Annotated in this window: 50 protein-coding genes and 1 pseudogene (1 of these 51 cut by a window edge); 32 read left to right on the forward strand and 19 right to left on the reverse strand. The window is 68.7% G+C overall.

Annotated features, from left to right (window positions below; genetic code table 11):
* Nucleotides 1-77: 77 nt before the first annotated feature.
* Both LOZ83_RS28035 and LOZ83_RS28040 read right to left on the reverse strand, forming a co-directional pair.
* Nucleotides 78-893, reverse strand: a complete 816-nt coding sequence (locus tag LOZ83_RS28035; RefSeq protein WP_236794697.1) for a mycofactocin-coupled SDR family oxidoreductase — start codon at nt 891-893, stop codon at nt 78-80.
* A gap of 11 nt (nt 894-904) precedes the next feature.
* A complete protein-coding gene (locus LOZ83_RS28040) occupies nt 905-2,110 on the reverse strand; it encodes a cytochrome P450 (protein ID WP_236794698.1) in 1,206 nt (401 codons plus the stop codon).
* 226 nt (nt 2,111-2,336) lie between these two features.
* Here LOZ83_RS28040 and LOZ83_RS28045 point away from each other — a divergent pair, with 226 nt between their 5' ends.
* Nucleotides 2,337-3,128: an SDR family NAD(P)-dependent oxidoreductase gene (locus LOZ83_RS28045; RefSeq protein ID WP_236794699.1), complete on the forward strand. Its 792-nt coding sequence runs from the start codon at nt 2,337-2,339 to the stop codon at nt 3,126-3,128.
* Nucleotides 3,129-3,204: 76 nt separating this feature from the next.
* A complete protein-coding gene (locus LOZ83_RS28050; protein ID WP_236794700.1) occupies nt 3,205-4,113 on the forward strand; it encodes an SDR family NAD(P)-dependent oxidoreductase in 909 nt (302 codons plus the stop codon).
* Between the two features lie 241 nt (nt 4,114-4,354).
* Here the strand turns inward: LOZ83_RS28050 and LOZ83_RS28055 are convergent, their stop codons facing one another.
* On the reverse strand, nt 4,355-5,173 hold the full coding sequence (locus LOZ83_RS28055; RefSeq protein ID WP_236794701.1) for an SDR family NAD(P)-dependent oxidoreductase: 819 nt from the start codon (nt 5,171-5,173) through the stop codon (nt 4,355-4,357).
* 1 nt (nt 5,174) lies between these two features.
* Complete coding sequence (locus tag LOZ83_RS28060) at nt 5,175-6,302, reverse strand: LLM class flavin-dependent oxidoreductase (RefSeq protein WP_236794702.1); 1,128 nt, start codon at nt 6,300-6,302, stop codon at nt 5,175-5,177.
* 354 nt (nt 6,303-6,656) lie between these two features.
* Between LOZ83_RS28060 and LOZ83_RS28065 the strand changes: the two genes are divergently transcribed.
* Nucleotides 6,657-7,619 carry an IclR family transcriptional regulator gene (locus LOZ83_RS28065; protein ID WP_236794703.1) on the forward strand — a complete coding sequence of 321 codons (963 nt, stop codon included), beginning with the start codon at nt 6,657-6,659 and terminating at the stop codon, nt 7,617-7,619.
* Between the two features lie 8 nt (nt 7,620-7,627).
* Here LOZ83_RS28065 and LOZ83_RS28070 read toward each other — a convergent pair whose 3' ends face one another.
* The gene (locus LOZ83_RS28070; protein ID WP_236794704.1) at nt 7,628-8,554 is read right to left on the reverse strand and encodes an IclR family transcriptional regulator; all 927 of its coding nucleotides are present in this window, start codon (nt 8,552-8,554) and stop codon (nt 7,628-7,630) included.
* A 33-nt stretch (nt 8,555-8,587) separates the two neighbouring features.
* Entirely contained in the window at nt 8,588-9,610 is a 1,023-nt protein-coding gene (locus LOZ83_RS28075) for an LLM class flavin-dependent oxidoreductase (RefSeq protein ID WP_236794705.1), read from the reverse strand.
* Nucleotides 9,611-9,770: 160 nt separating this feature from the next.
* Here LOZ83_RS28075 and LOZ83_RS28080 point away from each other — a divergent pair, with 160 nt between their 5' ends.
* Entirely contained in the window at nt 9,771-10,643 is an 873-nt protein-coding gene (locus tag LOZ83_RS28080) for an alpha/beta hydrolase fold domain-containing protein (RefSeq protein ID WP_236794706.1), read from the forward strand.
* 15 nt (nt 10,644-10,658) lie between these two features.
* Here LOZ83_RS28080 and LOZ83_RS28085 read toward each other — a convergent pair whose 3' ends face one another.
* On the reverse strand, nt 10,659-11,477 hold the full coding sequence (locus tag LOZ83_RS28085; protein WP_236794707.1) for a MerR family transcriptional regulator: 819 nt from the start codon (nt 11,475-11,477) through the stop codon (nt 10,659-10,661).
* Nucleotides 11,478-11,548: 71 nt separating this feature from the next.
* On the opposite strand from LOZ83_RS28085, the gene LOZ83_RS28090 reads away from it, so the two are divergent.
* Together LOZ83_RS28090 and LOZ83_RS28095 are read left to right on the forward strand one after the other, a co-directional pair.
* Nucleotides 11,549-11,896, forward strand: a complete 348-nt coding sequence (locus LOZ83_RS28090) for a nuclear transport factor 2 family protein (protein WP_236794708.1) — start codon at nt 11,549-11,551, stop codon at nt 11,894-11,896.
* Entirely contained in the window at nt 11,893-12,750 is an 858-nt protein-coding gene (locus LOZ83_RS28095) for a TIGR03620 family F420-dependent LLM class oxidoreductase (RefSeq protein WP_374202728.1), read from the forward strand. Before LOZ83_RS28090 ends, LOZ83_RS28095 begins: the two co-directional genes overlap by 4 nt.
* Nucleotide 12,751: 1 nt before the next feature.
* On the opposite strand, the pseudogene LOZ83_RS28100 reads toward LOZ83_RS28095, so the two are convergent.
* The 6 genes and pseudogenes from LOZ83_RS28100 to LOZ83_RS28125 all read right to left on the reverse strand — a co-directional run.
* Nucleotides 12,752-13,581: pseudogene (locus LOZ83_RS28100) on the reverse strand (zinc-binding dehydrogenase); the annotation flags it as partial.
* 107 nt (nt 13,582-13,688) lie between these two features.
* Nucleotides 13,689-14,873: a thiolase family protein gene (locus tag LOZ83_RS28105; protein ID WP_236794709.1), complete on the reverse strand. Its 1,185-nt coding sequence runs from the start codon at nt 14,871-14,873 to the stop codon at nt 13,689-13,691.
* An 11-nt stretch (nt 14,874-14,884) separates the two neighbouring features.
* The gene (locus LOZ83_RS28110) at nt 14,885-16,804 is read right to left on the reverse strand and encodes an acetoacetate--CoA ligase (RefSeq protein ID WP_236794710.1); all 1,920 of its coding nucleotides are present in this window, start codon (nt 16,802-16,804) and stop codon (nt 14,885-14,887) included.
* Nucleotides 16,805-16,872: 68 nt separating this feature from the next.
* Nucleotides 16,873-18,294 carry an amidohydrolase family protein gene (locus LOZ83_RS28115; protein ID WP_236794711.1) on the reverse strand — a complete coding sequence of 474 codons (1,422 nt, stop codon included), beginning with the start codon at nt 18,292-18,294 and terminating at the stop codon, nt 16,873-16,875.
* Between the two features lie 54 nt (nt 18,295-18,348).
* Nucleotides 18,349-19,359, reverse strand: a complete 1,011-nt coding sequence (locus tag LOZ83_RS28120; RefSeq protein ID WP_236794712.1) for a cyclase family protein — start codon at nt 19,357-19,359, stop codon at nt 18,349-18,351.
* A gap of 124 nt (nt 19,360-19,483) precedes the next feature.
* A complete protein-coding gene (locus LOZ83_RS28125; protein ID WP_236794713.1) occupies nt 19,484-21,088 on the reverse strand; it encodes a cytosine permease in 1,605 nt (534 codons plus the stop codon).
* 267 nt (nt 21,089-21,355) lie between these two features.
* Between LOZ83_RS28125 and LOZ83_RS28130 the strand changes: the two genes are divergently transcribed.
* Nucleotides 21,356-23,203, forward strand: a complete 1,848-nt coding sequence (locus LOZ83_RS28130) for a helix-turn-helix domain-containing protein (RefSeq protein ID WP_236794714.1) — start codon at nt 21,356-21,358, stop codon at nt 23,201-23,203.
* Between the two features lie 429 nt (nt 23,204-23,632).
* Here the strand turns inward: LOZ83_RS28130 and LOZ83_RS28135 are convergent, their stop codons facing one another.
* Together LOZ83_RS28135 and LOZ83_RS28140 are read right to left on the reverse strand one after the other, a co-directional pair.
* Nucleotides 23,633-24,634 carry a hypothetical protein gene (locus tag LOZ83_RS28135; protein WP_236794715.1) on the reverse strand — a complete coding sequence of 334 codons (1,002 nt, stop codon included), beginning with the start codon at nt 24,632-24,634 and terminating at the stop codon, nt 23,633-23,635.
* Nucleotides 24,635-24,729: 95 nt separating this feature from the next.
* On the reverse strand, nt 24,730-25,524 hold the full coding sequence (locus tag LOZ83_RS28140; protein ID WP_236794716.1) for an NYN domain-containing protein: 795 nt from the start codon (nt 25,522-25,524) through the stop codon (nt 24,730-24,732).
* A 102-nt stretch (nt 25,525-25,626) separates the two neighbouring features.
* On the opposite strand from LOZ83_RS28140, the gene LOZ83_RS28145 reads away from it, so the two are divergent.
* Nucleotides 25,627-27,264 (forward strand): ABC-F family ATP-binding cassette domain-containing protein, encoded by a 1,638-nt coding sequence (locus LOZ83_RS28145; RefSeq protein ID WP_236794717.1) that lies wholly within the window; start codon nt 25,627-25,629, stop codon nt 27,262-27,264.
* A 3-nt stretch (nt 27,265-27,267) separates the two neighbouring features.
* Here LOZ83_RS28145 and LOZ83_RS28150 read toward each other — a convergent pair whose 3' ends face one another.
* Complete coding sequence (locus LOZ83_RS28150) at nt 27,268-28,317, reverse strand: zinc-binding dehydrogenase (RefSeq protein ID WP_236794718.1); 1,050 nt, start codon at nt 28,315-28,317, stop codon at nt 27,268-27,270.
* Between the two features lie 73 nt (nt 28,318-28,390).
* Between LOZ83_RS28150 and LOZ83_RS28155 the strand changes: the two genes are divergently transcribed.
* The 4 genes from LOZ83_RS28155 (at nt 28,391) to LOZ83_RS28170 (ending at nt 34,122) form a co-directional block, all read left to right on the forward strand.
* Complete coding sequence (locus LOZ83_RS28155) at nt 28,391-28,996, forward strand: TetR/AcrR family transcriptional regulator (protein WP_236794719.1); 606 nt, start codon at nt 28,391-28,393, stop codon at nt 28,994-28,996.
* A 287-nt stretch (nt 28,997-29,283) separates the two neighbouring features.
* Nucleotides 29,284-30,546, forward strand: a complete 1,263-nt coding sequence (locus tag LOZ83_RS28160; protein ID WP_236794720.1) for an ABC transporter substrate-binding protein — start codon at nt 29,284-29,286, stop codon at nt 30,544-30,546.
* A 52-nt stretch (nt 30,547-30,598) separates the two neighbouring features.
* On the forward strand, nt 30,599-33,385 hold the full coding sequence (locus tag LOZ83_RS28165) for a branched-chain amino acid ABC transporter permease/ATP-binding protein (protein ID WP_236794721.1): 2,787 nt from the start codon (nt 30,599-30,601) through the stop codon (nt 33,383-33,385).
* A complete protein-coding gene (locus LOZ83_RS28170; protein ID WP_236794722.1) occupies nt 33,382-34,122 on the forward strand; it encodes an ABC transporter ATP-binding protein in 741 nt (246 codons plus the stop codon). The genes LOZ83_RS28165 and LOZ83_RS28170 overlap by 4 nt, the downstream gene beginning before the upstream one ends.
* Nucleotides 34,123-34,143: 21 nt before the next feature.
* Here the strand turns inward: LOZ83_RS28170 and LOZ83_RS28175 are convergent, their stop codons facing one another.
* Nucleotides 34,144-34,887, reverse strand: coding sequence for a dienelactone hydrolase family protein (locus LOZ83_RS28175; protein WP_236794723.1), 744 nt, complete (start codon nt 34,885-34,887; stop codon nt 34,144-34,146).
* Nucleotides 34,888-35,018: 131 nt separating this feature from the next.
* Between LOZ83_RS28175 and LOZ83_RS28180 the strand changes: the two genes are divergently transcribed.
* The 6 genes from LOZ83_RS28180 (at nt 35,019) to LOZ83_RS28205 (ending at nt 40,728) form a co-directional block, all read left to right on the forward strand.
* Nucleotides 35,019-36,509, forward strand: coding sequence for an aldehyde dehydrogenase (locus LOZ83_RS28180; protein ID WP_236794724.1), 1,491 nt, complete (start codon nt 35,019-35,021; stop codon nt 36,507-36,509).
* Nucleotides 36,510-36,590: 81 nt separating this feature from the next.
* Nucleotides 36,591-37,508: an SDR family oxidoreductase gene (locus LOZ83_RS28185; RefSeq protein ID WP_236794725.1), complete on the forward strand. Its 918-nt coding sequence runs from the start codon at nt 36,591-36,593 to the stop codon at nt 37,506-37,508.
* Between the two features lie 75 nt (nt 37,509-37,583).
* Nucleotides 37,584-38,663 (forward strand): LLM class F420-dependent oxidoreductase, encoded by a 1,080-nt coding sequence (locus LOZ83_RS28190; protein WP_236794726.1) that lies wholly within the window; start codon nt 37,584-37,586, stop codon nt 38,661-38,663.
* On the forward strand, nt 38,660-39,070 hold the full coding sequence (locus LOZ83_RS28195; protein WP_236794727.1) for a MaoC family dehydratase N-terminal domain-containing protein: 411 nt from the start codon (nt 38,660-38,662) through the stop codon (nt 39,068-39,070). Before LOZ83_RS28190 ends, LOZ83_RS28195 begins: the two co-directional genes overlap by 4 nt.
* A gap of 1 nt (nt 39,071) precedes the next feature.
* The gene (locus LOZ83_RS28200) at nt 39,072-39,482 is read left to right on the forward strand and encodes a MaoC/PaaZ C-terminal domain-containing protein (RefSeq protein ID WP_236794728.1); all 411 of its coding nucleotides are present in this window, start codon (nt 39,072-39,074) and stop codon (nt 39,480-39,482) included.
* Between the two features lie 22 nt (nt 39,483-39,504).
* Nucleotides 39,505-40,728 (forward strand): LLM class flavin-dependent oxidoreductase, encoded by a 1,224-nt coding sequence (locus LOZ83_RS28205; RefSeq protein ID WP_236794729.1) that lies wholly within the window; start codon nt 39,505-39,507, stop codon nt 40,726-40,728.
* Between the two features lie 46 nt (nt 40,729-40,774).
* On the opposite strand, the gene LOZ83_RS28210 is transcribed toward LOZ83_RS28205, so the two are convergent.
* Nucleotides 40,775-43,045 (reverse strand): CoA transferase, encoded by a 2,271-nt coding sequence (locus tag LOZ83_RS28210; RefSeq protein WP_236794730.1) that lies wholly within the window; start codon nt 43,043-43,045, stop codon nt 40,775-40,777.
* A gap of 107 nt (nt 43,046-43,152) precedes the next feature.
* Between LOZ83_RS28210 and LOZ83_RS28215 the strand changes: the two genes are divergently transcribed.
* The 4 genes from LOZ83_RS28215 to LOZ83_RS28230 are packed head-to-tail and all read left to right on the forward strand — an operon-like array spanning nt 43,153 to nt 47,037.
* A complete protein-coding gene (locus LOZ83_RS28215) occupies nt 43,153-43,554 on the forward strand; it encodes a Zn-ribbon domain-containing OB-fold protein (RefSeq protein WP_236794844.1) in 402 nt (133 codons plus the stop codon).
* Nucleotides 43,551-44,708 carry a thiolase gene (locus LOZ83_RS28220; protein ID WP_236794731.1) on the forward strand — a complete coding sequence of 386 codons (1,158 nt, stop codon included), beginning with the start codon at nt 43,551-43,553 and terminating at the stop codon, nt 44,706-44,708. The genes LOZ83_RS28215 and LOZ83_RS28220 overlap by 4 nt, the downstream gene beginning before the upstream one ends.
* Before the next feature lie 12 nt (nt 44,709-44,720).
* Entirely contained in the window at nt 44,721-45,920 is a 1,200-nt protein-coding gene (locus LOZ83_RS28225; protein WP_236794732.1) for an acyl-CoA dehydrogenase family protein, read from the forward strand.
* A 4-nt stretch (nt 45,921-45,924) separates the two neighbouring features.
* Nucleotides 45,925-47,037: an acyl-CoA dehydrogenase family protein gene (locus tag LOZ83_RS28230; protein ID WP_236794733.1), complete on the forward strand. Its 1,113-nt coding sequence runs from the start codon at nt 45,925-45,927 to the stop codon at nt 47,035-47,037.
* Between the two features lie 4 nt (nt 47,038-47,041).
* Here the strand turns inward: LOZ83_RS28230 and LOZ83_RS28235 are convergent, their stop codons facing one another.
* Complete coding sequence (locus LOZ83_RS28235) at nt 47,042-47,653, reverse strand: TetR/AcrR family transcriptional regulator (protein WP_236794734.1); 612 nt, start codon at nt 47,651-47,653, stop codon at nt 47,042-47,044.
* A 113-nt stretch (nt 47,654-47,766) separates the two neighbouring features.
* Between LOZ83_RS28235 and LOZ83_RS28240 the strand changes: the two genes are divergently transcribed.
* The 10 genes from LOZ83_RS28240 to LOZ83_RS28285 form a co-directional block, all read left to right on the forward strand.
* Nucleotides 47,767-48,543, forward strand: a complete 777-nt coding sequence (locus LOZ83_RS28240) for an IclR family transcriptional regulator (RefSeq protein ID WP_236794735.1) — start codon at nt 47,767-47,769, stop codon at nt 48,541-48,543.
* A 112-nt stretch (nt 48,544-48,655) separates the two neighbouring features.
* Nucleotides 48,656-49,546 carry a VOC family protein gene (locus LOZ83_RS28245; protein WP_236794736.1) on the forward strand — a complete coding sequence of 297 codons (891 nt, stop codon included), beginning with the start codon at nt 48,656-48,658 and terminating at the stop codon, nt 49,544-49,546.
* Between the two features lie 27 nt (nt 49,547-49,573).
* Nucleotides 49,574-50,932, forward strand: a complete 1,359-nt coding sequence (locus tag LOZ83_RS28250; protein WP_236794737.1) for a Rieske 2Fe-2S domain-containing protein — start codon at nt 49,574-49,576, stop codon at nt 50,930-50,932.
* 12 nt (nt 50,933-50,944) lie between these two features.
* On the forward strand, nt 50,945-51,490 hold the full coding sequence (locus LOZ83_RS28255) for a 3-phenylpropionate/cinnamic acid dioxygenase subunit beta (RefSeq protein WP_236794738.1): 546 nt from the start codon (nt 50,945-50,947) through the stop codon (nt 51,488-51,490).
* A gap of 41 nt (nt 51,491-51,531) precedes the next feature.
* Nucleotides 51,532-51,846 (forward strand): bifunctional 3-phenylpropionate/cinnamic acid dioxygenase ferredoxin subunit, encoded by a 315-nt coding sequence (locus tag LOZ83_RS28260; RefSeq protein WP_236794739.1) that lies wholly within the window; start codon nt 51,532-51,534, stop codon nt 51,844-51,846.
* Nucleotides 51,847-51,861: 15 nt separating this feature from the next.
* The gene (locus tag LOZ83_RS28265) at nt 51,862-53,133 is read left to right on the forward strand and encodes an NAD(P)/FAD-dependent oxidoreductase (protein WP_236794740.1); all 1,272 of its coding nucleotides are present in this window, start codon (nt 51,862-51,864) and stop codon (nt 53,131-53,133) included.
* Nucleotides 53,134-53,148: 15 nt separating this feature from the next.
* Nucleotides 53,149-53,997, forward strand: coding sequence for an alpha/beta fold hydrolase (locus tag LOZ83_RS28270; protein WP_236794741.1), 849 nt, complete (start codon nt 53,149-53,151; stop codon nt 53,995-53,997).
* Complete coding sequence (gene hcaB, locus LOZ83_RS28275; RefSeq protein ID WP_236794742.1) at nt 53,997-54,800, forward strand: 3-(cis-5,6-dihydroxycyclohexa-1,3-dien-1-yl)propanoate dehydrogenase; 804 nt, start codon at nt 53,997-53,999, stop codon at nt 54,798-54,800. The genes LOZ83_RS28270 and hcaB overlap by 1 nt, the downstream gene beginning before the upstream one ends.
* Nucleotides 54,801-54,810: 10 nt before the next feature.
* Entirely contained in the window at nt 54,811-56,052 is a 1,242-nt protein-coding gene (locus LOZ83_RS28280; RefSeq protein WP_236794743.1) for an MFS transporter, read from the forward strand.
* A gap of 93 nt (nt 56,053-56,145) precedes the next feature.
* Nucleotides 56,146-57,050: the 5' portion of an MFS transporter gene (locus LOZ83_RS28285; protein ID WP_236794744.1), read on the forward strand. Its footprint extends 550 nt past the window's final position; the window shows 905 of its 1,455 coding nt (coding positions 1-905); it begins with the start codon at nt 56,146-56,148; its stop codon lies beyond the right edge, outside the window.

Consider the following 57,050-nt stretch of genomic DNA (forward strand, 5'->3'; position numbering starts at 1 on the left):
TTAGCCAGCCGCCCCGGCCAACCCGCCGGGGGCCCGCCCGCCCCCCCGCCCGGCCCCACGTCTGTTTGCCGATGGGCTCAGAAGTACTGCATTCCCGCGTCGATGCTCAGGTGCTCGGAAGTGATGAAGCGCGCGTCGTCGGAGGCGAGGAAGGCCACGGCGCCGGCGATGTCTTCGGCCTCCATGGCCCAGGCCGGCAGGAACGGGGTACCCATGTTGCCCAGCGACGGGTTGGTCTCGATGGCGCGGGCCATGGCGTTCTGCATATCGGCGGTGGCCATTCCGGTCTTCACCGTGCCCGGATGAACACTGTTGACCCGGATCCGGTGCCTGCCGAGTTCGGCGGCGAAAGCCCGGGCCAGTCCGGTGACCGCGTGCTTGCTGGCGGTATAGCCCACCGCGAACGGCTGCATCTTCTTGCCGGCATACGAACTGGTGAGAATGATCGAACCGCCGCCCGCGGTGATCAGGTGCGGTGCGCTGACCATCACGGTGTTCCAGACGCCGACGACATTGGTGTCGATCGTGGTCTGGAAGTTCTCCGGGGTCGTCTCGTCCCACGGCGCGAGAATGCAGATTCCCGCGTTCGCGACGACGATGTCGAGCCGGCCGAGCTGCCGGACGCCGTCGTCCACAATGGACCGCATCGTAGCCAGGTCACGGACGTCGCACCGTTCCGCGACGATCCGGCGGTTCTCGGCCTTCACCAGCCGGGCCGTCTCGCGCAGGTCCTCCTCGGTCGGCGACTCGTAGACAACCAGCGGCAGCGGTCCGGCCACGTCGATCGCGATGATGTCCGCACCCTCTCGCGCGAGGCGGACGGCGTGGGCCCGGCCCTGCCCGCGCGCGGCCCCGGTGATGAAGGCGACCTTGCCCTCCAGCTTGCCAGCCATGGCTTCGACTCCTAATCGTTCGCGTGGAACAGGACGGGCAGCTCGGCCGGGCCCCGCAGGATCGTCCCGGTGTCGCGGGCCACCGCCCCCGGTGCCATTCGGAGCCCCGGCAGCCCACCGAGCAGCGTGTCGAGGGCGATCTCCAGCTCGGCGTAGGCGAGGTGGAGGCCGGCGCACAGGTGCGACCCGAGGCCGAACGTCAGCGCCGCGGTGCTGAGCTTGCGGGCCGGATCGAGCTTGTCGGCATCGGGAAACGCGTTCTCGTCCCGGTTCGCCGACATGATCGAGTAGACCAGCGGGGTCGACGGCGGCAGGCTCATGCCGTGCCAGACGACCGAGCGGTCCGGCGGCGACGAGCGCGGCAGGTTGGCCACCGGGGAATCCCACCGGATCGCCTCTTTGATGATCGGCAGCCGGGTTTCCGGGTTCTCCCGGGCCAGGTCGAGGAGCGCGGGTTCGGTGAGCAGCGCGCGCAACACGTTGCCCAGCGCCAGGTAGGTGGTGTCGGCGCCGGCCGGGAACAGGTGCCGGATGAAGGCGTGCACCTCGTCGTCGTTGAACCTCTCGCCGTCGACCTCGGCGGTGACGACCACCGAGATGAGGTCGTCGCCCGGATGCGCGCGCCGCTGTTCGATCAGCGGCGTGACCATGTCCACGTAGGCATCCTTGGCGGCCATGGCTTTTTCGGGATCATGGGACCAGCGGATCAGATCCATCGCCATCGTGGCCAGCGTCGCATCCTCGCGGTCGGTCGGCAGGTCGAGCAGGCGGGAGATGATGCGCAGCGGGAACCTCTTGGTGAAGTCCGTGACCAGATCCGCGTGGCCCCTCGGGGCCATCTCGGCGACCAGCTCGCGGCCGACGCGGCGGATCAGGTCCGTATAGCGCGGCACGACGTTGCGCCGGAAGGCTTTCGTGAGGATGGCCCGCCGGACCTTGTGCTCGTCGCCGGTGAAGGTGGAGACGAACCGGCCGAGCGAATGGGCGGAGGTGGCGATGTACGACGTCGCGGCGGGGAGCGTCGACTCGTCGCGGAAACCGTCGGCGACGAACTCGTAACTGAGCAGCGCGACGGCCGGCTGCCCGAACACCCGGACCCGCCGGGCGGGCGCTTCGGCCCGCCACTCGCGGAACAGGGCGTGCAGGTCCTGCGTCTGGCCGCGGCTCTCGTCGCCGAAGTCGAAGTCGGTCTCCGGGACATCCAGGCCGAGGGTCATCATCAGGCTCCTCTTCGAAATGTCAAAACTGGAATTCGGGATATCGAAAAGTGCGGCTGAGAAATACCGGAAGGCGCGGATCGCTCACGGTACTATATTGCGCTCGCGCGCCGGGAAGTCAAGACCTGGCACGGTGCTGTCCTTTGTGGACTTTCTGCTCGCGTCGCACGGTTGAGTACCCTGTTCTCGTTGACGCCGGGACCACCGTCCTTTTACTGTTTCGATCGTGGAGCCGCTGAAGGGAAGGGTCGCAGTCGTCACCGGTGGCAGCCGGGGCGTCGGGCGCGCGGTCGCGCTGGTCCTGGGTGCGGCCGGCGCGACCGTTTACCTGACCGGCCGCAGCCGCCGTGGCGGGAGTTCGATCCTGCCCGGCACCATCGACGACACGAGGGACGAGATCGTCGCCGATGGCGGGCAGGCGATCGCGGTGGAATGCGACCATTCCTCCGACGAGTCGACCCGCGCGTTGTTCGCCCGGGTGGAGGCCGAACAGGGGCGGCTCGACCTCCTGGTCAACAGCGCCCTCGGCTCCCGGTTCGACCGGACGCCGGAGCTCTACGGCGACGGCGGGTTCTGGACCCAGCCGCTCGATGTCTGGGACGACTACCACGATGTCGGCGTCCGTTCCTACTACGTGGCGAGCGCGCTGGCGGTACCGCTGCTGCTGCGCTCGGACCGGGCCGCCATCGTCAACCTGGGGTCGGCCGCCGCGGACGGTTACATCCTGGGCACCGCCTACGGGGTGAGCAAAGCGGCCGTCAGCAGGTTGTCCGCGGACATGGCGCACGAGCTGCGCGCCCACGGCGTGGCGTCGATCGAGGTCAGACCGGGCATGCAGATCACCGAGCGCGCGATCATGCACGAGCACGATTTCGCCCCGGACTGGAAGGACCGCGCCCAGTCGCCGCGGCTGACCGGTCTGGCGGTGCGGCAGATCTACGCCGAGGAGGACCTCGGTGCCCGGTCCGGTCAGGTCATGAAGGTCGCCGAGGTGGTGCGGCGGTACGGGCTCAGCTGACGGGCCGTTCTTGCTTGTGGGATACCGAGTTGTCGATGCGGATGGCGTGGTTTCCGCGCTGCCGGAGGAGGTTGTGATGTCGGATCGCAGGGTTGCCTTTGTGACGGGGGCCAGCCGGGGGATCGGCAAGGCGATTTCGGTGGCGCTGGCGCGCGCGGGGTTCGATGTGGCCATCACGGCGCGCACCGTGGAGCCGGGGGAGGAGCGGGAGCATTCGGCGTCGTTCCACTCGTCGGACACCTCCGCACTGCCGGGAAGTTTGCGGGAAACCGCGACACTGGTGGAAAAAGAGGGCCGGCAGGCGTTGCTGCTCCAGGCCGACCTGCTGGACCGGCCGTCGCTGGGGGTGGCGGCGGCGACCGTGCTGGAACGCTGGGGCCAGGTGGATGTGGTGGTGCACAACGCCCGCTACATCGGGCCGGGGCACATGGACACCCTGCTGGGGGCGCCGTTGTCGGTCATCGAGAACCACATGCAGGGCAACTTCTTCGCCCCGTTGCAGCTGAACAAGATCTTCCTGCCCCGGATGATCGAGCGCGGCCGCGGCCGGATCATCGACCTGACCAGTTCGTCGGGATTCAGCGACCCGCTGAAGCCGGCGGGCGCCGGGGGATGGGGCATCAGTTACGGGGCCACGAAAGCGGCGCTGCACCGGGTGGCCGGGATCCTGGCCGTCGAGCACGGCCCGGACGGCATCCAGGCGTTCAACGTCGATCCCGGCTACACCGCCACCGAACGCATCGCGCAGGACATGGCCCGCTTCGGGTTCGCCGCGAACGGGGAACCACCCGAGGTCGTCGGCGCCGTGGTGGCCTGGCTGGCCACCGCCCCCGAAGCCGCCGAACTCAACGGGCACACCATCTTCGCCCAGCAGTTCTGCGCCGACCACGACCTCGTCCCCGGCTACACCGGCCCCCAGCCGCGCAAACCCTCGGGGCGCCCCGACCTGTCCGGTGCGCACATCGCCCAGTTCCAGGAGAACTGACGCGGCGCCGCACCGGTGGCCCACCTGGGCCCCGGTGGACGGCGCGAACACCATTGGCCGGTTGGTCTGGCGCCTGACACGGCGCTGGATCATCCCAGCGAGTCCCTCGACGCCACGCACCGCGCAGCGTCCTGAACGACGACATGCCGCACATCGGCCAGGACGCCTGCCTCCCGGGCTGGTGCTCGGCGAGCGGAAACCGGCCGGTGTGCGGCAGGTGTCCTGATCGGACGGTCCCGGCTCAGGCCTTCCGCGCCATGGCGGCGCCACCGCCGCGGTGCGGGAAGACGGCGCGCATGCCGCCGTCGACGATGATGGTCTGGCCGGTGACGAAGCTCGCGAGGTCGGAGACCAGGAACACCAGCGGCCCCGCGATCTCGTCCGGCAGGCCGGCGCGCCCGAGCGGGACCCCGTTGGCGATCGCGTTGTCGTCGCAGGTCAGGCCCGACGCCGCCATCGCGGCGACGACCCGTGGCGTGGCGATGCTGTCCGGCGCGATGGCGTTGACCCGGATGCCGTGCGGCGCCCATTCCTGGCTCATCGTCCGCACCAGGTCCATCAAACCCGCCTTGGCCGCACCGTAGGCGGCGTGCATCGGCGCGCCGTAGACCCCGCTCACCGACGCCACCATCACCATGGCGCCCCCGGCCCCGGAATCGATCATCACCCGTGCCGCGGCGCGGCCGAGATACAGGTGATGGGTCAGGTTACGGCGCAGGTCGAGATCCCAGCTCCGCTCATCCACCGACATCAAGTCCGTCCAGGCGGCGAGACCGACAATGTTCGCGACAACGTCGAGACTGCCGAACGCCGCCACCGTCTCGGCCACCATGCGGATCGCGTCCGCCTCGACGGTGACGTCACCGGCCACCGCCGCGGCGCCGACGCCGATCGCCTCCAGTTCGGCGACGACCGCCTTGGCGCGGTCGACGTCGATGTCCGCGATGGCCACGTTCGCGCCGGCGTGCGCCAGGAGCAGCGCCGTCTCGCGGCCGATGCCGAAGCCGCCGCCGACGACGAGCGCGTTCTTCCCTTGCAGGCCAAACCCGGTCTTCGTCATGTCAGGCCGCCGTCCTGCGGAAGGCCGCGGTCCGGTGTTCCGCGGCACCGTCGATCTTCGGGATGACGTACTCGCCGACCAGCCTGATCGTGTCGAGCGAGTCCTCGTGTGTGGTGGGCGGCGACGCGTAGCAGAGCTGGTCCACCCCCGCGGACTCCCAGCGCCGGATCTGTTCCAGGGCCTCGTCCGGGTCGCCGCAGATGATCCGTCCGCTCCGGATGGACTCCTCCAGCCCGTCCGCGTCGGGGTCGGGCAGCAGCGCCGGCCACTGCGGCACGCCCGCGGGCCTCGGAAACGTGTCGTGGTAACGGAACACCAGGCTGTTGAGATACCCGAGCCCGCCGCGCAGCGCCTTGCGCCGTGCCTCGGCCGCGTCCTCGGCCACGAACATCGGGATCGTCACCAGCACGTTGTCGTTGACGAACGCGCCGACCGGCTCGGCCTGCCCGATGGCGCCCTTGTACGCGGCCAGCACGGGTTCGAGTTCGGCGATGGCGCTGACCGAGAAGCCCAGCACCCCCAATCCCTTGCGGGCCGCCATCTCGTAGCTGCTCGGGTTGCCCGCCGCGTACCACATCGGTGGGTGCGAACCGCCGTACGGTTTGGGCAGGATGTGCCGTTCGGGCAGGGACCAGTATTTGCCCCGGTACCCCGGGTAGACATCGTGGGTGAACATCTTCGCGAACTCGCCGATGACGTCCTCCCAGATCTCCTTCGTCGTCGAGGTCTCGGTGATCTCGGCGTGGTCGAGGAAGCCCAGGATCTCGTGACTGCCCGCGCCGCGGCCGGTGCCGAACTCGGCGCGGCCGCCGGAGATCTGGTCCAGGTAGGCGACGGTCTCCGCGACCTTCGCCGGATGGTTGACCTGGGGCAGCGGATTGAAGATCCCGGATCCGAGGTGGATCCGGGAGGTCCGGGCGGCGACGAAGGCCAGGAACACGTCGTTGGCGGACAGGTGCGAGTACTCCTCGAGGAAATGGTGCTCGCTCGCCCACAGATATTTCCAGCCGTAGCGGTCGGCGGTGACCGCCACTTCGATGTCCTGCTCGATCACGCGATGCTCCGCGTCCGGCACCCCACGCCAGCGGGTGGCGGGGACGTAGTTCTGCACGAAGAGTCCGAGCTCCATGTCTTCCTCACTCCGGTGGGGGGTGTCGACGGGCATGCGCACTCACCCTTTTTTCGAGATATCAAAAGAATCTGTTTTGATATATGAAAAAAGGTTGGCCGTTCATTTTCCGCACGAAGAATGAATCATGGGCCGGGACCCGGTGTCAACAGGCCCGGCCGGGGCCCGCCCGGCGGTACACCGCGCGCCGCTCGTCTGGTAGGAGGCGCGAAGAACTTTTCGGCATACCGAAATCCTTTTGAATTCTCCGAAGTCAGGAGGTTTAATGGTGGACGGATGGTGGCGAGGCTGTCACCGGTCGCAGGCGAGCGTCGCTGCGCGTACACCACCCGTCTCGGTCCGAGGGAGTACCGGATGAGTCCCGCCGCACTGGCCGCGTCGCGTGCTATCGCCGTGCTCGACTTCTTCACCGCTCATCCACGGCGGTCCTTCACGCTGTCGGAGCTGTCCGTGTCGCTCGGCATCAACCTGGCGTCGCTGTCGTCGGTGCTGCGTTCGCTCACCGACACCGGGTACCTCACCCGCCATCCGCGCCACAAGACCTACGAGCTGGGTGCGGCGCTGCTGGCCATCGGGCAGGCGGCGAACCAGCGGCACCCGTTCGTCGAGCTGGCGCGCCCGGAGATGCGGCGCCTCGCCGAGACGATCGGCACCGAATGTGTCGGCTCGGTCGTGGTCGGCGACGAGATCCTGATGCTCGCCCTCGCGGGGCGCCCGTCGGCGCGGTCGTACGCGCTCGCGCTCGGGGACCGCGTCCCGCTGGTGCCGCCGTTCGGCCAGGTGTTCCTGGCCTGGAGCAACCCGGCCGCCATCGAGTCCTGGATCACCCGGGGCCTGGGCGAGTCCGTCCGGTCGCCGGAACGTGGCCGCCTGCTCGACTCACTGCGTCACGTGCACGCGCGCGGCTACGCGGTCAACCTGGCCAGTCCCGAACTCGACAAGGTCCGCGTCATCCTCGCCGGCCTCGCCCGCCGTCCCCGCGACGGTGCGCTGCGGGCCCAGCTCGCCGTGGCCGTGCAGTCGGTGGGCGACGACTACGAGCTCGTCGACGAGAAGCCGGACCGGCGGTACCCGGTCTCGCTGATCAGCGCGCCGGTCTTCGGCGAGAACGGCGAGGTGGTCTTCGCGATCACCGCGTGCGGCTTGCCCGAGGTCAGCGGCCACGAGCTGCGGCGGATCGGTGACGAGATCGCCTCCGCCGGACGGATGGTGACCCGGCAGATCGGTGGGGTGGCCGGCGGCGCCGGGCGCCTCCCGCGCGCGGACGTCCGCCCGGCGCCCGCACCGCACGCGCGATCGGTGCGGGCCTCCGCCTGACAGCGTCCTCACGCGGTGCGGTCGTACCCGTTGCCCGACGGGACGCGCCCGCCGATGGCCCTGGTCAGCCATAGCCCGGTCTCCGCGACGCCCGCCGCGATGTGGTCGATCTCCGAGCCCGTGCACGGTTTCAGGCCGGTCAGGGTGATGGCGAAGACGACGGAGGCGTCGGGCCCGAACACCGGGGCGATGATCATCTCCGGTTCGTAGGTCGCGTCCGGGCTCTCGTCGAGCAGCTCGTAGGAGTCGTACGAAGCGGCCATCCGGGCGAGCTGCCCCCGGGCGTCGTCGCCGTAGGCGCGCTGGCCCAGGAGCGCGTGCTGGAACGCGTCGAGCCACTCGCTGCGGAGGTTGACCGCGAACCCGCGTTCCCGCACCCGCCGCAGGACTTCGTGCAGGCGCCGCTCGGTGTCGGCCGCCCCTGAGCGCGCCTCGTCCGGCTCCTCCGGCAGCACGCCGGCGAGCCACCGGCGGACGGCGTCGGGTTCGCTGTGGGCGAGCCAGATCTCCCCGAACGGCGGCACCAGCGGGATCCGGTGGCCGATCGAGACACCGCGGGTGTTCTGCGACGCCCGGCCCTCCACGACGAGGATCAGGATCTCGTCCGCGACGAGGACACTGCCCACGCAGTCGGCGTCGAAGCGCTCGGCCAGGCCCCGCAGCTCCGGCCGGGCGAGATCCACCACCGGGTGCCGGCCACTCGCGGCGCGGCCGACGGCGATGAGCGCGGGGCCGAGCTCGTAGGTCTTGTGCCGTGGGTGCCGGACCAGGTAGCCGGTGTCGGTCAGCGCCTGCAGGACCGAGGTGAGCGAGGACGGGCTGGCGCCGACCTCGACCGCCAGCTCCGACAGCGTGCACGGCCGGGTGGGATGGGTCGTGAAGTAGTCGAGGACGGCGACCGCCCGGGTCGCCGATCTCGCCGAGGGTGTCGGCACGTGCCACCTGCCAAAGGTCGGACCGGGATTGTGTCAGTAGGCGCCGATGACGTGCCTGCCGTAGAGCCGGATCATGTCGGCGAGCTCCTCGAACTCGCCGACGAACGAGTTGTCGACGCCGGTCGCGGGGATCCCGGCGCCGAAGGCGATGTGCACGTGGCCGGCCCCGGTCAGCTCCTCGAACCGGCGGATCTGCGTGATCACGTCGTCCGGCGCGCCCCACAGCAGCCGGTCCTGGGCGATCTCCGCCGCCGGGACGTCCTCGCCCTCGTCCAGCCGGCGCACGATCGCCCGCGGCTCGGCGACCTCGCTGGACTCCCGCCAATGCGCCACCAGACCGCGCACATAGCGGGGCAGCATTCCCTCCTCGACCTCACGCCGGGTCGGCTTCACCCAGCCGAACCGGCGCAGCACCCACTCGGGCTCCTTGCCGAGCTCCGCACACGCGGACCGATACGTCGGCAACAGCTCCAGCACCGAGCTCAGCGCCTGGACCGGCCCGCACAACCACGCGTCGCCCCGTCGCGCCGCTCGCCGCACCGCCACATGCCTGGCGCCCGCGACCCACAACGGCGGCGACGGGCGTTGCACCGGCCGGGGGTACACGGTCAGTTCCTCGAAATCGAAGAATTTCCCCTGATAGGCGGTATTCTCGTGCTCCCACACCAGCTTGAGGATTTCGAGCGCCTCTTCCATCAGCTCGCCGCGGCGGGCGAAATCGGCGCCGAAGACGCGGTACTCCTGCTGGTTCCAGCCGATGCCCGCGCCCAGTGTCACGCGGCCCCCGCTGAGCTGGTCGAGGGTGGCGACCTGCTCCGCGACCAGCAGCGGATGGTGGATCGGCAGGATGTGGATCCCGGTGCCGAAGCGCAACCGCTCGGTGTGCGTGATGAACCCCGCCAGCAGGGTCAGCGGATCTGCCGGATCGCCCTGCCGGAAATGGTGCTGGCCGATCGTGACCGTGTCGAACCCCGCCTCCTCGGCGAGGGCGAGGAGTTCGAGTGTCTTCCGGTACGGCGCGCGGTCGCTGAGATCACGCACCAGTGGCAAGGACATGGAAAACTTCACGAGCCGACGCAAGCACGCTTTCGGGCAAAAGGGAAGAGCATTTCGCTATTCCGAAATATGGCGCGAAAATCGGGACCGCGCTTGCGCCGGCCGGAAAGTTATCCCACTCTCGAAGGTATTGGCGTGCCATTCACATCGAGGTGATCCCATGGTTGTCGTGACGCGCGGCCCCGCGGCGGAGCGCGCACTCGCCGAGCGCCGGCTGGCGGCGGACGCGGGTGCGCGGGTGCCGCCTCCGCCCGGGGTGACGGTGTCGGACATCGTGCTCAACGGGGTGCCCGCGATCTCCGTCCGGCCCGACGACGTGGCCGGCGACCGGACGCTGCTGTGGTTCCACGGCGGGGGCTACCGGCTCGGTTCCGCCCGCGGGTTCACCGGCTGGAACTGCCGGCTGGCGGTCGCGTGTGGCTGCGAAATCGTATCGGTGGACTACCGGCTCGCGCCGGAGCGGCCGTATCCCGAGGCGCTGCTGGATGCTGTGCTGGCCTACACCGCGCTGCTCGGATCACGGAGGCTGCTGGTCGGCGGCGAGTCCGCGGGTGGCGGCCTCGCCGCGGCGCTGCTGCTGGCCGCGGCGGATCGCGGGCTGCCCAGGCCGTTGGCGGCCGTACTCTGCTCGCCGTGGCTCGACCTGCGGAACGAGTCACAGTCCTTTGTGGATAATGCGGGACGGGACGTGCTCTTCCCGCGGGAGTCGGCCGACCAGGCCGCCGCGCTATATTTGGGTGGTCACCCCGCGACCGATCCCTATGTGTCCCCGCTGCTCGGCACCTGGCCGGCGGACACGCCGCCGATCCTGGTCCAGGCCAGCCGGGACGAGAGCCTGCGCGACGACGCGGTGGCCTTCGGCGCCGCGGTTCCGACCGCGAGAATCCAGCTCTTCGACGGCGTCCCGCACGTGTGGCACCTCGGGTATCCGGACGCGCCGCGCAGTGTGGAGGCGGTGACGGAGATCGTGCGGTTTGTCGGTGAGGTCGTCCCGCCCGTCGTGGCGGCCGTGGGAGAGTCGGTGTCGGGGTGAGTGGGTCCACTGTGGTCAGTCGGCGGCGGGGGAGAGGCGGAAGACGGGCCAGCCGATCTCGGTGCGCCAGGCCGCAGGATCAGGATTGTCGCGCGGGCCGACGAGATACGTTTCGTGGACGGGGCCGTCCACGGCGAGTGCGTGCTCGACCACCCAGGCGCCGAGCCGGCCGTACGTGACGTCGATGTCGTCGTGCGGTCCGAAGTGGACGATCACGGCGAGTTCGACGGGCGCCAGCACCACCGGTCGCACCCGGCCTCGCCGCGGCGGATCGGCGACGGGCCGGTACACCAGCACCGCTCCCCGGCCGCCGGTGAACAACTCGTTGGCGTACTGCCCACCCGCCGGCCCGAGCGACGGCACACCGGCGATCGCCGCGTCGAGTTCGGCCATCGCCTCCTCGTACCAGACCAGCACGTCCCCCTGAGCGACGACACCGTCGACCGCGGCGACCGTCCGGGCGGCCACCGAGCGAAGTTCGACGGGCAGCCCACCCTCGTCGGGACGCAACAGCCGCCGCAGCGAGGTCGCGGCGGCCCGGGCCCGGTCCAGTTCCGCTTCGAGCCGCCGCAGGTGCCCGCTGATCAAACCCGCGCGCTCCTCGGCGTCCTCGGTGGCAAGGATCTTGGCCACGTCGGCGAGCGGGACGTCCAGCTCGCGCAACCGGTGGATAACCTGCGCGGTGGGGATCTGCTCGCCCGCGTAGTAGCGATAGCCACTGACGGGGTCGATCGAGGCGGGCTCCAGCAGCCCGGACTCGTGGTAACGGCGCAGGGTCCGCACGCTCAGGTGCGTCAACTGGGCGAAGTCGCCGATCGTCAATCCGCGTGACATTCCCCCACTGTGCACCCACCCGGCCCGGCGCGCTTGACCCTCTCCCCGCGGGAGGGCCCACCGTGGCGGGCATGAGTGAACCGATCGACACCCGGGCACTGCCCCCGGTGATCACCTGCTACCTGGCCGCCCACCAGGCCCGGGACCTCGACCCGGCGCTGGCCTGCTACACCGAAGATGCCGTCGCGGTCGACGAGGGCCACACCTACCGCGGCCGGCGTGAGATCCGCGACTGGCTGGCCCGCGCCGCGAGCGAGTACACCTACACCATCGAACTGGTCTCCGCCCAGCGCACCGACGACGAGCACTACGTGGCTGTGCACCACCTGGAAGGCGATTTCCCCGGCGGCGTCGCCGACCTGCGATTCCAGTTCACCCTGCGCGACGGTCACATCGCGGCACTGGTCATCGAACCGTGAGGGGACTGGGGCGGTACGGGGCCTGGCTCCATCCGCTGGACGGCGACGCGGCCCGCATCGAGTATGCGGTCGAGGCCGAGGATCTGGGCTACGGCACGGTGTGGCTCGGTTTGGGCCAGCGCGACGAGAGTGACCTGCGGCTGGCCGAGCGGGTCCTGGACGCGACGCGCCACGTCGTCGTCGGGACCGCGATCGTCAACATGTGGACCAACGACCCGGCCACCCTCGCCCGGTCGTACCGGCGGCTGGAAGCGCGCCATCCCGGTCGTTTCCTGCTCGGCGCCGGCGTCGGCCACCCGGAGTCGATCGCCGGGTACCGGTCGCCGTACCAGCGGATGGAGTCCTTTTTGGACACCCTCGACGCCGGAGGCGTGCCGGGTGACCGGCGCGTGCTGGCCGCGCTCGGGCCACGCGCGCTGCGCCTGGCCGGTGCCCGCGCCGCCGGCAGCCACCCGTACCTGACGGTGCCCGCCCACACCCGGACGGCCCGTCGCCTGCTCGGACCCGGCCCGCTGCTCGCGCCGGAGCAGACAGTCGTGGTGGACCCGGATCCGGTCGAGGCCCGGCGGCGCGGCCGCGCCTTCGTCGGTGATCCCTATCTGCGGCTGTCCAACTACGTCAACAACCTGCTGCGGCACGGCTACGACGAGACCGACATCGTGGACGGCGGCAGCGACCGGCTGATCGACACCCTGATCCCGCACGGCACGCCCGACACGGTCGCCGCCGCACTGGCCGCCCACCTCGCCGCCGGTGCCGACCACGTCGCCGTCCAGGTCCTGCCCGCCCCGGGCGAGGGACCGATGCCGGGGCTGCGGGCGCTGGCCCACCGACTTGACTCGATCGTCGTTTAGGTCATGTCGCGGTGAGGACGATTTTGCCGGTGGTCTCGCCGGCTTCCATCGCGCGGAACGCGGTTTCCGCGTCGCGCATTGGGACGTCCAGGCCGATCTGGGGCCGGATACCGCTCTGCGCGACGAAGGTCAGCAGATCGGCGAGTTCCTGCCGGGTGCCCATCGTGAGCCTTCGACCCGCAGCTGCAGGAAGAACACCCGCTGCAGGTCCGCGCCGGGGTTGGGCCCGCTGGTCGACCCGCAGACGATCACCGCGCCGCCCGGGCGCAGCGCCCGGAGCGAGTGGCCCCAGGTCGCCTCGCCGACGGACTCGAACACCGCGTCGACCCGGCTGGGCAGCTTCGCGCCGGTGGGGAACACGCGGTGAGCGCCCAGTTTCTCCGCCAGCGCCCGCTTTTCCTCGCTGCGCCCGGTGACCCACACGGTCATCCCGGCGGCCCGGCCGAGCTGGACGAGGGCGGTGGACACGCCGCCGGACGCGCCCTGCACGAGCATCGTCTGCCCGGGCCGCAGGCCGGACTTGGTGAACAGCATCCGGTACGCGGTCAGCCACGCGGTGCCCATCACCGCGCCGTGCGCGGCCGAAACCCCGTCCGGCAAAGGAACCGCGTTGCGCGCGGGCACGACGACGTAGTCGGCGAAGGTGCCCTGGTGCAACTCGGTGAGCAGGGTCCGTCGCGGGTCGAGCGTCTCGTCGCCCGTCCACGCCGGATCGGAGACGACGGGATGGACGACGACCTGAGTGCCGTCGTAGAGCGTGCCGACCCCGTCCATGCCCAGGATCATCGGGAACCGCTCGGCCTTGATCCCGACCCCGCGCAGGGTCCACAACCTGAGGCGGCCCTCGCTCCGGGATGGCCTCCTCATGAATGACCAATTCACCACGTCGGCGCTGTCCTCGCGAGGAACCACCTCAGAACCTGCGGCGGCGCGGGCTTTCAGACGCGTTCGAGCACGGTTCCGGTGGCTATGCCGCCGGCGCAGCACATGGTGAGAAAGCCGAGTTCGGCGTCGAGGTCTTCGAGTTCGTGCACCAGGGTCGTGATCAGCCGGGCGCCGGACGCGCCGAGGGGGTGGCCGAGGGCGATCGCGCCGCCGCGTGGGTTGACGCGGTCCTCGTCGGGGCGGAGTTCGGCGAGCCACGCCTTCACCACCGACGCGAAGGCCTCGTTGATCTCCACCACATCGAGGTCGCCGATCTTCAAACCGTTGCGGTCGAGAATCCGGCGTGTCAACGGAATCGGGGCCGTGAGCATCATCGACGGATCGTCACCCAGAACGAGATGATCGCGGACGCGAGCCCGTGGCGTCAGGCCCAGTTCCGCGGCCTTCCGTGCCGACATCAGCAGCACCGCGGCGGCGCCGTCGGACACCTGAGACGACGTTCCCGCGGTGAGGCGCCCGTCTTCGGCGAAGGCCGGTCGCAGCGCGGCAAGTGTCTCGGGCGTGGTCTCTCGCCGGATTCCCTGGTCGCTGCGATGGGTTCCGTCGTCTGTCGTGATTGGACAGATCTCGCGGTCGAACCGGCCGGCGTCCGTCGCCGCCGCGGCCAGCCGGTGTGAACGGACTGCCCACGCTTCGAGATCGGTGCGGGAAAGGTGCCACGCCTCGGCGATGCGCTCCGCCGAACGGCCCTGTCCCACCAGGTTCTGCGCCTTGACCAGACCGTAGTTCTCGATCATCGACGGGGTGATGGCGTCGCCGTACTCCTCCTGGATGCGGACACCGGTGGCGAACGGGACGCGTCCCATGTGCTCGACCCCGGCAGCGACGACGATGTCGCGCACCCCGGACCAGACCAGTGCCGCCGCGAGGTTCACCGCTTGTTGCGAAGCGCCGCACTGGGTGTCGACGGTGCTCGCCGGCACCTCGACCGGCAGGCCGGCGTGCAGCCAGGCGTTGCGGGCGATGTTGACACCCTGCTCGCCGATCTGCTGGACGCATCCCGTGATGACCTCGTCGACCTTGCCCGCGTCGAGCCCGGCTTTGTCGAGCACGGCCCGGTAAACCGTACCCAGCAGGTCGTGCGGGGTCAGGTCCCGGAAGATGCCTTTGACCGGATGGCCGCGCCCGATCGGGGTGCGCACGGCCTCGACGATGACTACGTCCTGGGGGTTGAGCATGCACGGTCCCTTCAGCTCTGCCGGGCGTAGGTGACGATCGCGTCGAGCGCGGCCGGGTTGGCGAGGCTGCTTCGGCTGACCACCGAGTCCGGGTCCGCGCCCTGGAGGATGCGTTTGACGGGTATTTCCAGCCGTTTGCCGGACGAGGTGCGCGGCACTTCGGGGATCTCGGCGATCTCGTCGGGCACGTGCCGCGGCGAGCAGCCGGTCCGGATCGCGGTCCGGATCCGTTGTCGCAGTGCGTCATCGAGATGATGCCCGTCGGCGAGCGCGACCAGCAGGATCAACCGGCCCGGCGCACCAGGCCGGGACAGGTCGACGGCGATCGCATCGTCCACTTCGGACATATCGAGCAGTGCCTGGTAGATCTCGGCGGTCCCCATCCGAACCCCGCCGCGATTGATCGTCGCGTCGCTGCGCCCGGTGATGACGCCGGTACCACGCGCGGTGAGCTCGAGCCAGTCGCCATGGGTCCACACGCCGGGGAATCGGCTGAAATAGGAGTCGCGCAGGCGCTGCCCGTCGTCGTCACCCCAGAAATAGACCGGCATCGACGGCATCGGTTGCCCGATCACCATTTCACCGACGGCCCCGGTCTGTGCTCGTCCATCGTCGGTATAGGACCGCAGATCGACCCCCAAAGCGGCGGGGCCCAGCTCGCCCCGGTACACCGGCACGGTCGGCGCGGCCCCGAGGAAAGGGCCGACGACATCGGTGCCGCCGCTGATCGACAGCAGCCAGGTGCGCTCGGGAAAGGTCCGGTAGACCCAGTCATAGCATTCCGCCGCCAGCGGCGACCCGGTCGAGCCGATCGCGCGGAGCGCCGTGAGATCGTACTGTTCGGGCGGCTTCACTTCGTTGCGCAGGCACGAGTCCAGGAAGGCGGCGCTGGTGCCGAGGAAGGTGGTACCGGTTCGCGCGGCCAGCCGCCACAGCTCGTCGCCGCCCGGATTGCCGTCGTACAGCACGATGGCGGCGTCGGCGAGCAGGGCGCCGACCACGATGTTCCACATCACCCAACCGGTTGTGGTGAACCAGAAGAAGCGGTCGGCCGGCCGGAGACCCAGTTGCAGGACACTGGTTTTCAGCAGTTCGAGCAGGATTCCGCCGTGGCTGTGCACGATCGACTTCGGCTGCCCCGTGGTGCCCGAGCTGTAGAGCACCCACAACGGATGATCGAAGTCCACGGGTGTCGTGCGCAGCGCGCTATCTTGCGCACCAAGGAAACCCGGCTCCCACCCGGTGCCGTCTAGGTAGCCCAGCCGGACATACTCGGCGGAAATCGCCTCGGCGATCGAGCGCCCGTCGGCCTCGCGGTCGACGTCCCGGCCCTTGTAGCGGTACCCGTCCACAGCCAGCAGAACCTTGGGCTGGATCTGCGAAAACCGCGAAACCACCGCGGGAACACCGAATTCGGGTGCGGCGGACGACCAGATCGCGCCCAGTCCCGTCGTCGCCAGGAACGCGGCGACCGTTTCCGGCGCGTTCGGCAGATAGGCCGCTACCCGGTCTCCGGGGCCGACCCCTTTCGCGACCAGCCCCGCTTGGATCCGCGCGGTCTCGCGGCGGAGATCACCCCAGGTCCAGGTGCCGTCCGGGCGCGCTTCGCTCGCGAAACACACCGCGACCTTCTCCGGATCCCGCCCCGCGAAAATGTGCTCGGTGAAGGACAACCGGCCGCCGGGCAACCACTCGGTACCCGGCATGGCACGGCGGCCGAGTACGCGTTCGGGCGGGGTCGACCAGCGCACGCCGAGGAATTCGGCCGCGGTCGCCCAGAACCGTTCAATGTCCTCAATGGACCATCGCCACAGGCTGGGGTAATGCTCGCTCTGCCCGGCGAATCGCGCGAACCGGCTGACCGCGGCGGCGCGGTACTCCTCATCGGAGGGCTGCCACAGCGGGACAGCGTCGCTGGCGTCCAATCTCATGCCTTTCTCGCGAGTTCACGGGGATGGAAAGCCGGTGGGGCCGGGCCGCGACCCCACCGGCAAGACGGTCAGGCGGTGATGTTCTCCTTGGCTTCCTTCTCGCGTTCCTCGAACTTGCTTCCGCCCACGGGCGGTGGCAGCACGGGGAATTCCTTGTGCACCTTGCGCAGCACCTCGTCGGCGGAGGCGTTGGATCGGGCGAACAGTTCCGGCAGATTGACTCCGACCAGCTTCCCGTCCTTCTTGACGTGGCGGCCGTCGATGAAGACGTCGAGGATGTCCTGCGGCGTCGACTGGAAGATCAGGTTGCCCACCGGGTTGATCGCGGGCTGGCCGGTGAAAGTGCCGGCATTGCCCACGATCACGACGTCGGCCTTCTTGCCCACGGTGAGCGAACCGGTGACGTCGCCCAGCCCGCAGGCTTCCGCGCCGTTCACGGTCACCCACCGCAGCACGTCCAGCACATTCGTCTGCAGCGATTCCGGCATCGCACCGCTGGAGTTGACCGGCTCGTTCTGCGCGTGCCGTTCCGCGGCGAGCGCCAGGCGCATCTGCGGCACCAGGGAACCCGAGTTCAGCGAGATGATGTCGCAACTCAATGTCGGCTTGATGTTGTGCCGCCGGCAGTTCTCCATCTGCGGCCAGCCCATGCCCATGTTCAGCTCGGTCTCGGCCGCGATGGACACCTTCGCGCCCGCTTCGCCCAGGTACTGCCATTCGAGATCGTCCAGCGCGACACAGTGAATGTGCACCTGGTCCGGGCCGAGCAGCCCGGCCTTGTGCAGGTCCTTGATCCCATTCGACAGTGGCGTGCCGAAGAAGCACGCGGTGTGGAAGGCAATGAGGCCGCCTGTTTCGCGTGCGGTCGCGATTTCGACTTCGGTCTGCGAAAACGGTACGAAACCGAGTTCGTTGACCGAGACCCCGAGGCGGACCCGGGACTGTCCGGAATGCTTGTCGACGAGCCGTTTGTAGTCCGACACCCGGTCGGCATGGCTCTCGAAACCCTTGACCGGCGGGGCCGAATCGAAGAAACCGTAGGCGAAAACGGCACGGATCCCGGCGTCGAGCAGTCCGTCGATCGCGCCGTCGGCGTGGCCGGGGCTGTTGTTGCAGTGCGAGAAGTCGAGCACGGTGGTGACCCCGGCGTCGATCGCTTCGAGCGCCCCGACGAGGTTTCCGATGTAGACGTCCTCGGGGGTGTAGTTCGGCGAAATGGCCATCCGCAGCGTGTTCATGTAAGCGCTGATGGACATGTCCGCGCAGAGGCCGCGCATCTGCGTCTGCCAGGTGTGGCGATGGGTGTCGACCATGCCGGGAATCACCAGGCGGTTCGCGGCGTCGACGATTTCGGCGCCCGGGGCGTCCAGGTTCGCGCCGACCGCTTCGATCGTGTCGCCGTTGATGAGGACGTCGCCGGTTTCCAGGACACCGAGATCCGGGTCCATCGTGACGACATGGCCACCTTTGATCAGTATGCGGTTGCTCATTGTTCGCTCCATCGGTTGGGACAGCGTTGTCTTTCTTGATGGCTTTTCTGACGGTTATTTGATGGCGAGGCCGCTCAGTGGTGCGCCGGACGCGCCGCTGAGCGGCAGGGGAGGTGCGACGAACTGGAATTCGTACACGCCGTCGGCGTCGCAGCTCGCCGAAAGTGCTTCCAGATCGAAGATTTCGCCCATCGCCAGTCCCATGTGGACCAGCGCCACGGTGTGCAGTGGTTGCACGTGGGCGATCTCGTTGGGGCGGACCTCTACGCCCCAGGTGTCGGTGGCAACGGCGGCGACCTCCTTTTCGTGCAGCCAGGGCGCGGTGTGCAGGGACAGGCCGGGCGCCGGGCCACCGGCGTAGTCGCCCCACCGGCCGCGGCGAGCGCCGAGGAAGCCGGTCCGGACCAGGAGCGCGTCGCCCCGCCGGATCTCCACACCCTCCGCATCGGCCACTCGCTCGAGCTCTTCGACGGTGATGGCATGCCCGGGCGCCAGGCTGTGCACGCCCGCCTGGCGCGCCACGTCCAGCAGCACCCCACGCATCACGAACCTGTCCACTCCGGCCTGGATGCCGTTGCGGGTACTGCCGGTCGCGGTGGACAGGGTGGCGGGGCGGCCGTTGTACATGTTCCCGTCGAAGAAGATGTGGGACAGCGAGTCCCATTGGGTGCCGGCCTGGGTCGGCAGGATGACCACGTCGTCGGAGAAACCGAAGCCCTTGGCCGGGCCCCACGGGGTCGGTTCCTGGGCGCCGGCGGCGTAGTCCGTGCCGGAGGCCTTCACCAGCAGTTGCGGGTTCTGCCGGAAGCCGCCGTCCTGGCAGCCGTGCTGGTCGTACGGCAGGCTCAGCGGGATGACCTCGCCCTTCTTGACGAGTGCCGCCGCCGCCCGGACCTGCTCGGGGCCGACGTAGTTCAGGGTGCCGATCTCGTCGTCCGGACCCCAGCGGCCCCAGTTGCCGCAGCGGCGGATGTAGTCGTGAAGGATTTCGCTTCCTTCGGGAACTTCATCCGCTCGGCCCTGCGTCCCGGGCAGCTGCCCGGTCCGCGTCCGCGGTGCCGTCACTCGTCGCTCCTTTGCGCCTTGGGTCATCCAGACTGATGCTCGCGGTCAGGTGCCCGCGCCGTCTATGTTTGCGCTCATCAAAACGGGGTCGATTCGTTGTGCCGCGCACAATGCGGCTCATGTTTCACTGGTGTGGCCGCATCTCCCGCCACGCCGCGGAGAGAAATGCCGGACTTGTGGCGCACGAAGCGCAGACCGGCGCGTACGAGGCGCTGGGGTCCCGGTCCATCTCGACCGCGACATAGGACTTTTCGCAGCGGTGGCAGCGCACCCGGTCGCCCCAGACGTCCGAAACCTCGTCGCGGGGGTCGTTCGGGCGCGGGCGCCGGTCCGTCGGGTTCCCGAACCGTCCGCGCAGGACGGCATAGAGCGCCACGGCGGCGACGAAGGTCAGTGGCGCGCCCCAGGTCCCGGCGAACGCCGGGGTGGCGACCAGCAGCGTGATGCCGAGCGCGCTCGCCACGATCCAGGCGGTGAGCCCGGGCACGTTCGCCGCGGGCACCCGGCCGGGCCGGAAGTCCAGTAGGCCTTCCCGCCGTGCGCGCCGGAAAGCGAGTTCGACGAGGACGATCGCCACCCACGCGACGACCACCGTCGCCTGGTAGTTCAGCGCCTTCAGCAGGAATGTGAAGATATTGGTGAGCATGAACAGGTAGCACGCGAGCCCGGCCACGCCGACCCAGAACCAGCGCGGCAGCCTGACCCCGAACACCCGGGAAAAGAAGCTCTCCAGGTTGGCGGAGGCCAGGTAGAGGTTGGCGCTGTTGATTTTCGTCTGGGTCGCGAAAATGAAGATCAGCCCGGAAATCCCCATCAGGTTGACGATTCCCACCACGAGTGACGCTTCACTGACGGTGCCCGACGAGGGCAGCGTGCTGGTGAGGAAGATGCCGACAAGGCCGTTGGCGAGAATCGCGAACGTGTAGAACACCGGGCCGAACGTGACCGCTCCGTTGAACCTGGCGTGCTCGGTCTTGCCGAGCCGGGCGAAATCCACGGTGTAGAACATGATCAGCCACACGCCCATGAAGACGCTGAACGCGAACAGCCAGCCGGGTCCTGCGATTCCGGACCCGGATGCGGCCGGAATGTGCAGCCACTTGTCCGAGTAGCCGTATTTCACGACGGACCAGATGACGGCCGCGATCACGCCGACGACGAACAGCGGCAGGAGCGCGGCATTGAGCCGGTCGAGCCAGCGGCGCACGCCGCCGATGACCAGCGGCAATGCGTACAGGATCGTGACCCCGTACCAGAGCGCGATCGAGCCGCCGAATTGTGCCTGGAAAGCGACAGAGAGCACGGAAGCCTCGAAGGTGGCGAAATAGATGGCGCCGGCCGCGAAAACCAGCGTCGCGACGGCGGCCCCGAAATAGCCGAGCAGCCCCCGGGACAGCAGCGCGACGGTCAGCCCGCTGGTGGTCGCGACACGGGTCAGGGCGTAGTTGATCACGCCGTAGACGGCGGCGGACAGCGCCATCCCGATGATGGCGTCGACGGTGCCGACCGCGAGCGCGATCGTGGCTCCGACGACGATCCAGAACATCGCCGTCAGCAGTGAGGACCACGCCATGGCCAGCCGCAGGCGGCCCAGCCGCCAGCTACGGGGCACGACGTGCAGGGAGTAGTCCTCGGTGGCGGCCTCGCGGACGACCCGCGGGTCGTCGGTGGTGGACACGTTCAGTGGGGGGAGTGGTGCCTGCGTGGGCAGGCCGGTACGGGGATTCATCGCTGGCTCATCTCCTACTGTGCTGGTCGCTACTAATCCGACGACAGTCACGGCTATCCAGCTTGCGTAGCAACGGTTACGCACCCGCTCGGGGTTCGCCTACTTTTCGTCGGATTAGTAGGGGCGACGCTGCGCTGTGGAAGCCCATTGAGAACGCAGGTTCGCTCAGGAAAAGGCCGCGGGTCTATGTTTCCGCGCACGACAGAACGTACATTTGTTGTGCGTCGCACAAGGAGGTGCGGACCGTTCGGCAGGGAGGATGGCACGGTGAGCAGATCCGCGGTCGGCAGGCCGCCGGGATCGCCCGACGAGGTGCTCTCGGTCTGGATGCGCGCGATGACCGACAGTATTCGCGCGATCAATGCCGAACAGGACCTGAGCAAGGTCCTGGCGATGATCGCGCGCCAGGCGTGCGAGCTGGTCGACCTCCAGAAATGTGCCGTGTACGTGCTCGATCCCGAACTGGGGACCTTCCGGCTCGAAGGCTCCTACGGTCTGACACCCGCCTATGTGGACTGGGCCAACGCGGAGCCGATGCGGCTCGACGAGGGCACCGCCAGTTCGGGACCGCCCACGGCCCGTGCCGCGCTGACGGGTCTGCCCGTGTTCGTGGAGGACGCGTTCGTCGAGCCCGGCCTCGACCGGTGGCACCGGAGCATGAGCGCCGAGGGATTGCGCGGCGTCGCGGCGACACCGCTGCAGACCGCGGACGGCCCCCCGATCGGCACGATCACCGGCTACACCACGGCACGCCGCCGGTTCGACATGGATTCCATCCGGCTGCTCACGCTGCTCAGTGAGCACGCGGCCGCCGCGATCGTGGCCGCGCGGCGACGCGACCGCGAGCGGGACGCGGTGACGCGTCTCTCCCGCGCCAACGACGAATTGGTCGAACACCAGCGCACGGTCTCGCGCCTGCGCGACCTGCAGCACGATCTCACCAGGCTGCTGCTGCAGGACGTCGGACTGCAGGGCATCGCCGAATTCCTGGCCCGCCAGCTCAATGCCACGATCACCATCGACACCGAGGACGGCACCGAACTGGCGACCGCCCCGGCCGGGTCCGGTTCCCGCCGCGACATCGCGGCCGTGCTCACCGACGACAGCGTCCAAACGCAGATCGCGCGGATCATCGAGTCCGGGCGAGCGGGGAACCTGGTGTGGCACGGCGCGTCGGCGATCTGCCTGGTTCCGGTGAGTACCGGCGGGCCGTCCCGGCCCCGGCTGTGGGCGGCGCGGAACTCCCCGGAACGCTTCGACGACGACGAGCGCTGGGCGATGGAGGGGTGCGCCCTGCTGATCGCGCTGGAACGCAGCCGCGTCGAACGGCGGGCCGAGGCCGAGGCCCGGCTCACCAAGGACCTGTTGTCCGACCTGCTGTCCCCGGCCGCGATGGTGCACGCGGAGTCGGTGATGGCCCGGGCGGCCGCGCTGCGCCACGCTCCGCACGAGCCGCACACGCTGGCGGTGTTCCTGGTGCCGGCCAACGGAAAACCCCCGGCGGAGCTGACCCGCGCGCTGCTCGACGTGGCCCGCGACGTGCAACCGCGGCCGGTCATCGGCTCGGTCGGGGACTACGTCGTCGCCCTGATCCCCAGCACCACGGCGAACGGTCCCGACGAGACCGCCTCGCAGTTGCTGGCCCGGATGGTCGAACGTGTCCGGGACCGCACAAACGGTTCGGCACGCTGTGTCGTCGGGGCGACGGTGCCGTCACTGACCAAAGTGGAGCGAGGCCTGACCGTCGTGCTGCGCGCCGGCTCGCTCGTCACCCCCGCCTCCCGCGAGGTGACGCGCATGGCCGATTACGGGGTCCACGGATTGCTGCTCGAATCGGGCGCGGGGGAGGCGCTCCGTGAGTTCGCCGACGCGACCCTGGCGCCGGTCGACGCGCTCGACGAACACGGTAGCGGGGAGATCCTGACGACACTGCGCACCTGGTTCGCGTCGAACATGTCCAACCGGGAGGCCGGTACCAAGCTTTTCGTGCACGCGAACACGGTCGGCTACCGCATCAAGCGCGCGGCCGGCGCGACGGGGCTCGACCTCACGAACCCGGCCGACCTGATGACCCTGCAACTGGCCCTGATGGTGCGGGGCATCAGCGGCCGCTGACTGGTTTCCGGCCGGCTCGCCTGCCGCTGAGCTCGTGATCTGCCCGACGCTGGCGGTGGCGGCGGCGACCAACAGGAAGATCACCGCGAGCAGATAGGCGCGGGTGGCGGCGTCGAGATCCTTCAAGGCGGTCGCGAATTTCGCCAAGCCCTCGAACGAGCTGCCGAGCGTGTCGAGCGCGGCCGATTGGGCGGTCAATGTCTGCGCGGCCTCGGGGGTGTTTTCGCCCTGCTTTGCTTCGGCCATGAGGTCCGCGTTCGCCTGAATCGCCTGCTGCCCGGCCTCGATGGCCTTTTTGGCCGCTTCGCGGACCGGCTTGCCGTAGTACACGTCCTGGGTCAGGCCCACGGCGATCATGATCACGGCACCCAGTACCGCCGCCATGGCAACGATCCACAGTGCGATGATCATTCGGCGTCACTCCCGCCCTCAGGGCCGCAGTTGGGCATTGAACCAGCGCAACTGGTAATCCACATCCTGGATGATTGTGCGAACCGCGTCGCCGGCCACGACGTGCGCGGTGAGGTGAGCATACGGCGGGCCCGGCGGGAACGGATCGCCGAGATAAACCGGCGCGCCGGAATCACCGTGCTGAGTTACCGGATGGTCCGTTTCGACGACATTTCCCCAGCCGCCGGCCCGGCGATTTTCCCACAGCGTTGTGAGTGCCGATCGTGGCCAGGAGAATTGGAACCCCGTCGACAATTGCACCACGATATCCACCAGCGGGGTCACGGTGGTGTAGCCGGCGACCGGAATGCCGGTGCCCTCGACATGCCGCCGGTCGAGTTCGACGAGAGCGATATCCGCGACCGCGCGCCCTGGGCCGACCTGCCGCGGGCAGATCGTGTCGGCCACGCGGCCGATGCGCTGATTCGCCACGCGGGCGATGGTCGACGGGATCGAAACACCGTGCCCGGCCGTGGTCACGCCCGGTCGGCCGTTCGCCAATGTGACCCGGCAGCCCAGGGTCGCCTTCTGGCCGGGAAGATCGACGACGGCTGAGGAATGGCAGTGCTGCGGCTCGACGGGATCTCGTCCGTAGACCCAGAAATCCGGGCGGGTAAGCCGCTCCGGCAGTCCCAGTTCGCCGATTCGCCGCAGTGCGTAAGGACTTTCGGGGAGCGGAAGACCGTATTCGGGTACTTCGAGCGACGACCGGTCGACGAAGACGGCCGGTCGCAGCGAGGCCCTGCTCTCACCAGTCGTCAGTCCGACGCCCCAGATGCCGCCGATGCCCGGCTCGTCGCGAAACGCCCAGCCGACGGGAACCTCATCAGCCCGGAAATCTCCGTCGGCGAACTCCTCGAATTCGTCCCAAGCCTGCGCCAGTTCGGCGAGCGCACGGTCGGCGGCATGGATGGCCGACACCGCCGTCCGGTCGAGCGGTTCCCGGGCCAGGCTGGCTGCCCAGAAGTCGACGAGGTCCATCGGCTACCAACTCCTACGGCCGGCGTTGTGTGTGCCTCCAAGTCGGTGCGCCGCCGGGTGTCGTTACCTGGACAAGACGGGCGGTGATGGGCAATTCACGAACCTGTCTGGGCGGCCTTCGATGTTCGGCGTCGTTTCTCGCGCACATAGATGACCTCCGGCTTGTTCTCACCGGGACTGCGGCGGTTCAGCTCGAACAGGGTGGTCGCGGTGATGAGGTCGCTGAGCTTCGCGTAGCCGTAGGTGCGTGAGTCGAAGTCCGGGCGCTGCTTGGTGACGATGCTGCCCACGGAGGCCAGCGACGCCCAGCCGTCGTCATCGGAGGCGGCTTCGACGGCATTGCGCAACAGGGCCGTCAGCGTCTTGTCCTTCTTGAGCTGGGCGGCCGGGATGGCCGCTTTCGGGGTGGGTGCCGTGTCGGCCGGCGTCACGTCGCTGTCGGCATAGGTGAGGTTCTCGATGTAGATGAACTTGTCGCAGGCCGCGACGAAAGGCTTGGGCGTCTTGCGTTCGCCGAAGCCGTAGACGGTCAGGCCCGACTCCCGCAGCCGCGCGGCCAGCCGGGTGAAGTCGGAATCGCTGGAGACGATGCAGAACCCGTCGAAGCGGTCGGAGTACAGCAGGTCCATGGCGTCGATGACCATCGCCGCGTCGGTGGCGTTCTTGCCGGTCGTGTAGGCGAACTGCTGGATGGGCTGGATCGACTGGGCGAGCAGCTGATCTTTCCAGCCCTTCAGGCTCGTGCCGGTCCAGTCGCCGTAGGCCCGTTTGACGTGCGCGGTGCCGTACTTGGCGACCTCGGCCAGCAGCGCCTCGGTCTTGCCGGGCTGCGCGTTGTCCGCGTCGATGAGCACCGCGAGCTTGGCGGCGTTCTCACTGGCCGTGACCATCTTGGTTCCCCCGTCGTCCCTGGCCGATCATGCCGGCACCACCGTAGAAGGGAGCGGACCGGCGCGGCAACGCGGTTCCCGGCTCGTCGTTAGGGTTGCCTGATGAGCGCGACTCTGACCGCGAAGGGCCTGACGGCCGGGCATGGCGACCGCACCCTCTTCTCGGGGCTCGACCTGGTGGTCGCTCCTGGCGACGTGCTGGGGGTGGTCGGCGTCAACGGCGCCGGGAAGTCCACGCTGCTGCGGATCCTCGCCGGCCTGGCCAAGCCCGAGGACGGGAAGGTCCGGCTGACCCCGCCGTCGGCGACCGTCGGGTACCTGCCGCAGGAACCGGAGCGACGGCCGGGGGAGTCCGTCCGCGCGTTCCTGGCCCGCCGCACCGGGGTGGCGGCGGCCCAGGCGGACCTCGACGCGGAGACCGAAGCGCTGGCGTCGGGCGCGGAGGGCGCTGACGATCGCTACGCCGCGGCGCTCGACCGCTGGCTTGCCCTGGGCGGCGCGGATTTCGACGACCGGGCCGGCGAGGTCACCGCCGAGCTGGGCCTGTCGGTCGACCTGGACCAGCCGATGACGGCACTGTCCGGCGGGCAGGCGGCGCGGGCGGGGCTGGCGTCGCTGTTGCTGAGCCGGTACGACGTGTTCCTGCTCGACGAGCCGACCAACGACCTCGACCTGGACGGGCTCGCGCGGCTGGAGCGGTTCGTCACCGGCCTGCGCGCGGCGACCGTGCTGATCAGCCACGACCGCGAGTTCCTCGCCCGGACCGTGGACAGCGTGCTGGAGCTCGACCTGCCACAGCGGCAGGTCCGGTTGTACGGCGGCGGATACGAGTCGTACCTGGAGGAGCGCGCGGTAGCGCGCAGGCATGCCCGTGAGGACTACGAGGAGTACGCGGCGACTCGCACGGCACTGGAAACACGGGCACGGACGCAGCGGTCCTGGATGGAGAAGGGCGTCCGGAACGCCCGGCGCAAGGCCTCCGACAACGACAAGATCAGCCGCAAGACCCGCGCCGAAGCGACCGAGAAGCAGGCCGCGAAGGCCCGCCAGACCGATCGGATGATCGAGCGCCTGGAGGTCGTGGATGAGCCGCGCAAGGAATGGGAGCTGCGGATGGAGATCGCCGCGGCGCCGCGGGCCGGCGCGGTCGTGGCCACCGCGCGGGGTGCCGTGGTGCGCCGTGGCGCGTTCACCCTCGGGCCGGTCGACCTGCAGATCGACTGGGCCGACCGGGTCGCGATCACGGGGGCGAACGGCGCCGGGAAGTCCACCCTGCTGGCGGCGCTGCTCGGCCGGGTGCCGCTGGACGCCGGGTCGGTCGCGCTGGGGCCCGGTGTGGTGATCGGCGAGGTCGACCAGGCGCGGCGGCTGTTCCTCGATGACCAGCAGCTGGCCGTGGCGTTCGCGCACGCGGTCCCGGAGCTCGCCGACGCCGACGTCCGGACGCTGCTGGCGAAGTTCGGCCTCAATGCGGCGCACGTGCTGCGCCCCGCGGCGACGCTTTCCCCAGGTGAGCGCACCCGGGCGGCGCTCGCGCTGCTCCAGGCGCGTGGGGTCAATCTGCTGGTCCTCGACGAGCCGACCAACCACCTGGACCTGCCGGCCATCGAGCAGCTCGAGTCCGCTTTGGACAGATACCCGGGAACCCTGCTGCTGGTGACCCACGACCGGCGCATGCTCGAGGCCGTGCACGTCACCCGTCGCCTGGAAGTCACCGACGGCAAGGTCACCGAGTTGTGAGCGTCAGGGGTGGAGGACGAGCTTTCCCACATGTTCCCGGCGCGCCAGTTGTTCCTGCGCCCGCGCAGCGTCTGACAAGGGGAACGTCGCCGCGATGACGGGCTGGATCTCGGCCTGACGGGCCAGGTCCACCAGCAGGCCGAAATGTGTGGGGGTGTGCATCGCGGACCCGATCACCTGCGCGTTGTGCAGGTAGAGCCGGCGGATGTCCAGGGACACGTCATACCCGCCCAGGGCACCCGCGACGACCCACCGGCCGCCTTCGCGCAACAGCGGCAGCCCGTCACTCACCAGGGCCCCGGCGACCACGTCGAGCGCGACGTCGATCCCTTCCGGGGCGGCTTTGCGGATCTGGCCGGTGAGGTCCCGGGCGCGGTCGAGGACCGCATGGGCACCGGCTTCGCGCACCGCGTCGATCTTGCGCCCGCCGCTGATGGCCAGCACTTTGGCGCCGCGGGCACGGGCGATCTGGATCAGTGCCAGGCCGACCCCGCCGGAGGCTCCCGAGACCAGCACGGTCTCGCCCTTCCGCACCCGGCCTCGCTCGATCATGCCCAGCGCCGTGCCGTAGGCGGTCGGCAGCGTCGCCAGCTGATCGTCCGTGAGCGGTGAGTCCGTCACATCGTGGATGCGTTCGACGGGGGCGGTCACGTACTCGGCGTATCCGCCGTCGCGCTCGCTGCCCATCAGGCCCACCGGATTCGCGTCCGGCCCCGCATTGTCGTAGATCGCGGGGTCGACCATGACGCGGCGGCCGATGAGGCTCTCGTCCCCGCCCGCGCCGACCGCCACCACCCGGCCGGCCACGTCGGCCCCCTGGATCCGCGGGAAGTCGATCGGACCCCGCCAGCCCGACAAGGCCGTCGGGTCGCCCGGGCGGCCGTAGGCCCCCTCGCGGGTCCACAGGTCGGTGTTGTTCAGCGCCACCGCGCTGACCCGGACCAGCGCCTCTCCGGCCCGCGGTGTGGGTACGGCCACCTCCACCAGTTCCAGTACCTCGGGACCCCCGTGCTTCGCGATCCGCACCGCGCGCATGGTCTCGGTCACGCCCATTGCCCAGCCCCACCTTAGGTATACTGATCTGTGAATATACATCACGGTACACCGATCGGTGAAGGTCGCAGCAGTGCGGGAAGCTCAACACAGGACACCGGCCGGCCGCCGGATCGTCGCGGCCGCCGAAGAACTGTTCTACAACCGCGGGATCACGGCGGTCGGCGTGGATCTGATCGCCGAGCACTCGGGTGTGACCAAGCGGACCCTGTACAACCAGTTCGGCACGAAGGATCACCTCGTCACCACCTATCTCGCGGAACGTGACGAGCGCTGGCGGTCACTCGTGCAGGCCACTGTGGACGCTTGCGCCGATCCCGCCGAAGCCGTCACGGCGCCCTTCGACGCGCTGCGGGTCTGGAGTGAGACCAACAGTCGCGGCTGCGCCTTCATCAACGCGCTGGCCGAACTCCCGGATCCCGCGCACCCCGCGCACCAGATCGCGGCGAACCAGAAGCGCTGGCTGCTGAACCTGTTCGAAGAACTCGCCACCGCCGCGCACTGCGCGAATCCCGCCGTCCTCGCCACCCAGCTGTTCGTGCTGCACGAGGGCGCTCTCGCGACACTGCCGTTCCCGTTCGGCACTCTTTCGCGCAGTTACGAGCTGGCCCGGAAGCTGGTTCAGGCCGACGTCGCGCCGTCCACATTGCGTCTTGATACCGCCCCCGAAAATCTATAGACTTGTGCCCGCTGGGTGGCGGACCATCGCCCATGTGACCCGGAGGCATTCGCGCTGAGCATCGAAGGAGACCACGCGCGCCTGCGGCCGGCAACGACCAATGTGGACGGTCCATCCCGAAGGATGCCGGCCACACGATAGCGCGCGTCGCAGTGGACAAAATCGCCTGAGACGCGTGGCAAGCCGGCTGTCGCTGCCCATTTTTACGAGGCGCAACGGAGCGTCCAAAGCGCTTCCATTTTGCCACAAAAACGTAACGCCCCAACCTTGGCTAGAAAGGTGGAATTGTGAAGCGCTCGAAAGAAATCGCCGGACTCGCGGCAGGTGTCGCCGTCGCGCTCTGTTCGGCCTGCGCCGCGAGCTCGCCCGCGCCGGATCCAGCGTCAGCAGGCACTTCGGGGACCGTCATCGGCGGTGGTCAGCAGGCCGATCCGGCGAAGTCCCCGGTTCTCGTCGGCTTCCACAATCTGGAGGGCGGGTCGATTTCGCTGCCCGATCTCCGCATCGGTTTCGAGGCCGGTATCGACTACGTGAATTCGCAGCTCGGTGGCATCAATGGCCACCCGATGAAGGGTGTCGAGTGCAAGACCGACGGCACGCCGGAATCGTCCCTGAACTGTGCGAACGAATTCGTCCAGAGCAATGTGGTGCTGTCGGTGGTGGGTATCGACTTCGGTTCTGACGCCATGTTGAGCGTCCTGAAGTCGGCGAGCGTGATCGAAACCGGCGCCACTCCGCTGACGCCGGGCATGGACCAGGCGATCGGCGACGCTTACTTCGCGGGCACGTCGACCAAGGAGGGCTATGCCGCCGATGTTGTGAACCAGCACAACCTCGGGGCGAAGTCGCTCGCCGTCGTGATGGTCGACAATGCGGCCAACCATGCCACGTACACCACCATCATCGCCCCGGCCGCGCAGAAGCTGGGAATGACGTCGAAGGTGTTCTATTCGCCGGCACAGGCCGACTGGACCACACTGTCCGCGACAGTTCTCGCCACCAGCCCGGATGCGATCTCGCTCTCGGTCAACACGCCGGATGCCCTGGCCGCCGTCACCGCACTGCGTGCCAACGGTTTCGCCGGTCAGATCGACGCCTTCGCCAACAGCGACATCATCCCGCAACTCAAAGGGAATCTCACGAAGAACGTCAACTTCGAGAGCTCGATCTACCAACCCACGATGGTCGGGGTACCGGCAAAGGCGCAGGCGGATATCGACATCTTCAACGCCTACATGAAGAAGGACGGCGCGGCGGTGAAGGCCGTCCAGCAGGCGCAACTCGGCTTCTTCGACGCCGTGCAGGCCGCTGACAAGCTGCGGCAGATCCAGGCCGACCCGCTGACCGCGAAGGCCGTGCACGACGGCATCGGCACGACCAAGGGCAGCACGATGTTCAGCACCAATGGTTACGACTGCTCGAAGCCGGCCTGGCCGGGAACGACGTCCTGCTTCACCGGGCAGATCTTCTCGACGCCCACGGGTAAGGGGATGCTCGCGCCGCTGGCGAACCAGCCCATCGACAGCTCGGTAGTGCGCCCGAGTTCCTGACGCACCTGCCGAGCACATCCGAGCGACGGGAACAGAGATCATGAGTCAATACATGCTGTTCTTGCTCCTGGGCCTCAGCGTCGGGGCGGTGTACGCCGCCCTCACACTGGGCATCGTCCTCACGTATCAGGGCACGGGAGTCATCAACTTCGCCGCCGCGGCAATGGCGGCCGTGCCGATCTACGTGTACGAGAACCTGCAGCAGGGCCAGTTGACCTTGCCGATTCCCTGGCTGCCCTCGTTCGACATCGGCGGGGCGCCTCCGGTGTGGATCGGGATTCTCGTGGCGCTGGCGGTCGGGGCGCTTCTCGGCGCGCTCGTCGAACTCGGCATCTCCCGGCCGCTGCGGACGGCCCCGCCGTTGGCGAAGGTCGTCGCGGCGGTCGGGATCATGCTGACCGTCCAGGCGGAAGTCGGCCTGAAGTACAGCACCGACCCCCAGCCCCGCAGCACCGTGCTGCCGGCCGGGGTGGTCAAGATCGGCGGCGCCGGCGTCAGCACCGATCGGTTGTGGCTCATCGGGATCGTCGTGGTGCTGGGCGCCGGGCTCGCCCTCTGGTTCCGCCATTCCCGGACCGGGTTGTCGATCCAGGCGGCTGCGGACAACGAGCGGGCGGCGTCGTTCGCCCGGCTCTCCCCGCGGACCCTCGGCATGGTCACGTGGGTTCTCGCGACCACCTTCAGCAGCCTGATCATGGTCCTGGCCGGGCCGGCGACCGGGGTGCTCGACCCGGCGACGATCTCGCTGCTGGTCGTGCCCGCTCTGGCCGGCGCCCTCATCGCGCGGCTGAGTTCACTGTGGATCGGTCTGGCCGGCGCGCTCGTCCTCGGCGTCGTGCAGTCCGAGCTGCAGTTCATGTCGCTCACCAAGGCGTGGTGGCCGGGCTGGGCCCAGCACGGGCTGACCAACGTCGTTCCGTTCATCATCATCGTCATCGCACTCGCGGTGCTCGGCCGGAAGGTCCCGACGCGCGGGGACGACATCCGGACCAAGCTGCCGCCGGTGATCCTGCCCCGCAACCGCCCACTGGTCATCGCGCTACTCGTCGCGGCCGGTGTCGTTGTTCTGGTCGTCAGCGGCGGCACCTACCGGTTCGGCATCATCACCAGCCTCGGGCTCGCGCTGATCGCGCTGTCGCTCGTCGTGCTCACCGGTATGGTCGGCCAGATTTCGCTGGCCCAGGCGGCGTTCGCTGGCGTGGCGGGCATCATGGTGTCGAAGTTCGGCGCAGCGATACCTTTTCCGTTTTCGATGATCCTGGCCGCGGTGATCGCGGCCGCGGCCGGTGTCGTGGTCGGATTACCGGCGTTGCGTATTCGTGGCGCGCAGCTGGCTGTGGTCACGCTCGCCGCCGCTTTGACGTTGCAGGAGTTCGTGTTCGCGAATCCGTCGTTCGTCTCGGCGACGACGGACGTCATTCCGGGACCGACGCTTTTCGGGTGGGACCTGTCGGTACGGGCCGGCAGCAATGTCGCCCGCCTGCAGTTCGGCCTGCTGGTGCTGGCGGTCGTGGTGGTCGTGTTCGTTCTGGTCAGCAATCTCATGCGGGCGGGAACGGGGCGGAAAATGCTGGCCGTACGGTCGAACGAGCGTGCGGCGGCCGCGATCGGGATCGACGTCTCCGGGATCAAGCTCGCCGCGTTCGGGCTCTCGTCTTTCCTCGCCGGGCTCGGCGGCGCGCTGCTGGGCTACAGCCGCGGGCAGCTGTCGGCCGACTCGTTCGGGGTCTTCGTGGGCCTGAGCCTGCTCGCCACGGGTTATCTGGCGGGCATCACGAGCGTGAGCGGCGCTTTGCTCGCGGGGGCGAGCGGCGCGCTCGGAATCGTCTACGTGTTCCTCGTCGGCAACCTCCACATCGGGAACTACTATTCGCTGCTGGTCGGCCTGGGGCTGATCCTGTCGGTGTTGTTCAATCCCATTGGTATCGCCGGTAAGACCCGCGCCGACGTCGACCGGCTGCTCGCCCGGTTCCGCCGCGATCGGCCGGTCGAGCCAGCGGCCGAGCCCGTCGAGGAAGCCGCCGCCGCGGTCGCGCGGACAGTGGGTGACGTCCGGCTGCGCGCGGCGGGAATCACCGTCACCTACGGCGGTGTGACGGCCGTCGACGACCTCAGTATCGAGGTGCGGGGAGGGGAGATCGTCGGGCTGATCGGCGCGAACGGCGCGGGCAAGACCAGCTTCATCGACGCGATCACGGGTTTCGCGCCGTGCCGTGGGGAAGTCGTCCTCGGTGGCCGCGCGATCGGCAAGCTGCCGCCACACCAGCGCGCCCGGTCCGGGCTGGCGCGCACCTGGCAGGCCGGCGAGCTCTTCGAAGACCTGACGGTCGAGCACAACGTCCGGGTCTCCGACGACGTCGGGCACGACACCATGAAACTGTTCAAGGACACGGTGCTGCCGAACCCGAGACCGTCCGCGGCTGTCCGGGACGCGCTTGCCCTGATGTCGTTGACCGATGTCGCTGATCGCAAGCCGGGTGAACTCTCGCTCGGCCGGCAGCGGTCGCTCGATGTCGCGCGAGCGCTCGCGCTGCAGCCGGAAGTGCTGCTCCTCGACGAACCGGCCGCGGGCCTCGACACGGCGGAAAGCGTCGCCTTCGGTGCCCATCTCGAACGGATCGCCGCCACCGGTGTCGGGTGCCTGCTCATCGATCACGACATGCGTCTCGTGCTCGGCGTGTGCGATCGGGTCTATGTCATCGAGTTCGGTCGTCTCATCGCGGTGGGAAATCCGGAACAGGTGCGCCGTGACCCGGCTGTCGTCGCGTCCTATCTGGGCGCGGAAAGCCAGCCCGACGACGATCGCGTGTCGTCGGCGGAACCGGGAGGACGGGCGTGAACCTCATCGAGACGAAGAACCTGATCTGCGGCTACGGCCGGATGCCGGTCGTGCGCGAGCTGGATCTGAGTGTCGCCGCGGGCGAGGTCGTGTGCCTCCTGGGCGCGAACGGCGCCGGTAAGACGACGTCTCTGCTGACGATCGCCGGCGCGTTGCCCAAGCTCGGGGGAGCGGTGCGCGTCACCGGTCACGAAGTCACCCGGGCACGCCCACACGAAATCGCCCGCCGCGGGGTGAGCATCGTTCCCGAGGACCGTGGCCTCTTCTCGAAGCTGACCGTCGCACAGAACCTGCGGCTGCGGCGGCACCGGCAGTCCGGCGTGGAGATCGACGAGGTCTTGGGTTATTTCCCAATGCTCACCCCGTTGCTGAACCGGCAGGCGAGACTGCTTTCCGGTGGCGAGCAGCAGATGCTGGCACTCGCGGGTGCTTTCGTGGCCGACCCGAAAGTGATGCTGCTCGACGAAATGAGCCTCGGCCTGGCGCCGATCATCGTGGAACGACTGCTGCGCACGGTGCGGGCGATCGCGGACGAGCGCCGGATGGGTGTGCTGCTCATCGAGCAGCATGTGATGGCGGGGCTCAGCATCGCCGACCGGGGATACGTTCTCGCCCACGGTGAAGTGGTTGCGCAGGGCAGCGCGGCGCAACTACGAGACGACGCCGAACTTCTGGAAGCCAGTTACCTCGGTGAACACGGCGCGATTGAGGAGGCCGAGGCCCGCGGGTTGGTGTGACCCGCGGGCCCGGACGCACGATCAGCGTGCGGGGAGAGCCGAGGCGAGGAATGACGCGAGCGTGTCCCAATGGCGTTCGGACGCCGCGAGATCGAAGGTCGGGTTGTCGGTTACGGCGAACCCGTGGCCGGCCGGGTAGGTCTCCCACGTGTACGTCACGCCCGCTTGGGCGAATGCCTCGCGTAGCCGCGCTTGCTGGTCGTCGGGGAACGAGGCGTCGTCGGTCGCGCACGCGAGGTACACCGGCGCGGTGATGCCGCCGGCCACCAGATGCGGGCTGGTCGGGTCGCCATCGGCGCCGAGATTGCCGCCGTGGAAGGACGCCGCTGCGGAAATCTCGTCGCCGAGGCGCCCGGCGATCGTCAGCGCCAGGCGACCGCCGAGGCAGTAGCCGGTCGTCGCGACCGTCGCGGTCGTTTCGGGCAGGCCACGCAGATAGGCCACGAAGGCGCGGGCGTCCCGCGTCGTCATCTCCACATCGAGGGAGACGGCCATCTTGCTGACGCGCGCCCATTCGGACGGGTTGTCGGCGATCGCCGACAGGTCGATGGGTTCGAAGGGACCGAGGCGGTAGTAGACGTTCGGCACCAGCACCGCGTAGCCGAGCGCACTCAACCGGGAACCCATGTCCCGCAACACATCCCGCAGTCCGGCGGCGTCCGGGTACATGAGTACGGCCGGCCACGGGCCGGAGCCCGGCGGGATGTGCAGCGACGCGTCACAGACGCCGTCGTCGGTGACGATTTCCACCGTGCGCTGGGTCATTGCGGCACTCCTTACCTCGCCTACCGTGAACTCGGAAACTATAGAATTTTCCGGGGTGGCCGCACAAGGACGTAGCGGCTGCGGTAGAAAATCTATATATTTATCCCGCTACCGTCTCCCAGGAGGGCGCCATGACGCTGCTCGACAGCGCAGCTCCACTTCGTCACGCCAACCGGTTCTACCTCGACGGGCGCTGGGAAACACCTTCGTCCGACAGTGGCGTCGACGTGATCGACGCGACCACCGAGCTGCCCTATCTGCGCGTGGCGGCGGCGCGGCCGGCGGACATGGCCCGGGCGATCGCGGCGGCCCGGCGCGCGTTCGACGAAGGCCCGTGGCCGCGATTGACCCACGAACAGCGGGCCGAATACCTGCGGGCCATGGCCGGCGGGCTGCGCGCACGCTCCGCGGACTTCGCCGACATCTGGCCACGCGAGTCGGGAATCCTGCATGAGCTGGCCTCGTATGTCGGCGAGGCGGCGGCCCGCCGCTTCGAGTTCTATGCGAATCTCGCCAGCACCTTCGCGTTCGAAGAACCGGCCACGCCGACGGCCGGAGGCGACTACGGGCTCCTGGTCCGCGAACCGGTCGGCGTGGTCGCGGCGATCATCCCGTGGAACGCGCCCCTCCCGCTCATCGCGGCCAAGGTCGCGCCCGCGCTGCTGGCCGGGTGCACGGTCGTGCTCAAGCCCGCGCCCGAGGCGCCGGGGGAGGCGTACGTCGTCGCCGAGATCGCGGAGGCGATCGGCCTGCCACCGGGCGTGCTCAATGTCCTGACCGCGCAGCGGGAGGCTTCCGAAGCGCTCGTCCGGGATCCGCGCGTCGACAAGGTCACCTTCACCGGTTCCACCACCGTGGGCCGCCGCATCGCCGCGCTGTGCGGGGAACGCATCGCGCGCGTCACGCTCGAACTGGGCGGCAAGAGCGCGGCGGTCGTCCTCGACGACTGCGACCTCGAGGCCACCGCTCGCGCGATCACTGAACAGGGCCGCTTTCTGTCGGGTCAGGTGTGCTCGTCGCTGACCCGCGTGGTGGTGACTCGCCGGCACCACGACGAGCTCGTGGCGGCCCTGGCCGCGAACCTGTCGGCGATCCAGGTGGGAGACCCCTTCCGGCCGGAGACCCAGATGGGGCCGCTCGCACTGGGCCGGCAGCGAGACGCGGTCGAGCGCTACGTCGCGATCGGCCTGGACGAGGGCGCCACCCTGGTCACCGGTGGCGGCCGGCCGGAACACCTCGACCACGGGTGGTACGTCGAACCGACCCTGTTCGCGGGCGTCGGCAACCGGTCCACGATCGCGCAGGCGGAGATCTTCGGACCGGTGCTCAGCGTGGTTCCCGTCGCGGACGAGGACGAGGCGATCGCGGCGGCCAACGACTCGATCTACGGCCTCAATGCGTCGGTGTTCACCGGAGATGTGGACCGTGCGCAGCGCGTGGCGCGCCGGCTGCGGTCCGGCACGGTGGGCCACAACGCGTGGCGTTCGGACTACGGGGTGGCGTTCGGCGGGTTCAAACAGTCCGGAATCGGGCGTGAGGGCGGAAAGGAAGGTTTGCTGCCGTATCTGGAAACCAAATTCGTCATCCTCGACGGCGCGCCTTCCGGGTCGCATTTCGCCTAGCGGAACTGATTCGTTGACACCCCCGCAATTTTGTATAGATTTTCATCGACGGACGTAATTCCCGATGTGGAGAGGCGGAACATGGGCGCACTCGACGGACGCGTCGCGATCATCACCGGTGCCGGCCGGGGAATCGGCCGCGAGCACGCGCGGCTGTTCGCCCAGGAGGGCGCGAAGGTCGTGGTCAACGACCTCGGCGCCACCGAGACCGGCACCGGCCGCGACATTTCCCCGGCGCAGGAGGTCGTTGACGAGATCAAAGCCATGGGCGGCGATGCCGTGGTGAACGGTGACGACGTCGCCGATTACGACGGAGCCAAACGGCTCGTCCAATCAGCGATCGACGCGTTCGGCACCCTCGATGTCCTCGTCAACAATGCGGGAATCCTGCGCGACCGGACGATCGTGAATATGACGGAGGACGAGTTCGACGCCGTGATCCGGGTGCATCTGCGCGGGCATTTCCTGACGCTCAAATGCGCCGCCATGTATTGGCGGGAACGGTCGAAGGCGGGCGAGCGGGTCCAGGCGTCGGTCATCAACACCTCGTCGACGTCGGGGCTGCTGTCCACCGGTGGCCAGGCGAATTACGGGGCGGCCAAGACCGGTATCGCCACGATGACCGAGATCGCGCAGAAAGAGCTCGGCCGCTACGGCGTGCGGGTCAACGCCATCGCCCCGGCCGCGGTGACCCGCCTTTCGGCGACGGTGCCCGGTTTCGAGGAGCGCCGGGAACGCAATCGGGCCGAGGCCGCCAAGACGGGCTTCGACAAGACCGACCCGGCCAACATTTCGCCCTTCGTCGCGTACCTGGCCACCGCTGACTGCCCTATCGCCGGGAAAACCGTGTTCGTCCGCGGCGGAACCGTGCAGCTGTTCCGCCCCTACACCGTCGTCGACAAGATCACGATCGACCGCCGGTGGACGATCGGGGAACTCGCCGGCGCCACCGCCAAATGGGGCGAGATCACCTGGAGCGACGAGATCGACCTCGGCTGAGCGCCGCGAATCGGAGGGCTACATGTCACTGCGCAGCGCCTCGCACGAAAGGGCCGGAACGCGATGAAGCTGGGGATGAACGTCGGATACTCGGGGGCGCGGCTCGAGCTGCCCCTGGACAACATCCTGCTCGCCGAACGGCTCGGTTACGACTCGGTGTGGACGGCGGAGGCGTACGGGTCCGACGCGATCACGCCGCTCGCCTTCATCGCGGCCCACACGAAGCGGCTGCGCCTGGGCACCTCGATCATGCAGGTGGCCGGCCGCCCGCCCGCGATGTGCGCGATGCAGGCACAGACCGTGGACGCGCTCGCGGGCGGCGGCCGGATGATCGCCGGGCTCGGTGTCTCCGGGCCGCAGATCGTCGAAGGCTGGTACGGCGAGCCGTGGGGGAGCCCCTATTGGCGGCTGCGTGACTACGTCGAAATCATGCGGAAGATCTTTGCCCGCAAGGGACCCGTCAGCCACGCCGGTCGCGAGATCGTGCTGCCCTATCCGGCCGGCGCCGAAGGATCGAGCGGGCTCGGCAAGCCGTTGAAGTCGATCCTGCACCCGAACCCGGATCTGCCGATCTGGCTCGGGGCGGGCGGGCCGGCCACCACCCGGCTGGCCGGCGAACTGTGCCAGGGCATCCTGCCGCTGCGTATGGCGGCCGACTCGATGACCGAGATCGGACCCTGGTTGCTCGACGGGTTTGCCAAGGCGGGCAACGGAAAGGGCTGGGACGGCTTCGAGATCAACGCCATGGTGCACGTCCGGCTGACCGACGACCTGGACGCGGCGATGGCCGAGAACAAGCGGCTGATCGCCCTCTATGCCGGTGGTATGGGTGCCCGCGAACAGAACTACCACAACCAGGACATGGTCAAGGCCGGCTTCGCCGAAGAGGCCGCGAAGATCCAGGAGCTGTTCCTGGCCGGCCGCAAGGAAGAGGCGGCTCGCGCCGTGCCCGACGCGTACATCGAGCGTCGTTCGCTGTTCGGCTCGCCGGACCGGATTCGCGACGGTTATGCGGCCTGGGCGGACTCCGGCATCACCGGTCTGATCGTCGTGACCGACCAGCCCGAAGTCCTCCGGTTGATGGCCCGGTTGGCCGAGCAGCGCCCGGCGATCGGGCCGGCCGCGGCGCTCGCGGCGGGAGGTGAGCGGCGATGAGCTTCGAGTTCCCCCTCGAACGGGGCAAGATCAGGGAGTTCGCCCGGGCCACGCACGCCGGGCATCCGGCCTACCGGTCCGATGACGCCGTGATCCCGCCGACGTTCCTCGCGGCGAGGGCGTTCTGGAAGACCGACGACGAGGACCCGGTCCCGGGTCTCGGGCTGGACCGCGGCCGGACCCTCCACGCGGGCGAGGAGTTCCGCTTCCACGGGCGTGTCCCGAGGGCCGGCGAGACGCTGCGCGTCAGCACCCGGATCGGCGAGGAGTGGCACAAGGAAGGCCGCCGTGGCGGCGCGCTCCGGTTCGTCACCGTCGTCACCGAGTACCGCGACGCCGACGGCGAACTCGTGGCCGAGTCGATCGCGACGGCCGTCGAGACCGCCAAACCCCCGGAAGGGACCTGAGATGGCTCGCGGATTGGCGGTCGGCGACGAGGCCACAGCTCAGGTGTTCGGTCCCGTGACGCGGGGCGACATCGTCCGGTATGCCGGCGCGTCCGGCGACTTCAACCCCATTCACTACGACGAAGGTTTCGCGACCGGCTCGGGATTCCCGACCGTGTTCGCGATGGGGATGTACCACGCCGGCATTCTTGCCGGGTTCGCCACCGAATGGCTCGGGGCCGAGCAGATCCGGCGCCTGGGCATCCGGTTCAAGGAGCAGGTCTGGCCCGGAGACATGCTGACCTGTCGCGGGGTCGTGACCTCCGTGTCCGAACGGGACGGTCACTCCTACGCCGAGGTCGGCCTCGAATGCGTGCGCCAGACCGGCGGCCTGGCCGTCGCCGCCACGGCCACGTTCGAGCTCGACCCGTGAACACAGCAACAAGGGAGAGACCATGGCTACTGACGCAACGATGTATGGCCCGGCACTGCGACACGGCATCTTCATGGCCCCGTTCCACGCCATGACCGAGAACGTCGCCTTGCGGTACCAGCTCGACTTCGAGCTGATCGAGCATCTCGACCGGCTGGGCTTCCACGAGGCGTGGATCGGCGAGCACCACTCGGCGGGGATGGAGACGATCGGCTCGCCCGAGCTGTTCATCGCGGCCGCGGCCGAGCGCACGAAACGGATCCGGTTCGGCACGGGTGTCGTGTCGCTGCCGTACCACAACCCGTTGATGGCGGCGGATCGCATGATCCAGCTGGACAACCAGACCCGCGGCCGGGTGATGTTCGGCGTCGGTCCGGGCCTGCTCGCTTCGGACGCCTTCATGCTGGGCATCGACCCCGAGGTCCAGCGCGACCGGATGGCCGAGGCACTGGACGTCCTCCTGCGGCTGTTCCGCGGCGAGGTGGTCACCGAGCAGACCGAGTGGTACACGCTGCGGGAAGCCGCTTTGCATTTGGCGCCCTACACCTATCCGCATCCCGAGGTGTGTGTCGCGAGCGCCGTGACCCCGTCGGGCGGTCGCCTGGCCGGCAAGTACGGACTCGGCATGTTGTGCGTCGCCGCCGGCGAAACCGCCGGTTTCGACGCGCTCGGGGTGAACTGGGGGATCGCGAACGAGGTCGCGGCCGAGCACGGGCACGAGATGGATCCGAGCCGGGTGCGGCTGGTGCTGGGCGTGCACCTCGCGGCGACGCGTGAGCAGGCGCGCCAGGACGTCCGGTTCGGGCTGAAGGAGCAGATCGACTACCTCAACAACAACATGCCGCGGCTGGTCGTCCCGGACGGGCAGGACACGGTCGACTGGTACATCGAGCGCCGGACGGCGGTCATCGGCACGCCGGACGATGTGATCGAACGGATCGAACGGCTGCAGGAGAAACACGGCCAGTTCGGCGCGGTGCTGCTGCTCGGGCACGACTGGGCGGATCGCGAGCAGACGATGAAGTCGTTCGAGCTCTACGCCCGCTATGTGATGCCCCATTTCGACCGGAGCAATGCCGCCCGGCGGAACTCCTATGAGTGGGTGACACGCAACCAGGCCGAGCTGAGCGGCAAACGCGAGGCCGCGGCGCAGAACATGTTCCGCCGCCACGAGGCCGAGTGGGCACAACGCGGCAAGACCAGCGCCGAGCGGCCCTCGGACGGCCTCGAAGCCACGTTCAACTAGACCCGGAACCCTGTAGCCCCACCGCGATTCATCGTCGCGGTGGGGCTTACCTGTATGCCGCCTTGAGTGTTCGCTCGATCGGTCCGCCCTCGGCGACGTCGCCGGCGGCCACGAGTTCGTCGACGCGCTCCGGTGCCACTCCGGCCTCGACCAGTACGGCCCGGGAGTGCTCGCCCAGGCCCGGCGGAACCAGTGGGCCGAAGCGGCCGGTGCGGCTGAACGTCGCGTACCGGCCGGGCGCCGAAATGAAGGAACGACCATCCGACGCCGGTACCAGGTGCAGGAACTCCGACTCCAGCAGGCGAGGATCGCGGATCACGTCACCGATCTTGCGGACGCGCACGGCCGGGACACCGGCGGCGGTCAGGGCCGCCACCGCGTCGTCGGGCTCCAACGCGAGCAGGGCGTCGGCGAGGTCGCCCCCGAACGCGGCCGTCAGCCGAGCCCGGGTGTCGTCATTGTCCGGGGCCTGCATACGAATCCACCCGTTCTTCACCGGATACATGCGGTCGTAGCGGCCCGGGCCCTTGTAGTCCGGCGCGCCGGCGGGGGAGTCGGCCGCGTCGGGGTAGGTCGTGAGTTCACCGCTTTGCAGGTAGGTCGCGGTGCCGATGAGCGAGTCGAAGATGTGCTGGCCCACTCCGGTGCGCAGCCGGCTGAAGATGCCCAGGGTGACGGCGACGGCCGACATGGCCGCGGTGGCATTGTCGTTGACCGCGATGGTGTTGACGACCGGTTCACCGTCTCCGCCCTCGGCCCGCATCATCCCGCACAGGCCTTGGATCACCACGTCGACGCCGCCCAGGTGGCTCATCGGGCCGGTGTGGCCATAGGCCGACATCGAGACGACGGTGAGCCGCGGGTTCACCGCCGCGAGGTGGTCGTAGTCGATTTCCAGTGCCGCTGTCGCGCCGGGCCGCAGCCCGTCGATCAGCGCGTCGGCGTGCCGCACGACGTCGTAGAACGCCGCCCGCCCGCCAGCCGACTTGAGGTCGATGGCCAGGCTTCGCATGCCGCGGCTGACCGCGTAGGCGTTCTGCCGGAACGGATCGCCGCTGACCGGCTCGACCCGGATGACGTCGGCGCCGAGTTCGGCCAGCAGGAACCCGGAGAACGGCGTCGCCACGAACGCACCCGTGACCAGCACCGTCAATCCGTGCAGCGGGCCCGGCCGGATCGGGCCTGCGATGGGGGCCGGCTGCTCGTCCCAGGGCGCGATGGTGTCGCAGCGGCCTCCCCATACCGGTGCCGGCCCGCGCACCCGCCCCGGTGTGGCGCTGAGCTGGATCGGGATTCCGGGCATGACGACCCGGCCGCGCTCGGGATCGTCGAGTTCCGCGCGCATGCCGATGGCGCGGATCTGGGGGTGATCGAGCCACTCCCGGCGATCCGCGACGATCGCATAAGGGATCCCCGCGGCGTCCAGTGCGGCGACCCAGTCCGTGCTCGGCGCCGCACGGAAGGCCTCCGCGACCTTCTCCCTGGCCCAGGCGAAGTTCTCCGGCAGCACGAGATTGTCGGTCAGGCCGCCCATCCGCGGCTCGGCGAGAATGTCGGAGATGCCGAGAATGCGGAGGAACTCGGCCTCGAACTTGCGTCCCAATGCGCCGACCGCGACCCACACCCCGTCACCCGCCTGGATCCGTGTGTAGGTGGGATGCCGGCCACCCAGACCGACGGCGGTCGAGAGATCCCCGGCATCGGGGTTGACGACGAGACCGGATGTGAGCAACTGCATGAGCCCGTTGACGCCGGACACCGTGACCCGCTGCCCGCACCCCGAGCGCTCCCGTTCGATCAGCGCGGCGACGGTGCAGGCCGTCGCCCACAAGCCCTGGCTGTAGAGCACGGTGGGGTAGACCGACTCCACCGGTTCCCCCGACGACGAGCTCTGTCGCCACGCCTGTCCGCCCAGCGCGGCGAGCAGCGCGGCCGACTCGTGGCCGCCGGCCCACGGGGTGCCGCCGGGCAGATAGGGCGGCATCTCGACCAGCACCAGGCGGCCGTTGTGGCGCAGCAATTCGCCCGAGTCGAGGCCGAGGGCGGCCAACTGTGGCGCTCCACTGGTCAGCAGGACATCGGCGCCCATGGCCTGGCGGCGCAGCCAGGAGAGTTGCGTGGCGTCCGACGAGTCGATCACAACGCCCCGTTTGCCCCGGTTCCACATCGCGAACCCGGTGTGGTGCCGCGCCGGGTCGGCGATGGCCTGTTCGACCTTCACCACATCGGCGCCGAAGTCGGCGAGGAACATGCCGACGATGGGTCCCGCCGTGCCTTCGGTCAGGTCCAGTACCCGGATGTCGTGCATCGCGCTCATGGCCACCTCGGTGCGAAAATCTATAGATAAGCCTAAAGTAGGTTCGGCACGAGGCGTCGTCAAGGATTGACTGCGGTGGCTGGTTTCTATAGATTTCCGTTGTGACGATGGACGGAGTTCCGGTGCCCACGCCGGAGTCGGCGCCCTTCTGGGCGGGCACGCTGCGGGGCGAACTGCGGCTACAGCAGTGCGACGACTGTGGCCGGCACTACTTCTATCCGCGAGTCTCCTGCCGTTACTGCGGATCGTCCCGGATCCAGTGGCGGCAGGTGTCCGGGCATGGCCGGCTGGTGTCCTACATCATCAACCACCGCCAGCCGGATTCCGCCGGCAGGCAACCGATCATCGCGCTGGTCGAGCTCGACGAGGGGCCGCGGATGATGACGAACATCGTCGGCGTCGACGCGGATCCCGACCTGTTGCCCCTGGACGCGCGCCTGACCGTCGAGTTCGAAGTTCGAGGAGACCAGGCGATACCGGTCTTCCGCCTGGAGGGCGCAGCCTCATGACCACGATGCATGGTGGCGGTGTCGTCATCGCCGGCGCCGCCGAGACCGACGAAGTAGGGGCGCTGCCCGAACATTCGGTGCTGCGGCTGCACGGCGAGGCGGCGCGCAACGCCCTCGCCGACGCCGGTCTCCAGCCCGGTGACGTCGACGGCATCGCGACCGCCGGCCACAACGTGGTCGAGATCGCGCATCACCTCGGGATCGCGCCGCGCTGGCTCGACGGCACCTCGGTCGGCGGGTGCAGCTTCATGCTGCACGTGCGCCACGCGGCGGCCGCGATCGCCGCCGGGGCCGCCGACGTCGTGCTCGTGACCCACGGGGAGTCCGGACGGTCCCGGGTCGGCGTCACGCCTTACAGCATCGGTCCCGATTCCCTCAAGGGGCAGTTCGAGGCTCCGTTCGGCTCAACCGCCCCGTTTTCGTCGTTCACCGTGCCGGCGCTGCGGTTCCTGCACGACCGCGGCATGAGCCGCCGTGACCTCGCCGCGGTCGTGGTCGCGCAGCGCGAGTGGGCGTTTCGCAATCCGCGTGCGTTTCGCAGGAAGCCGATTACGGTCGACGAAGTTCTCGACCGGCCACCGGTCGCCTATCCCTTCACCCGCGACATGTGCTGCGTCGTCACCGATGGCGGCGGCGCGCTCGTGCTCACCAGCGCCGAGCGCGCGGCGGATCTGCCCAACGGCGACAGGCGGGTTTACGTATTGGGCTCGGGGGAGGCGAGTGAGTCCTCGCTGGTGTCCCAAATGGACGATGTCTCCTCGTTCGGCGCGTTCCGGCGAGCGAGTGCCGAAGCCTTCGCCACCGCCGGAATCATGCCGGCCGACGTCGACCACCTCATGGCCTACGACGCGTTCGCGCACGTCCCGCTGTACATGCTCGAGGATCTCGGTTTCGTGAGTCACGGTGAATCGGGCGCGTTCGTCGCGAGCGGAAACACCGGTCCGGGCGGCACGCTGCCGATGAACACGAACGGCGGCGGGCTTTCCTACACCCACACCGGCATGTACGGGATGTTCGCGATCCAGGAGGCGGTGCGCCAGCTACGGGGCGAGGCACCGGCCCAGGTGCCCGACGCCGAGGTGAGTTTCGTGCAGGGCGTCGGCATGTTCTTCGGCGCCGCCGGCAGCCTCGTGTTCGCCAACCGCTTGCCGTAGAAGGGAAATGCCGTGACCGGGTTGGACGACTATCGCGAGCGGGCGCGCCGGTGGCTGGTGGCGAATGCCTCGCCGGGCGACGAGAACGAGTCCGAGATCGAGCGCGCCAAACGGTTCCAGCACGCGCTCTTCTCGGCCGGGTATGCCGGGATCACCTGGCCGCCCGAGTACGGCGGCCAGGGCCTGAGCACCGACGAACTGGTGGCGTTCAACGAGGCCGCCGCCGACTTCGAGCTGCCGGTCATCCCGCTGTCGATCGGCATGGGCATGGCCGGGCCGACGATCCTGGAATTGGGCACGCACGCGCAGAAGTCGCGATATATCCCCGCCTTGCTCCGCGGCGACGAGGTGTGGTGCCAGATGTTCTCCGAGCCCGATGCCGGGTCGGACGTGGCAGGCCTGCGGACGAAGGCGGTCCGCACCGACGCCGGTTGGCTGCTCGACGGGCGGAAGGTTTGGACGTCCAACGCGCAATGGGCCGACTTCGGCGTGATCCTGGCCCGGACCGATTCGAACGCGCCGAAACACCGCGGCATCACGATGTTCATCGTCGACATGCGCGAACCCGGAGTCACCGTCCGGCCCCTGGTCGTGGCGACCGGCGAGGCGCCGTTCAACGAGGTCGTGCTCGATGGGGTTCTCGTGGCGCAGGACGCGGTGCTCGGAGAAGTGAACCGCGGCTGGGAGGCCGCTGTGGCGATGCTGCGCCACGAGCGGGTTTCGATCGGCACGCGGGTCCAGAAGCGGGCCAACGCACTGGGTTTCGACAACCTCGCCGAACTCGCCCGGCGCCGGGGTGTCACCGGTGATGTGACGGTGCGGCGGCGGCTCGCCGAGGCTTACGTCCGCGAGTCGGCGGTGCTGGCCTATGGCCGCGTGCTGCAGGCCGAGGGCAAGGCCGGCATCGAGGTGGGACCTCGCGGATCGGTCGCCAAGCTGGCCGGCGCCGAGCTGAGACTGTGGCAAGCGAGTGTCGCCCAGGAAATCCTCGGCCCCGATGTGGCGCTCGGCGACCCCGAGTTCGACGCCGTCGCATTGGGCATGGTGGCCGCACCGGGTGTGGCGACCGCCGGCGGGACCAACGAAATCCAGCGCAACATCATCGCCGAGCGCATCCTCGGGCTGCCGAAGGACGGCGGGATCGCCGACCGGAACACGCCCTTCAACCGGATCCGCACGTCGCGTCGCGCCGGCCACGAAGCCGAGGGATGACGCGATGTCACTGGTCTATACCACTGAACAGGTCGAACTCGCCGAGGCGGTCCGGCGTTTCGTTGCCGAGCGGGCACCGCTTTCGGTTGTCCGTGAGGTCGCGGGCCGAGAGGCCCCGTTCGACGTGCCGCTCTGGCGAGCGCTGAGCGACGAACTCGGTCTGACCGGTGTGATCGTCCCCGCGAAATACGGGGGCGCCGGCGGATCGGTCGCCGATCTCACCGTCGCGCTGCGCGAACTCGGCGCCGGGTTGGTGCCCTCGCCGCTCGTGGCTTCCGGCGTCCTCGCCGCGACAGCTCTGCTGGCCAGTGTGGACGAGGACCTCAAATTCACCTGGCTGCCACGGATCGCGGACGGCTCGGTGATCGGCGCGCTGGCCGTCAGCGAGCCGGAAGTCGAGCCCTGGGTTCCGGCTCGACCGCGGACGGTGGTGACCGGCGACGGGTCCGGTCTGCGTGTGAGTGGCCGCAAGTCGGCCGTCCTCAATGGACCGGAAGCCGACATCCTGCTCGTTCACGCGGCAGACGGGGGAGAGGCCGGACTCTATCTGGTCGAGGCGTCCGCCCCCGGTGTGGTCGTCGAGCGGGCGAAGTCGATCGACCCGACCCGGAGTCTCGCGACCGTGACCTTCGAGGAATGCCTTGCTGTTCCTGTGGCCGGCGACGCGGCGGAGATCCTTGGCCGAGTCGTCGACGCAACCAATCTCGCACTGGTCGCCGAGCAGGTCGGCGCGATCAAGGCCTGCCTCGCGATGACCGTCGAGTACGCCCAGGACCGGTTCACCTTCGGCCAGCCGATCGGGGCCTATCAGGGGGTCAAGCACAAGCTGGCCGATCTGTACACCTCCTCGGCGCTCGCCGATGCCGCGCTGCGCACCGCGACCGAGGCCGCCGACCAGGACTCGGCGGAACTCGTGCTCGCGGCCGCGTCGGCCCGGGCCCTGACTTCGCCCGCCTATGTGCGGGCGGCCATGACGACCATGCTGCTGCACGGTGGTCTGGGCTTCACCTGGGAACACGACGCGCATTTCTTCTACAAGAACGCGATCGCGGGAAACGTGCTGTTCGGGGGAGCGGCCTACCAATTGGAGCGGGTGGCGACCAGCCTGAGTCTGTAAACGGTCAATGCGCGAGCAGCCCGTCGATGATGACGCGCAGCGCGCGCTCGGTGCTCGCCTGGCGGTGCGCCGAGTCGACCGAGGCGCGCGCTTCCGGGGCGACGATCACACCGTGGATCAGCGTGACGAGATCCTCGCCATCGATGTCCCGCCGGATCGCGCCGGCCGCTTGTGCCGGTTCCAGCAGGCCGGCCGCCGCCTTGATCAGGACCGTGTGACCCCACTCGGCGTTGCCTTCTGGATCGCTTTCCCGTAGCCCTTGCGAGATCAGGGCCGACAAGACGCCGCGCACCTCGATGCCCAGCGTGATGAACTCGCGCAGCCACTGGATCAGCGCCTCCCGCGGTTCTTCGGCTGCTGCCAGCTCGACCGCCCGCTCGGCGAAGCGGGCCGTGCGGTCCCGGTAGACCCGTTCGAACAGGTGCATCCGGCTGGGAAAATGCCGGTAGAAGGTCGCGGGTCCGACACCCGCCTCGCGGGCGACCTCCTCCAGCGCCACCGCGGGGCCGTGGCGCGCGATGAGCAGCTCGGCCGCGCGGACGATCTGTTCGATGTTGCGCTGCGCGTCGGCTCTCGGGCGGCGGCGCCGCGTCGACGCCGCGGCGTTGTCCGCCACCGAGTTTCTCCGTTCACTTGCGTTTGTGACTGATGCCACCCTACACTCGGATTAACTGATAGCCAACACTCACTTAGTGTCGGGAGCAGGCCTCACACGCTCGAGGAGGAGCGATGTCCACCAGCGAAGCCCACGGGCACGCGCCGGATACTTCGGTCGGTAAGGGCCTGATGGTCCTGGACGCATTGGCGCGCTCGCCCTCACCGCTCGGTATTTCCGAGATCGCGGCCCGGACCGGAATGGCGAAGTCCACGATCCACCGGCTGCTGAACACGATGGCCGGGCACGCGTATGTCGCCAAGGAAGGTGAGCGGTATCTGCTCGCGGAACGTGTTTTCGAACTCGGGAATCGGGTTCAGGTAGGTCCGGAAAAGGGGCTACGGGAGGCCGCCGCGCCCTATGTCGCCGAGCTGTTCGCGGCCACCCGGCAGACAATCCATCTCGCCGTTCTCAGCGGAGTCGATATCCTCTACATCGGCAAGGCCTCGGGAGTGGGGATGCCGAAAATGGCGACCCGGGTCGGGGGAAGGCGTCCCGCCTATGCGACCGGGCTCGGGAAGACCCTCGTCGCCTTCGCGCCCGAGGCCGAGGTCCAGCGCAACCTCGACCGGAAGTTCCGGCAGTTCACCGCCTACACGGTGCCGGACGGGCGGCGACTGTGGCAGTCGCTGGTCAGGGTCCGGGAGGCCGGTTTCGCCACCGACAACGAGGAGTCGTTCCTCGGTGTGACGTGCCTCGCCGCGCCGATCTGGTCGCCGGACAAGAGCCGGGCCGTCGCGTCGATCTCATTGTCGTCCACGGTTTCCGGCCATTCGCCGAACCGCTTCAAGACCGCGTTGCTGAATACGGCGAACCAGCTCTCCGATGCGTTGACGCGGAGTCGCGGCTGACGGGTTCTGTCTGACGGAACGATTTGGTGGCGCAATTCCAGCAATATCGCAAAGATGACCGGGTGCGGTAATTCCTGGTCTCCGGCTATCGCTCATCCTGAGGAGAAGGTTCGTGGGATACATCAGAGCTCTCGGCTATATCGGAATCGGGGCGAAAGATCTCGACGCGTGGCAGGAGTTCGCCACGCGGATCCTCGGCCTCCAGGTCACGCGCGTACGGGACGCCGAGAACGCCGACACACTGTTCCTCCGCATGGACTCCCGGCACCACCGGATCGCCGTGCGTGCCGGTGACGACGAACTGTCCTATGTGGGCTGGGAGGTCGCCAGTGAGGCCGACCTGGACCAGCAGGCCCGCGACCTGGAGGCCGCGGGAGTCGCCGTCAAGGAAGACCCGCAGCTCGCCGAGCTGCGTGGCGTCAACCGGCTCATCCGGGCGCAGGACCCCGCGGGTTTCCAGCTCGAACTCTTCTATGGCGCGGCCGTGGTGTCGACGGCCTTCGTGTCCCCGACGGGCGTCCGGTTCGTCACCAAGGACCCGAAGGGCAACGACCTGGGCCTCGGACACATCGTCCTGGTGGCCCCGAACGCCGACGAGATGATCGACTTCTATCTCCGCGTCCTCGGCTTCAAGGTGAGTGACTACATCACCTTCAAGCCCCTCGTGCTGACGTTCGCGCACGTCAATCCGCGCCACCATTCGCTCGCGTTCGCGCCCGCGCCGGAGGGGCGCAAGCCGTTCATCGACCACTTCATGCTCGAAGTCGACACCCTCGACGGGGTCGGCCGGGCGCTCGACCAGGTCCGCACAAGGGAAATCTCGGTGACGGCGAGCCTGGGCCGGCACACGAACGACGAGATGGTGTCGTTCTACATGAAGTCGCCTTCGGGGATCGGCGTCGAGTACGGCACGTCCGGCAAGTTGATCGACGACGAGACCTGGGCCGTCACCAATTGGGACGCCGCCCAGTTCTGGGGCCACGACCGCGACCACACCCACTGAGCGCCATCTCATCGAAGGGAGACGACCATGAAGGACACCACGAGCCCGGCGGATCAGCTGGACGAGCTCGTTTCGGTCGAGCGTGGCGAGATCGACCGGCGGATCTTCAGCGACCAGGAGATCTTCGACCTGGAGATGAAGCACATCTTCGGTCGCGCCTGGCTCTTTCTGTGCCATGAAACCCAGATCCCCAAGCGCGGTGACTTCTTCGAGGCGCCGATGGGAACGGACAACGTGCTCGTCGTCCGCCAGAAGGACGGCGGGATCAAGGCGTTCCTGAACACGTGCTCGCACCGGGGAAACGCGGTGTGCCGCGCCGAAGAGGGCAACGTCCGCAATTTCATGTGCACCTATCACGGCTGGACCTTCGGCCTCGACGGCGAACTCGTCGGCGTCCCCGGAAAGTCCCTTTTCTACAAGGACAAGCTCGACCTCTCCCGGTATCCGTTGCGCAAGGTCGCGCAGCTCGAGTCCTACCGTGGTTTCGTCTTCGCGACGTTCGACGAGACGGCTCCGCCGCTCGAGGAGTACCTCGGCCCGACCGGACGGCTTGGGCTCGACCTCCTCGCGGAGCGGGGCGACATCGAGGCGGTCCCGGGTGTCCAGAAGTTCGTGGTCGACACGAACTGGAAGTTCACCGTGGACAACGTCTTCGACTACTACCACCCGCAGATCACCCACATGTCGGCGTTCGCGGTCGGCCTGATCCCGGCGCCACCCGAGGACTTCGTCGACGGTGGGGCGAAGACCGAGAGCGGCGCGAATCTCGAGGTTCCTTTCCTGCCGACGGATCTGCACAACGTCGTCATGGTGGGCGAGTACGGCCACGCCATCTCGGGACCGGACCAGGACTCCCTGGAAGTGAACACCGGCACCCGGGACCCGTTCGCCTGGCGGTACAAGCCCGACACGGTGGCGAAACTGGGCAAGCACGGCAGCCGGGTCGCGGGTCACCCGCACATCTTCCCCACGACCTGGGTCACCGCCAACGGGCAGTTGAGCCTGCGGGTGCCGCGGAGCCCCGGGGTCACCGAGATCTGGTGGTTCTCCTTCCGGGACAAGAACGCCTCGCCGGAGCAGCAGGCCGCGCTGTTGAGCAACCACATTCACTTCTTCGGGCCCGCCGGGATGCTGGAGCAGGAAGACGGGGAGAACTGGGCTCAGTCGACCCTGCAGACCCGCGGTCTGCAGAGCCGGGAAATTCCCCAGCGGCTCAAGATGGGTCTCGGCACCTCGGAGATCATCAAGGACGACGGCCTCGCGGTCATCGACGCTCCGATCAACGAACACGCCCAGCTCTGGACCTACCACGCGTGGCGCGAATGGCTCCGCAACCCGACCTGGGAAGAGCTGCGGCAGCGCACGGTTCCGGGCGAGCGACTCTGAAGGGAGACACTGATGACGACCGACACCGCGGCCCCCGCCGCGAACCAGGCGCTCGAGGAAGTGCTTCTGCAGCACGAGGTCGAGCAGTTCTACTATCACGAGTCCACCTTGCTCGACAGCCACCGGTACGAAGACTGGGTGAGCCTGTTCACCGACGACACCCATTACTTCATGCCCCTGCGGCGGACCATGACCAGGCGCCAGCTGCACCTGGAATTCACGCGCCCCGGCGAAATGGCCTACTTCGACGAGAACAAGGAGTTCCTGGAGAAGCGCGCCCAGAAGCTGGCCACCGGGACGTCCTGGGCGGAGGATCCGCCGTCGCGGACCCGGCACCTGATCACGAACGTCCGGATCACCGAGAACACGGATACCGAGATGGTCGTGCACAGCAACTTCATGCTGTACCGGACCCGCCTCAAGGCGGACATCGACCAGTGGGTCGGGCGGCGTGAGGACACCCTGCGCCGGACCGGGGCCGGATTGGCGATCGCCCGGCGCTTCATCTATCTCGACCAGACGGTTCTCCAGTCGGCCAACCTGAGCAACTTCTTCTGATCCGTACCCGCTGTTGACCACGAACGAAAGCCCTCGCACCGATGACCTGGATACGCGCATGTTCCGTTGACGAACTCGATGACGGTGACGCGCTTCGGCTCGACACGACGCCGCCGATCGCCGTGTTCAATGTCGAAGGAGAGTTCCTCGCTCTTGCCGACGTCTGCACCCATGGCCAGTCCTCACTCGCCGACGGCTACATCGAGGGCGGCCAGGTCGAATGTGCCTGGCATTTCGCGAAGTTCGACCTCCGGACCGGTGCGGCGCTCACGCTGCCGGCCACCGCCCCGCTGTGCACGTACCAGGTCCGGATCGACGGCTCCGACGTCATGGTCGAGGCACCCGATGAGAACTGAAGATCGAGGTGACCGATGAACAAGCCGCGCTGCCTCATCGTCGGTGCCAGTGCCGCCGGTGTCGCCGTCGCTATTGAGCTTCGCAACAACGGATACACGGGCGCGGTCACCTTGATCGACGCCGATCCGAACCTTCCCTATGAGCGGCCGCCGTTGTCCAAGTCCGTCCTGGGCGCGGGCTCGCGCGGATTCGTTCCGATTCAACCCGCACCCATCTATCGCGACCTCGACATCGAGTTACGCCTCGGTGAGAAGGTGACGGCCGTCGATCCCGCGGCGCTCACGGTGCGTCTCGACGGAGGTGACGCCGTTCCGGTGAGCCGTCTCGTGCTCGCCACCGGACTGTCGCCCCGGCGGCTGCGAGTCGCCGGGGCCGACGCAGAAAACGTGCTCTCCCTTCGGGATGCCGCCGACGCGCGCCGGATCGCCGAAGAGCTGGCGAGCGGAGGTCCGCTCGTGATCATCGGTGCCGGTTTCATCGGGTTGGAGCTGGCGGCCGTCGCCCGGGAACGCGGTATCGACGTCACGGTGGTCGAGGCGCAGGCGCGGCCATTGACCCATGCTGTCGGCGCGGACGTCGCGTCCCTGCTGATGGAGCTGCACCGGGGTCACGGCGTCAAGCTCTTGACCGGCGCCACCGTCGCCGAGTTCGCGGGGTCGGCGGGCCGTGTCGAAGAAGTACGGCTCGCGGACGGGCGCCGCCTGCCGGCGTCCACCGTCGTCGTCGGTGTGGGAGTGGAGCCGCGCACCGAGCTGACCGTTTCGGCGCGGATTGAGGTAGATACTTTTGGTATCCCCGTGAACGAGTTCGGCCAGACGAGCCGTGCGTGGATCTACGCGACGGGCGACGTGGCCAGTCAGAATCACCCCGCATTGGCGCGCCGTGGTCGCATCGAGCACTGGGACACGGCGCAACGACACGGCGCTGCGGTCGGCGCCACGATCGCCGGGACCCCGACCCGGTATCGGGAGGCACCCTATGCCTGGTCCCATCAGTACGGCGCCACCCTGCAGATCGTGGGGCGCCCCCGCCCAGATGACGACCTCGTGCTGCGGGACGGCGCGTCGCCGGGGGAGTTCCTGGCCTTCTGGATCCGTGACGGCTATGTGGGGGCCGTCGCGGGAATGGCCGCCTCCCGTGAAGTCGGTGTGGTGAAAAGGCTGATGGCCGCACGGGTCCCCGTCGAACGCGCGCAATTGCTCGGCCGCGATCTCGATCTGCGCAGGTTTCTCAAGCAGCACCAGAACGCCGTCCGCGCGAACCCGGAATCCACATTGGCCAGTTAGGAAGGGCAAGCCGCCATGACCGAAGAGATCACCTACGACTCGACCTATCGTCTCGTCGACACCGCGGACTACCAAATCCAGGTGAACGAGGCTGGCGAGGGAGACCCGATCCTGCTGATCCACGGCTCCGGGCCCGGAGCCACGGGCTGGTCCAACTTCGAGCCGAACATCCGCGCGCTGTCGTCCTCCTACCGGTGCGTCGCGGTCACGATGCCGGGATGGGGTGACTCCAGCCCGCAGAGCGTCCAAACCGGACGCGATCAGGGCCGTGCCGTGGCGCAGCTGATGGACACGATGGGCATCGACCGCGCCGCGATCATCGGCAACTCCATGGGCGGCGCCGTCGGCATGGTGGTGGCGACCGAGCAACCCCAGCGGGTCTCCCACCTGATCACCATGGGTTCCGGGATCTGGGGCGTGAACGTGCTGTCCCCGGCCGGGTTGTCGGAGGGGATGCAGGCCCTCGTCGACACCTACGAGGATCCGTCCACCGAGAACTTCCAGCGACTGGTGAACGTCATGTGCTTCGACCCGTCGTTCGCCACCAAGGAACTCGCCGAAGAACGCTCGCGGAATGCGCTGAGCAAGCCCGAGCACCTGCGGAACTGGCTCGAGCTGATGAGGGCCGGCCTGGGTGGCACGGGCTTCGTGGAAGCGGGTCAGAAGATGGCGACGTCCACGGTGCCCACGTTGATCATCCACGGCCGTGACGACCGCACCGTGCACTACGAGATCAGCCTGCGCGCACACGCGGTCATCCCGGATTCCCGGCTGCTCATGTTCAATCGCTGCGGTCACTGGGCCCAGCTCGAACACGCCGCCGAGTTCAACGCCATCGTCAAGCACTTCCTGGAGCAGCACTGATGCCCGGTCGGCTCGCTGGACTGTCCACATTGGTCACCGGCGGCGGGTCCGGGCTCGGCCGGGCCATCGTCGAACGCTACCTCGCCGAAGGTGCGGTCGTGACGGTGCTCGAACGCTCGCCCGAAAAACTGCGCGACCTGGTCGCGTCCCATGGTGACAGCATCCGCCCCGTGCAGGGCGACGTCACTTCCGGCGAGGACAACGTCGCCGCCGTCGAAGCCGCTTTGGAGGCATTCGGAGGCCTGGACACCTTCGTCGGCAACGCCGGGCTGTGGGACTTCGGTAAGCCACTGCTCGACATGACCATGAACGACCTCGAACAAGGTTACCGCGAACTGTTCGACGTGAACGTCAAGGGTTACCTCGTGGGGGCGCGCGCGAGCGCGAAAGCGCTGACCGAGCGGTCCGGCTCGATGATCTTCACCCTCTCGAACGCGGCTCTCTTTCCCCGCGGTGGCGGCGTTCTGTACACCGCATCGAAACACGCCGGCGTCGGCGTGGTTTCCCAACTGGCCTACGAGCTCGCGCCCCACGTGCGCGTCAACGCGGTGGCGCCGGGTGGCATGGCGACCGATCTGCGGGGACCGGCGGCGATGGGGCTGGCCGATCAGTCCATAAAGGACATTCTTCCTGCCGAGGACCGGCTGAGGCAGTATTCCGCGCTGGACATCGCGCCCCGTGCCGAGGACTACGTCGACACCTACGTCCTGCTCGCGTCGCGCAACGAATCGCGGACCGTGACCGGGGCGGTGTTCGACGTCAGTACCGTCGGTACCCCTCGCCGCCCTGACGCCACTTCCTAGGAGCGCACGAATGAGCAAGCGCCGGTCGGACCGGCCTATTTCGGCGTGGGCACCGTTCGCCTACGGGGCGTTCCGGGTTCTTTTCGTCACCCAGCTCGTGGCGAACGTCGGGCGATTGATGCAGGCGGCGGGATCCGCGTGGAGTATCCAGGAACACGGCGGTTCCGCGGTGGAGGTGTCATTGGTCCAGACCGCGACGTACACGCCGCTCGTGGTGCTGGGTTTCGCCGCGGGGACCCTCGCCGACCGCGTGGATCGCCGCCTGCTGCTCGTGGCCTGCCAGGCGTGGATGGCCCTCAGTGCCACCGCCCTGTTCGTCGTGTCGCTGGCCGGTGGCTCCCAGCCGAACGTCGTCCTCGCGCTGACCTTCGCGATCGGCCTCGGCACAGCGCTGGCCGCGCCGACGTGGACGGCAATCCAGCCGGCCTTGGTGCCCCCGCATCTCGTCGGCCGGGCGATGGCGCTGAACGGGCTCACGTTCAACGTCGCGCAGGCACTCGGCCCCGCGCTGGCCGGCCTGGTCATCGCGGCCGTCGGCACCGGGTGGGTCTTCGCGATCAATGCCACCACGCTGTCCTGCACGGTGGTGACGCTCCTGGTGTGGCGGTCACCGGTCACCGCGCCGCGCCCGACGGACTCGTTCATCACCTCGTTCCGCTCCGGGATCCGGTGCATCACCACCGCGCCACAGCGTCAGATCCTGCTCCGGTACGCGGTCTTCTTCATCCCGGCGGCGTCGGTGACGGCCCTGATGCCGGTGCTCGCCGCGCATCGTCTGCACCTCACCGGTACCGGCTTCGGCGTGCTGATGGCGATGTTCGGCGCCGGCGCCGCGCTGTCCGTCGTGATCTGGCCCGCGGTCGAACGCCGCGGCGAGGAATGGGGAATGGTCCTGTCGACGGTTCTGCTGACCGCGGCGCTCATTGTTAGTGCGCTCGTGACCCAGCCGGTGGTGGTCGCGGCCGCGTTGCTGGTGGCCGGGATCGCGTACACGCTCGGCGCCACCGCGGCCGTCGTGGCCGCCCAGCGAGTGGTGGGCGAGTCGATGCGGGCGCGCGTGATGGCCGCCTACGTCGTCACGTCGGGCACGGTCGTGGCCGCGGCGAGCGCCCTGTGGGGCCTCGTGGCGAAGCTGGGGGTGGCGAAGGCGCTGGGGATCGCCGCTGTCCTGGCGGCGCTCAGTTTCCTTGCCCGGCGCCGCTTGCCCCTTCCCGACCGGGACGAGCCGGCGGTCGCGTCCGCTTTGGACTGAGCTTTCCGCGGCCCATGTTCTCCCTACCGGAACGCTTTACTCGCCTGACGAGTGCGCGGGATCACATACTACGTCGACGAGAAGGAGCGACCCATGACCGAGAGCGCGATTCCGAAACTCGACCATCCGGCCAGGACTCAGGGCGCGACACGAGGGCGGGGTCCGCTGATCGCGGTCACCGCCATCATCGGTTTCAGCGCGAGCGCGGTGATGTTCATGCTCACCCCGCTCCTGCCCGTTCTCCAGCAGGAATTCCACCTGTCGGTCGGCGACATCGCCTGGGTACTCACACTGCTGCTCATCGGTGGCGGCGTCAGCACGATTCTGCTGCCGCGGTCCGCGGATGTCCTCGGCGATCGAGGGGCGGCGACGCTCGGCACCGTACTGCTGGCCATCGGGGCGGCCATTCCGGGAATCTTCGGTACCTATCCCGCGCTCCTCGCCGGGGCGGGAATCATGGGACTGGGCACCGCGGCCAGCCAGGTCGGCGTCGGCACCTTGCGGCGGCATCTGGGCGAGGCCTCGATCCGGACCGCGGTCACCGTCACGCAGGTCGCGCAGGCGGTCGGGGCAGGCGTCGGCCTTGTCGCGGGTGGACTGTCGTTGAGTCACCTGTCGATGCAAGGATTCTTTCTCGGCGCGACCGTGGTGTACGCGGTCGTCACACTTCTCGCCTGGGTCGTCATCCCGAGCGGCGCGCGTGTCCGCAGCGCGGGGTTCGGCATCGGGAACCTGGCGGTCCTGGTCGCGTGGATCGTGGCGTTGCTGTACGGGATCAAAAGCGCGGCCGCCGACGGGATCACCGAGCCGAAGGCACTCGGGTTCGGCGCCGCGGGCCTTGCCGGCGCGGCGGTGTGGATCTTCCTGGAGTCGCGTAGCTCGTCACCGGTCTTCAAACTCGAGCTCTTGAAATCCCCGACGGTGGCGCGAACCGTACTCGCCGGATTCACCATCGGGCTGGCGATCCAATCCGTCACCTTCCTCATCCCGTTCTACGT

The sequence above is a fragment of the Amycolatopsis sp. GM8 genome (assembly GCF_021653975.1).
Classification (GTDB): domain Bacteria; phylum Actinomycetota; class Actinomycetes; order Mycobacteriales; family Pseudonocardiaceae; genus Amycolatopsis_E.

Coding starts and splice junctions, on each gene's coding strand:
- LOZ83_RS28255 (WP_236794738.1), top strand. CDS start 50,945: ATGACGACCGACACCGCGGCCCCCGCCGCGAACCAGGCGCTCGAGGAA.
- LOZ83_RS28140 (WP_236794716.1), bottom strand. CDS start 25,524: ATGGTCACGGCCAGTGAGAACGCCGCCAAGCTCGCGGTGCTCATCGAC.
- LOZ83_RS28105 (WP_236794709.1), bottom strand. CDS start 14,873: ATGCTCAACCCCCAGGACGTAGTCATCGTCGAGGCCGTGCGCACCCCG.
- LOZ83_RS28050 (WP_236794700.1), top strand. CDS start 3,205: ATGTCGGATCGCAGGGTTGCCTTTGTGACGGGGGCCAGCCGGGGGATC.
- LOZ83_RS28220 (WP_236794731.1), top strand. CDS start 43,551: ATGACCACGATGCATGGTGGCGGTGTCGTCATCGCCGGCGCCGCCGAG.
- LOZ83_RS28125 (WP_236794713.1), bottom strand. CDS start 21,088: ATGAATCCCCGTACCGGCCTGCCCACGCAGGCACCACTCCCCCCACTG.
- LOZ83_RS28195 (WP_236794727.1), top strand. CDS start 38,660: ATGAGCTTCGAGTTCCCCCTCGAACGGGGCAAGATCAGGGAGTTCGCC.
- LOZ83_RS28055 (WP_236794701.1), bottom strand. CDS start 5,173: ATGACGAAGACCGGGTTTGGCCTGCAAGGGAAGAACGCGCTCGTCGTC.
- LOZ83_RS28080 (WP_236794706.1), top strand. CDS start 9,771: ATGGTTGTCGTGACGCGCGGCCCCGCGGCGGAGCGCGCACTCGCCGAG.
- LOZ83_RS28040 (WP_236794698.1), bottom strand. CDS start 2,110: ATGACCCTCGGCCTGGATGTCCCGGAGACCGACTTCGACTTCGGCGAC.
- LOZ83_RS28135 (WP_236794715.1), bottom strand. CDS start 24,634: ATGGACCTCGTCGACTTCTGGGCAGCCAGCCTGGCCCGGGAACCGCTC.
- LOZ83_RS28210 (WP_236794730.1), bottom strand. CDS start 43,045: ATGAGCGCGATGCACGACATCCGGGTACTGGACCTGACCGAAGGCACG.
- LOZ83_RS28175 (WP_236794723.1), bottom strand. CDS start 34,887: ATGACCCAGCGCACGGTGGAAATCGTCACCGACGACGGCGTCTGTGAC.
- hcaB (WP_236794742.1), top strand. CDS start 53,997: ATGCCCGGTCGGCTCGCTGGACTGTCCACATTGGTCACCGGCGGCGGG.
- LOZ83_RS28165 (WP_236794721.1), top strand. CDS start 30,599: ATGCTGTTCTTGCTCCTGGGCCTCAGCGTCGGGGCGGTGTACGCCGCC.
- LOZ83_RS28145 (WP_236794717.1), top strand. CDS start 25,627: ATGAGCGCGACTCTGACCGCGAAGGGCCTGACGGCCGGGCATGGCGAC.
- LOZ83_RS28200 (WP_236794728.1), top strand. CDS start 39,072: ATGGCTCGCGGATTGGCGGTCGGCGACGAGGCCACAGCTCAGGTGTTC.
- LOZ83_RS28270 (WP_236794741.1), top strand. CDS start 53,149: ATGACCGAAGAGATCACCTACGACTCGACCTATCGTCTCGTCGACACC.
- LOZ83_RS28230 (WP_236794733.1), top strand. CDS start 45,925: ATGTCACTGGTCTATACCACTGAACAGGTCGAACTCGCCGAGGCGGTC.
- LOZ83_RS28205 (WP_236794729.1), top strand. CDS start 39,505: ATGGCTACTGACGCAACGATGTATGGCCCGGCACTGCGACACGGCATC.
- LOZ83_RS28115 (WP_236794711.1), bottom strand. CDS start 18,294: ATGAGCAACCGCATACTGATCAAAGGTGGCCATGTCGTCACGATGGAC.
- LOZ83_RS28150 (WP_236794718.1), bottom strand. CDS start 28,317: ATGGGCGTGACCGAGACCATGCGCGCGGTGCGGATCGCGAAGCACGGG.
- LOZ83_RS28085 (WP_236794707.1), bottom strand. CDS start 11,477: ATGTCACGCGGATTGACGATCGGCGACTTCGCCCAGTTGACGCACCTG.
- LOZ83_RS28110 (WP_236794710.1), bottom strand. CDS start 16,804: ATGAGATTGGACGCCAGCGACGCTGTCCCGCTGTGGCAGCCCTCCGAT.
- LOZ83_RS28240 (WP_236794735.1), top strand. CDS start 47,767: ATGTCCACCAGCGAAGCCCACGGGCACGCGCCGGATACTTCGGTCGGT.
- LOZ83_RS28075 (WP_236794705.1), bottom strand. CDS start 9,610: ATGTCCTTGCCACTGGTGCGTGATCTCAGCGACCGCGCGCCGTACCGG.
- LOZ83_RS28065 (WP_236794703.1), top strand. CDS start 6,657: ATGAGTCCCGCCGCACTGGCCGCGTCGCGTGCTATCGCCGTGCTCGAC.
- LOZ83_RS28035 (WP_236794697.1), bottom strand. CDS start 893: ATGGCTGGCAAGCTGGAGGGCAAGGTCGCCTTCATCACCGGGGCCGCG.
- LOZ83_RS28280 (WP_236794743.1), top strand. CDS start 54,811: ATGAGCAAGCGCCGGTCGGACCGGCCTATTTCGGCGTGGGCACCGTTC.
- LOZ83_RS28190 (WP_236794726.1), top strand. CDS start 37,584: ATGAACGTCGGATACTCGGGGGCGCGGCTCGAGCTGCCCCTGGACAAC.
- LOZ83_RS28265 (WP_236794740.1), top strand. CDS start 51,862: ATGAACAAGCCGCGCTGCCTCATCGTCGGTGCCAGTGCCGCCGGTGTC.
- LOZ83_RS28250 (WP_236794737.1), top strand. CDS start 49,574: ATGAAGGACACCACGAGCCCGGCGGATCAGCTGGACGAGCTCGTTTCG.
- LOZ83_RS28260 (WP_236794739.1), top strand. CDS start 51,532: ATGACCTGGATACGCGCATGTTCCGTTGACGAACTCGATGACGGTGAC.
- LOZ83_RS28215 (WP_236794844.1), top strand. CDS start 43,153: ATGGACGGAGTTCCGGTGCCCACGCCGGAGTCGGCGCCCTTCTGGGCG.
- LOZ83_RS28090 (WP_236794708.1), top strand. CDS start 11,549: ATGAGTGAACCGATCGACACCCGGGCACTGCCCCCGGTGATCACCTGC.
- LOZ83_RS28180 (WP_236794724.1), top strand. CDS start 35,019: ATGACGCTGCTCGACAGCGCAGCTCCACTTCGTCACGCCAACCGGTTC.
- LOZ83_RS28060 (WP_236794702.1), bottom strand. CDS start 6,302: ATGGAGCTCGGACTCTTCGTGCAGAACTACGTCCCCGCCACCCGCTGG.
- LOZ83_RS28185 (WP_236794725.1), top strand. CDS start 36,591: ATGGGCGCACTCGACGGACGCGTCGCGATCATCACCGGTGCCGGCCGG.